General features: G+C 64.5%; 59 protein-coding genes and 1 tRNA gene. 31 read left to right on the top strand and 29 right to left on the bottom strand.

Annotation, left to right across the window (positions count from 1 at the left end; genetic code table 11):
* Positions 1–118: 118 nt before the first annotated feature.
* Genes minE through ACVOLO_RS13910 form a run of 4 tightly spaced genes read right to left on the bottom strand, consistent with a single transcriptional unit; the run spans position 119 to position 2,585 of the window.
* Positions 119–376 (bottom strand): cell division topological specificity factor MinE, encoded by a 258-nt coding sequence (gene minE / locus ACVOLO_RS13925; RefSeq protein WP_481570908.1) that lies wholly within the window; start codon positions 374–376, stop codon positions 119–121.
* A gap of 2 nt (positions 377–378) precedes the next feature.
* Positions 379–1,188, bottom strand: coding sequence for a septum site-determining protein MinD (gene minD / locus ACVOLO_RS13920; RefSeq protein WP_481570907.1), 810 nt, complete (start codon positions 1,186–1,188; stop codon positions 379–381).
* 33 nt (positions 1,189–1,221) lie between these two features.
* The gene (gene minC, locus ACVOLO_RS13915) at positions 1,222–1,992 is read right to left on the bottom strand and encodes a septum site-determining protein MinC (RefSeq protein ID WP_481570906.1); all 771 of its coding nucleotides are present in this window, start codon (positions 1,990–1,992) and stop codon (positions 1,222–1,224) included.
* Positions 1,993–1,994: 2 nt separating this feature from the next.
* Positions 1,995–2,585, bottom strand: coding sequence for a GNAT family N-acetyltransferase (locus ACVOLO_RS13910; RefSeq protein WP_481570905.1), 591 nt, complete (start codon positions 2,583–2,585; stop codon positions 1,995–1,997).
* Between the two features lie 160 nt (positions 2,586–2,745).
* Here ACVOLO_RS13910 and ACVOLO_RS13905 point away from each other — a divergent pair, with 160 nt between their 5' ends.
* The 5 genes from ACVOLO_RS13905 (at position 2,746) to ACVOLO_RS13885 (ending at position 7,259) form a co-directional block, all read left to right on the top strand.
* Positions 2,746–3,945, top strand: a complete 1,200-nt coding sequence (locus tag ACVOLO_RS13905) for a sensor histidine kinase (protein ID WP_481570904.1) — start codon at positions 2,746–2,748, stop codon at positions 3,943–3,945.
* Positions 3,945–4,586: a response regulator gene (locus ACVOLO_RS13900; protein ID WP_481570903.1), complete on the top strand. Its 642-nt coding sequence runs from the start codon at positions 3,945–3,947 to the stop codon at positions 4,584–4,586. The genes ACVOLO_RS13905 and ACVOLO_RS13900 overlap by 1 nt, the downstream gene beginning before the upstream one ends.
* Positions 4,587–4,954: 368 nt before the next feature.
* A complete protein-coding gene (locus ACVOLO_RS13895) occupies positions 4,955–6,103 on the top strand; it encodes a polyketide cyclase (protein ID WP_481570902.1) in 1,149 nt (382 codons plus the stop codon).
* Between the two features lie 105 nt (positions 6,104–6,208).
* Positions 6,209–6,580, top strand: a complete 372-nt coding sequence (locus ACVOLO_RS13890; RefSeq protein ID WP_481570901.1) for a DUF423 domain-containing protein — start codon at positions 6,209–6,211, stop codon at positions 6,578–6,580.
* Between the two features lie 4 nt (positions 6,581–6,584).
* Complete coding sequence (locus ACVOLO_RS13885) at positions 6,585–7,259, top strand: DNA-3-methyladenine glycosylase family protein (RefSeq protein ID WP_481570900.1); 675 nt, start codon at positions 6,585–6,587, stop codon at positions 7,257–7,259.
* 18 nt (positions 7,260–7,277) lie between these two features.
* On the opposite strand, the gene ACVOLO_RS13880 is transcribed toward ACVOLO_RS13885, so the two are convergent.
* The 9 genes from ACVOLO_RS13880 to ACVOLO_RS13840 all read right to left on the bottom strand — a co-directional run bounded on the left by ACVOLO_RS13880 (position 7,278) and on the right by ACVOLO_RS13840 (position 12,558).
* Positions 7,278–7,682: a hypothetical protein gene (locus ACVOLO_RS13880; protein WP_481570899.1), complete on the bottom strand. Its 405-nt coding sequence runs from the start codon at positions 7,680–7,682 to the stop codon at positions 7,278–7,280.
* A 38-nt stretch (positions 7,683–7,720) separates the two neighbouring features.
* The gene (locus ACVOLO_RS13875) at positions 7,721–8,236 is read right to left on the bottom strand and encodes a hypothetical protein (protein WP_481570898.1); all 516 of its coding nucleotides are present in this window, start codon (positions 8,234–8,236) and stop codon (positions 7,721–7,723) included.
* 110 nt (positions 8,237–8,346) lie between these two features.
* Positions 8,347–9,153, bottom strand: coding sequence for a M15 family metallopeptidase (locus ACVOLO_RS13870; protein WP_481570897.1), 807 nt, complete (start codon positions 9,151–9,153; stop codon positions 8,347–8,349).
* Positions 9,154–9,162: 9 nt separating this feature from the next.
* Positions 9,163–9,723 (bottom strand): PH domain-containing protein, encoded by a 561-nt coding sequence (locus ACVOLO_RS13865; RefSeq protein WP_481570896.1) that lies wholly within the window; start codon positions 9,721–9,723, stop codon positions 9,163–9,165.
* On the bottom strand, positions 9,720–11,018 hold the full coding sequence (locus ACVOLO_RS13860) for an alpha/beta hydrolase (protein ID WP_481570895.1): 1,299 nt from the start codon (positions 11,016–11,018) through the stop codon (positions 9,720–9,722). The genes ACVOLO_RS13865 and ACVOLO_RS13860 overlap by 4 nt, the downstream gene beginning before the upstream one ends.
* Entirely contained in the window at positions 11,018–11,200 is a 183-nt protein-coding gene (locus ACVOLO_RS13855) for a DUF4177 domain-containing protein (protein WP_481570894.1), read from the bottom strand. The genes ACVOLO_RS13860 and ACVOLO_RS13855 overlap by 1 nt, the downstream gene beginning before the upstream one ends.
* Positions 11,197–11,382: a type II toxin-antitoxin system antitoxin gene (locus ACVOLO_RS13850; RefSeq protein WP_481570893.1), complete on the bottom strand. Its 186-nt coding sequence runs from the start codon at positions 11,380–11,382 to the stop codon at positions 11,197–11,199. The genes ACVOLO_RS13855 and ACVOLO_RS13850 overlap by 4 nt, the downstream gene beginning before the upstream one ends.
* Complete coding sequence (locus ACVOLO_RS13845) at positions 11,379–11,666, bottom strand: hypothetical protein (RefSeq protein WP_481570892.1); 288 nt, start codon at positions 11,664–11,666, stop codon at positions 11,379–11,381. The genes ACVOLO_RS13850 and ACVOLO_RS13845 overlap by 4 nt, the downstream gene beginning before the upstream one ends.
* A 10-nt stretch (positions 11,667–11,676) precedes the next feature.
* Positions 11,677–12,558: an SPFH domain-containing protein gene (locus ACVOLO_RS13840; RefSeq protein WP_481570891.1), complete on the bottom strand. Its 882-nt coding sequence runs from the start codon at positions 12,556–12,558 to the stop codon at positions 11,677–11,679.
* Between the two features lie 232 nt (positions 12,559–12,790).
* On the opposite strand from ACVOLO_RS13840, the gene purT reads away from it, so the two are divergent.
* Complete coding sequence (gene purT / locus ACVOLO_RS13835) at positions 12,791–13,978, top strand: formate-dependent phosphoribosylglycinamide formyltransferase (RefSeq protein ID WP_481570890.1); 1,188 nt, start codon at positions 12,791–12,793, stop codon at positions 13,976–13,978.
* Positions 13,979–14,141: 163 nt separating this feature from the next.
* Here purT and ACVOLO_RS13830 read toward each other — a convergent pair whose 3' ends face one another.
* The 4 genes from ACVOLO_RS13830 to ACVOLO_RS13815 form a co-directional block, all read right to left on the bottom strand.
* Positions 14,142–14,537: a hypothetical protein gene (locus ACVOLO_RS13830; protein WP_481570889.1), complete on the bottom strand. Its 396-nt coding sequence runs from the start codon at positions 14,535–14,537 to the stop codon at positions 14,142–14,144.
* A 38-nt stretch (positions 14,538–14,575) separates the two neighbouring features.
* Positions 14,576–15,772 carry an endonuclease/exonuclease/phosphatase family protein gene (locus tag ACVOLO_RS13825; protein ID WP_481570888.1) on the bottom strand — a complete coding sequence of 399 codons (1,197 nt, stop codon included), beginning with the start codon at positions 15,770–15,772 and terminating at the stop codon, positions 14,576–14,578.
* 88 nt (positions 15,773–15,860) lie between these two features.
* Positions 15,861–16,232: a hypothetical protein gene (locus ACVOLO_RS13820; RefSeq protein WP_481570887.1), complete on the bottom strand. Its 372-nt coding sequence runs from the start codon at positions 16,230–16,232 to the stop codon at positions 15,861–15,863.
* 83 nt (positions 16,233–16,315) lie between these two features.
* Complete coding sequence (locus ACVOLO_RS13815) at positions 16,316–17,071, bottom strand: arginyltransferase (protein WP_481570886.1); 756 nt, start codon at positions 17,069–17,071, stop codon at positions 16,316–16,318.
* 18 nt (positions 17,072–17,089) lie between these two features.
* On the opposite strand from ACVOLO_RS13815, the gene ACVOLO_RS13810 reads away from it, so the two are divergent.
* Positions 17,090–17,236: a hypothetical protein gene (locus tag ACVOLO_RS13810; RefSeq protein ID WP_481570885.1), complete on the top strand. Its 147-nt coding sequence runs from the start codon at positions 17,090–17,092 to the stop codon at positions 17,234–17,236.
* Positions 17,223–17,804, top strand: coding sequence for an EF-hand domain-containing protein (locus ACVOLO_RS13805; RefSeq protein ID WP_481570884.1), 582 nt, complete (start codon positions 17,223–17,225; stop codon positions 17,802–17,804). Before ACVOLO_RS13810 ends, ACVOLO_RS13805 begins: the two co-directional genes overlap by 14 nt.
* Before the next feature lie 272 nt (positions 17,805–18,076).
* On the opposite strand, the gene ACVOLO_RS13800 is transcribed toward ACVOLO_RS13805, so the two are convergent.
* From ACVOLO_RS13800 to ACVOLO_RS13785, 4 genes are all read right to left on the bottom strand, one after another.
* Positions 18,077–19,273 carry an RNA polymerase sigma factor gene (locus ACVOLO_RS13800; protein ID WP_481570883.1) on the bottom strand — a complete coding sequence of 399 codons (1,197 nt, stop codon included), beginning with the start codon at positions 19,271–19,273 and terminating at the stop codon, positions 18,077–18,079.
* Between the two features lie 59 nt (positions 19,274–19,332).
* Complete coding sequence (locus ACVOLO_RS13795) at positions 19,333–19,842, bottom strand: putative signal transducing protein (RefSeq protein ID WP_481570882.1); 510 nt, start codon at positions 19,840–19,842, stop codon at positions 19,333–19,335.
* Positions 19,843–19,844: 2 nt separating this feature from the next.
* Positions 19,845–20,741 (bottom strand): acyl-CoA thioesterase II, encoded by an 897-nt coding sequence (gene tesB / locus ACVOLO_RS13790; protein WP_481570881.1) that lies wholly within the window; start codon positions 20,739–20,741, stop codon positions 19,845–19,847.
* Positions 20,742–20,855: 114 nt separating this feature from the next.
* The gene (locus tag ACVOLO_RS13785) at positions 20,856–21,638 is read right to left on the bottom strand and encodes an enoyl-CoA hydratase/isomerase family protein (RefSeq protein ID WP_481570880.1); all 783 of its coding nucleotides are present in this window, start codon (positions 21,636–21,638) and stop codon (positions 20,856–20,858) included.
* A gap of 37 nt (positions 21,639–21,675) precedes the next feature.
* On the opposite strand from ACVOLO_RS13785, the gene ACVOLO_RS13780 reads away from it, so the two are divergent.
* Entirely contained in the window at positions 21,676–22,125 is a 450-nt protein-coding gene (locus ACVOLO_RS13780; RefSeq protein WP_481570879.1) for a copper chaperone PCu(A)C, read from the top strand.
* Between the two features lie 12 nt (positions 22,126–22,137).
* Here ACVOLO_RS13780 and ACVOLO_RS13775 read toward each other — a convergent pair whose 3' ends face one another.
* The gene (locus ACVOLO_RS13775; protein ID WP_481570878.1) at positions 22,138–23,043 is read right to left on the bottom strand and encodes a cupin domain-containing protein; all 906 of its coding nucleotides are present in this window, start codon (positions 23,041–23,043) and stop codon (positions 22,138–22,140) included.
* 121 nt (positions 23,044–23,164) lie between these two features.
* Between ACVOLO_RS13775 and ACVOLO_RS13770 the strand changes: the two genes are divergently transcribed.
* Positions 23,165–23,698 (top strand): carboxymuconolactone decarboxylase family protein, encoded by a 534-nt coding sequence (locus ACVOLO_RS13770; protein WP_481570877.1) that lies wholly within the window; start codon positions 23,165–23,167, stop codon positions 23,696–23,698.
* Positions 23,699–23,936: 238 nt separating this feature from the next.
* Here the strand turns inward: ACVOLO_RS13770 and ACVOLO_RS13765 are convergent, their stop codons facing one another.
* Positions 23,937–24,344, bottom strand: coding sequence for an acyl-CoA thioesterase (locus ACVOLO_RS13765; protein WP_481570876.1), 408 nt, complete (start codon positions 24,342–24,344; stop codon positions 23,937–23,939).
* The gene (gene uvrA / locus ACVOLO_RS13760; protein WP_481570875.1) at positions 24,341–27,304 is read right to left on the bottom strand and encodes an excinuclease ABC subunit UvrA; all 2,964 of its coding nucleotides are present in this window, start codon (positions 27,302–27,304) and stop codon (positions 24,341–24,343) included. Before uvrA ends, ACVOLO_RS13765 begins: the two co-directional genes overlap by 4 nt.
* 280 nt (positions 27,305–27,584) lie before the next feature.
* Between uvrA and rplU the strand changes: the two genes are divergently transcribed.
* The 3 genes from rplU to obgE all read left to right on the top strand — a co-directional run bounded on the left by rplU (position 27,585) and on the right by obgE (position 29,397).
* The gene (gene rplU, locus ACVOLO_RS13755) at positions 27,585–27,893 is read left to right on the top strand and encodes a 50S ribosomal protein L21 (protein WP_057634525.1); all 309 of its coding nucleotides are present in this window, start codon (positions 27,585–27,587) and stop codon (positions 27,891–27,893) included.
* A gap of 17 nt (positions 27,894–27,910) precedes the next feature.
* Positions 27,911–28,171, top strand: a complete 261-nt coding sequence (gene rpmA / locus ACVOLO_RS13750) for a 50S ribosomal protein L27 (protein WP_481570874.1) — start codon at positions 27,911–27,913, stop codon at positions 28,169–28,171.
* Positions 28,172–28,338: 167 nt separating this feature from the next.
* A complete protein-coding gene (obgE, locus tag ACVOLO_RS13745) occupies positions 28,339–29,397 on the top strand; it encodes a GTPase ObgE (RefSeq protein WP_481570873.1) in 1,059 nt (352 codons plus the stop codon).
* Positions 29,398–29,813: 416 nt separating this feature from the next.
* Here the strand turns inward: obgE and rpsT are convergent, their stop codons facing one another.
* Positions 29,814–30,083 carry a 30S ribosomal protein S20 gene (gene rpsT, locus ACVOLO_RS13740; protein ID WP_057629708.1) on the bottom strand — a complete coding sequence of 90 codons (270 nt, stop codon included), beginning with the start codon at positions 30,081–30,083 and terminating at the stop codon, positions 29,814–29,816.
* A 100-nt stretch (positions 30,084–30,183) separates the two neighbouring features.
* Between rpsT and murJ the strand changes: the two genes are divergently transcribed.
* From murJ to ispH, 5 genes are all read left to right on the top strand, one after another.
* A complete protein-coding gene (gene murJ / locus ACVOLO_RS13735) occupies positions 30,184–31,812 on the top strand; it encodes a murein biosynthesis integral membrane protein MurJ (protein ID WP_481570872.1) in 1,629 nt (542 codons plus the stop codon).
* An 80-nt stretch (positions 31,813–31,892) separates the two neighbouring features.
* Positions 31,893–32,840 (top strand): bifunctional riboflavin kinase/FAD synthetase, encoded by a 948-nt coding sequence (locus ACVOLO_RS13730; RefSeq protein WP_481570871.1) that lies wholly within the window; start codon positions 31,893–31,895, stop codon positions 32,838–32,840.
* Positions 32,837–35,671 (top strand): isoleucine--tRNA ligase, encoded by a 2,835-nt coding sequence (gene ileS / locus ACVOLO_RS13725; protein WP_481570870.1) that lies wholly within the window; start codon positions 32,837–32,839, stop codon positions 35,669–35,671. Before ACVOLO_RS13730 ends, ileS begins: the two co-directional genes overlap by 4 nt.
* An 84-nt stretch (positions 35,672–35,755) precedes the next feature.
* On the top strand, positions 35,756–36,262 hold the full coding sequence (gene lspA, locus ACVOLO_RS13720; RefSeq protein WP_481570869.1) for a signal peptidase II: 507 nt from the start codon (positions 35,756–35,758) through the stop codon (positions 36,260–36,262).
* A gap of 53 nt (positions 36,263–36,315) precedes the next feature.
* Positions 36,316–37,266 carry a 4-hydroxy-3-methylbut-2-enyl diphosphate reductase gene (gene ispH, locus ACVOLO_RS13715; protein WP_481570868.1) on the top strand — a complete coding sequence of 317 codons (951 nt, stop codon included), beginning with the start codon at positions 36,316–36,318 and terminating at the stop codon, positions 37,264–37,266.
* Between the two features lie 10 nt (positions 37,267–37,276).
* Here the strand turns inward: ispH and ACVOLO_RS13710 are convergent, their stop codons facing one another.
* Positions 37,277–38,212 (bottom strand): LysR family transcriptional regulator, encoded by a 936-nt coding sequence (locus ACVOLO_RS13710; RefSeq protein WP_481570867.1) that lies wholly within the window; start codon positions 38,210–38,212, stop codon positions 37,277–37,279.
* Between the two features lie 81 nt (positions 38,213–38,293).
* Between ACVOLO_RS13710 and ACVOLO_RS13705 the strand changes: the two genes are divergently transcribed.
* The 5 genes from ACVOLO_RS13705 to ACVOLO_RS13685 all read left to right on the top strand — a co-directional run bounded on the left by ACVOLO_RS13705 (position 38,294) and on the right by ACVOLO_RS13685 (position 42,786).
* Positions 38,294–39,907 carry a GMC family oxidoreductase gene (locus ACVOLO_RS13705; protein ID WP_481570866.1) on the top strand — a complete coding sequence of 538 codons (1,614 nt, stop codon included), beginning with the start codon at positions 38,294–38,296 and terminating at the stop codon, positions 39,905–39,907.
* Position 39,908: 1 nt separating this feature from the next.
* Positions 39,909–40,166 carry a hypothetical protein gene (locus ACVOLO_RS13700; protein WP_481570865.1) on the top strand — a complete coding sequence of 86 codons (258 nt, stop codon included), beginning with the start codon at positions 39,909–39,911 and terminating at the stop codon, positions 40,164–40,166.
* Positions 40,167–40,179: 13 nt separating this feature from the next.
* The gene (locus ACVOLO_RS13695; protein WP_481570864.1) at positions 40,180–41,658 is read left to right on the top strand and encodes an aldehyde dehydrogenase family protein; all 1,479 of its coding nucleotides are present in this window, start codon (positions 40,180–40,182) and stop codon (positions 41,656–41,658) included.
* Positions 41,659–41,701: 43 nt separating this feature from the next.
* The gene (locus ACVOLO_RS13690; protein ID WP_481570863.1) at positions 41,702–42,595 is read left to right on the top strand and encodes a catalase; all 894 of its coding nucleotides are present in this window, start codon (positions 41,702–41,704) and stop codon (positions 42,593–42,595) included.
* Positions 42,596–42,710: 115 nt separating this feature from the next.
* A tRNA-Thr gene (locus ACVOLO_RS13685) sits at positions 42,711–42,786 on the top strand.
* 130 nt (positions 42,787–42,916) lie between these two features.
* On the opposite strand, the gene ACVOLO_RS13680 is transcribed toward ACVOLO_RS13685, so the two are convergent.
* Positions 42,917–43,258 (bottom strand): hypothetical protein, encoded by a 342-nt coding sequence (locus ACVOLO_RS13680; RefSeq protein ID WP_481570862.1) that lies wholly within the window; start codon positions 43,256–43,258, stop codon positions 42,917–42,919.
* A 652-nt stretch (positions 43,259–43,910) separates the two neighbouring features.
* On the opposite strand from ACVOLO_RS13680, the gene cyoA reads away from it, so the two are divergent.
* The 7 genes from cyoA (at position 43,911) to ACVOLO_RS13645 (ending at position 51,248) form a co-directional block, all read left to right on the top strand.
* Positions 43,911–44,963 (top strand): ubiquinol oxidase subunit II, encoded by a 1,053-nt coding sequence (gene cyoA / locus ACVOLO_RS13675; protein ID WP_481570861.1) that lies wholly within the window; start codon positions 43,911–43,913, stop codon positions 44,961–44,963.
* A 2-nt stretch (positions 44,964–44,965) separates the two neighbouring features.
* Positions 44,966–46,963 (top strand): cytochrome o ubiquinol oxidase subunit I, encoded by a 1,998-nt coding sequence (cyoB, locus tag ACVOLO_RS13670; protein ID WP_481570860.1) that lies wholly within the window; start codon positions 44,966–44,968, stop codon positions 46,961–46,963.
* Positions 46,960–47,598: a cytochrome o ubiquinol oxidase subunit III gene (cyoC, locus tag ACVOLO_RS13665; protein WP_481570859.1), complete on the top strand. Its 639-nt coding sequence runs from the start codon at positions 46,960–46,962 to the stop codon at positions 47,596–47,598. The genes cyoB and cyoC overlap by 4 nt, the downstream gene beginning before the upstream one ends.
* Positions 47,598–47,936: a cytochrome o ubiquinol oxidase subunit IV gene (gene cyoD, locus ACVOLO_RS13660; RefSeq protein ID WP_481570858.1), complete on the top strand. Its 339-nt coding sequence runs from the start codon at positions 47,598–47,600 to the stop codon at positions 47,934–47,936. The genes cyoC and cyoD overlap by 1 nt, the downstream gene beginning before the upstream one ends.
* A 348-nt stretch (positions 47,937–48,284) precedes the next feature.
* Complete coding sequence (locus ACVOLO_RS13655) at positions 48,285–49,169, top strand: acyltransferase (RefSeq protein WP_481570857.1); 885 nt, start codon at positions 48,285–48,287, stop codon at positions 49,167–49,169.
* Between the two features lie 179 nt (positions 49,170–49,348).
* Entirely contained in the window at positions 49,349–50,272 is a 924-nt protein-coding gene (locus tag ACVOLO_RS13650) for a M14 family metallopeptidase (protein WP_481570856.1), read from the top strand.
* A gap of 223 nt (positions 50,273–50,495) precedes the next feature.
* Positions 50,496–51,248 carry a transporter gene (locus tag ACVOLO_RS13645; RefSeq protein ID WP_481570855.1) on the top strand — a complete coding sequence of 251 codons (753 nt, stop codon included), beginning with the start codon at positions 50,496–50,498 and terminating at the stop codon, positions 51,246–51,248.
* 94 nt (positions 51,249–51,342) lie between these two features.
* Here ACVOLO_RS13645 and ACVOLO_RS13640 read toward each other — a convergent pair whose 3' ends face one another.
* Both ACVOLO_RS13640 and ACVOLO_RS13635 read right to left on the bottom strand, forming a co-directional pair.
* The gene (locus ACVOLO_RS13640; protein WP_481570909.1) at positions 51,343–52,116 is read right to left on the bottom strand and encodes an esterase/lipase family protein; all 774 of its coding nucleotides are present in this window, start codon (positions 52,114–52,116) and stop codon (positions 51,343–51,345) included.
* Positions 52,117–52,503: 387 nt separating this feature from the next.
* Positions 52,504–53,409, bottom strand: coding sequence for a LysR family transcriptional regulator ArgP (locus ACVOLO_RS13635; RefSeq protein WP_481570854.1), 906 nt, complete (start codon positions 53,407–53,409; stop codon positions 52,504–52,506).
* 134 nt (positions 53,410–53,543) lie between these two features.
* Here ACVOLO_RS13635 and ACVOLO_RS13630 point away from each other — a divergent pair, with 134 nt between their 5' ends.
* Positions 53,544–54,179: a LysE/ArgO family amino acid transporter gene (locus ACVOLO_RS13630; RefSeq protein ID WP_481570853.1), complete on the top strand. Its 636-nt coding sequence runs from the start codon at positions 53,544–53,546 to the stop codon at positions 54,177–54,179.
* Positions 54,180–54,292 lie beyond the last annotated feature (113 nt).

Raw genomic sequence — 54,292 nt, 5'->3', positions numbered from 1 at the left:
CAACTCCCCGCCCCACTGTCGTTGTGTCTGGTGGTGGGGGTTGTTCTCGGGGGGCTCTGGCACATCTACCCCGGGGGGCTCCTGTGCTCCCGGCCCCCCCGGCAGGGTAGTGCGGGTGTCAGGCCTGTGGCCCTTCCGGCAGGGCGACGGAGATATCGAGCACGTCGTGCTCGCCATCCTTCACCAGGTCCACCTTGACCGCATCGGCGTCGATGTTGACGTACTTCTTGATCACTTCCAGCAGCTCGCGCTGCATCAGCGGCAGGTAGTCCGGGCCGCCGCGGTGGCTGCGTTCCTGCGCGATGATGATCTGCAGGCGGTTCTTGGCGGTTTCGGCCGTGGTCTTCTTGGTCTTGAGGAAATCAAAAAGTCCCATCGTCACCCTCCGAACAGCTTGCTGAAGAAGCCCTTTTTCTCAACGGTGGTGAAGCGCATCGGGCGCTCTTCACCGAGGATGCGCGCAACGGCGTCGTCGTAGGCCTGGCCGGCCGGGGATTCGCTGTCCAGGATCACCGGCTCACCCTTGTTCGAGGCATTGAGCACGTCACCGGATTCGGGGATCACGCCGATGGCCTTCAGCCCCAGCACTTCTTCCACGTCGGTGATGCTGAGCATCTCGCCGGTTTCCACCCGTGGCGGGCTGTAGCGGGTAAGCAGCAGGAAGGCCGGCACGCTCTTGCCAGCTTCAGCGTTGGCGGTCTTGGAGTCGAGTAGACCGATGATGCGGTCCGAGTCGCGCACCGAGGACACTTCCGGGTTCACCACCACAACGGCGCGGTCGGCGAAGTACATCGCCAGGAAGGCGCCCTTCTCGATGCCGGCCGGGGAGTCACAGATGATGAAGTCGAAGCCGTCGGCGGCCAGGTCCTTGAGGACCTTCTCCACGCCTTCCTTGTTCAGTGCGTCCTTGTCGCGGGTCTGCGACGCCGCCAGCACGTACAGGTTGTCAAAGCGCTTGTCCTTGATCATGGCCTGCTTCAGCGTGGCCTCGCCGTGGACGACGTTGACGAAGTCGTACACCACCCGGCGCTCGCAGCCCATGATCAGGTCCAGGTTGCGCAGGCCGACGTCGAAGTCGATGACGGCAACCTTCTTGCCACGGCGTGCAAGGCCGCACGCGATGCTGGCGCTGGAAGTGGTCTTGCCCACGCCACCTTTGCCGGAAGTGACTACGATGATTTCAGCCAAAGGATCTCTCCTGAATGTTTCTGGTGAGCCGCGTCAATCAAGCGCAGCGATCATGATCTGGTCCTGTTCCAGCCAGACCTGCACGGCCTTGCCGCGCAGGTTGTCGGGAATATCGTCCAGTACCTTGTAACGTCCTGCAATGGCGACCAGTTCAGCGTGGAAGTCGCGGCAGAAAATCCGCGCGCCCTCGTTGCCTTGTGCGCCGGCCAGTGCACGGCCCCGCAGCGTACCGTAGATGTGGATGCTGCCGTCGGCGATCACCTCGGCACCGGCGCCCACTGTTGCAAGTACGGTCAGGTCGCAGTTCTCGGCATACAGCTGTTGACCGGAGCGGACCGTCGCGCGCTGCATGCGGCCGGGTTGCGGTGCAGCGGAGGGCGCTGCGGCCGGCGCGGCCTTGGCCTTGGGTTCGGCGGCACGCGGTGGCGGGGCCGCCGGTGCAGGTTCCGCTTCGCCCGCGGCCCGCTCGTACTGCGCGCGGAACTTGGCCAGCAGGGGCAGGCCAAGTTGTTCGGCGAGGCGTTCGGTTTCCTGCGTGCCGTAGGCCAGTGCCACCGGCAGGACGCCGGCCTGGCGCAGGCCATTGAGCAGCTCCTGGGCGGTGGCCAGATCCGGGAGCTGGCTCAGCCCACCGAAGTCCAGGATCACCGCCGCGCGGCCAAACAACTTGGGTGCGCGTGACACCCGTTCGTGCATTTCCTGGACCAGTCGCGCCACATCCAGGGTGCGGATACGCAGGTTGGCGATGCCGACCTGCCCGATTTTGAGTTCACCTGCTTGTTCGTAATCCAAATTCACTGCCATGTTCAGGTTCCCGTCGGCCGCTGTTGCAGTGGCCGACGTGTGTTGCCCACCCAGGGAACGTCGGGCAGGTTGTCTCCGTAGGTCTCCTTCACCCACTCGTAGCTGCACAGTTCCTTGAGCAGCATGCTGGCACGCACGTCCAGCGACGGCATGGTGTTCTGGCCTACTTCGCGGAAGCCGAAGCTGCCGTGGAACAGCAGCGCGGCATCGGCGCCGTGGTCCAGGAACACCTCGCAGGCCATCTGCGGATAACGCAGTTCGGCGTAGCTTTGGGCATCGGCATAGAACGCGCGCCCGACACCACCACCCCGGCGGCGGCTGGCCACCACGATGCGGTCGATATAGAAAAAGCTGGGATAGCGCTGCTGGAACCAGGCGAAGTTGCAGCTGTCGTGGCTGCTGTCGCTGCCGTAACCCACCAGGAAGCCGGCCATGTTGCCGTCGCGCTCGGCGATGCGGAAGTACTCTGCGGTCTCGTAGAAACGCCGGACTTTGGCGGCGTCGAGCGGCAGGATGGCAAGGCCCGCGTTGTTGTTCAGTGCCAGGACGGAATCGAGCTCATGCTCGCGCACGTCGCGGATGACAATCGACATTGTGACTCCGTGGGGTGAAGCGGTGGACCCTGAGGCTTTGCCGGCGATTATCGCATGGGGGGCCGGGGTGGGCGAGCGCCGATGACCGCCCCGGCATGGCGGCCGGAGCCATGACTTCCGTGGGAGGGCGCAAAGCGCCTGCGCTCCTTACCATGCACGCATGTTGGGACATCTCAGCCACACTCGCGTCCTCCGTCTGGCCGGCTTGTTCACCTGGGCCCTGGTCAGCTTGCCGTTGGTCTACACCCAGTACGCCCCCGAGGAGGGCATGCTCCAGCCCGGGGCCGGCGAGGCCACCTGGCTGTTCGCCGCGTACCTGGCCTTCGGGGGCTGCTATTTCTGGCTGACCCGGGGGCTCAATGCGGCCGGGCACACCGGCTGGTATGACCGCCTGGCGCTGCTGGTGTTGACCATTTCAGCGCTGGCCGTGAGCTACATCTCCGGCACCGGCCTGGGCAGCATCCTGATGATGGTCGCGGCCGGGGTGATCCCATGGCTGTTGAGCAAGCGGGTGGGGGTGATCTGGCTGGTGGTCAGCCAGCTGGCGGTGCTGCCGGTCTACAGCCTGATCATGGGGCTGCCGCTGTTCGAGGCACTGCTGCAGTCGTTGTTGTATGGCGGGTTCTCGATGTTCGTGTTCGTGACCAGCCTGGTGGCGCGCCAGCAGACCCAGGCCCGCGAGGAGCAGCGCCGGCTCAATGCCGAACTGCGGGCCACGCGCCTGCTGTTGGCCGAAAGCGCCCGGGTCAACGAACGCACCCGCATTTCCCGCGAGCTGCATGACCTGCTGGGCCACCACCTGACGGCGCTGAGCCTGAACCTGGAAGTGGCCGGGCATATCACCGAAGGCCAGGCGCAGGAGCATGTGCGCCAGGCGCATACGCTGGCCAAGTTGCTGCTGACCGATGTGCGCGAGGCGGTCAGCCAACTGCGTGAAAGCGGCGCCATCGATCTGGCCGCCGCCCTTCGGCCATTGACTGAACGGGTGCCCTCGCTGGACATCCACCTGCAGGTGGACGAGCCGCTCAACGTCGATGACCCCGAGCGGGCCCATGTCCTGCTGCGCTGTACGCAGGAGATCATCACCAATGCCGTGCGCCATGCCGGCGCCCGTAACCTGTGGATCCGCGTGGAAAAAGAGGGCAGCAACATCGTCATCGATGCGCGTGATGACGGCATTGGTGGCGATGTGGATGAAATCCTGCCGGGGAACGGTTTGCGTGGCATGCGCGAGCGCCTGGCCGAATACGGCGGCGGCTTCGACGTCTCGGCGCGACTGGGCCAGGGCTTCCGCCTTCGCGCCAGCCTGCCGGTGGCAACCAATATGATGTTGGCCTCAGGGCCCCAAGGAGTGAGTTGATGATCCGTGTCTGCCTGGTCGACGACCAAACCCTGGTACGGCAGGGCATCCGCTCCCTGCTGGCGCTGGATGACAGTATTGAAGTGGTGGCCGAGGCCACTGATGGGCGGCATGCGGTGGAGCTGATTCCGGTCGTCAAGCCGGACGTGGTGCTGATGGACATGCGCATGCCGGTGATGTCGGGCCTGGAGGCGCTGCAGACCTTGAGCCGCTCCGGGCAGCTGCCGCCTTCGATCATCCTGACCACCTTTGATGACGACCAACTGGTGCTGGCCGGGCTCAAGGCCGGGGCCAAGGGCTACCTGCTCAAGGACGTGACCCTGGAGCAACTGGTTGGGGCGATCCGTACGGTCGCCGGTGGAGGCTCGCTGGTCCAGCCGGCGGTGACCCAGCGCCTGCTGTCGGGGCTGGAGCACATGCGCAACGAGTTTGTCAGCCTGGACCGGCCTGACCCGCTCACTGACCGGGAAACCGAGATCCTGCGGCTGATGGCCAGTGGCTTCTCCAACAAGGAGATCGCCAATTCGCTGGGCGTGGCCGAAGGGACCATCAAGAACCACGTCTCCAACATCCTTTCCAAGCTCGGCGTGCGGGACCGTACCCGTGCCGTGCTCAAGGCCTTCGAGCTGCAGCTGGTCTAGCCGCCAGCCCCGCCGCTGCGCCGAAATGTGCGTGCTGGCAGGGCCTGATCGGCCCGGGCGCGGTCGATGTTGGCTTCCACTGGCATCCGGTGGCGGCCAGGCTGTAAAAAAACATGCATAAATGCTGGTGCTCGGCTGTGGACTGAGGCGAAAATGGGCGCCGATGGGCCATTTCCATGGCCCGCGCTATCGCGAGAAGGCGCGAATCGTTGGTAGTGGATACGCTACCTTGCGCCGCTGCGATGCAACACCGTATTCGGCAGGGAAACCGGTACGCCATTTGTAATCAACAACGTGCGAAAAGCCTGCTAGGATGGGGGCTTCGCTTCAATCAACCCGGCCGTGGGATCGGCCACGGAGACTCCTGAATGACCCGTATTATCGAGTTCCTGATTGCCTTGGGGATCGTGGCTGGCCTGTTCGTCATCATTGGCGTGTGCCTGCCGGGCGAGCGCCATATTTCTGAAAGCATTGAAACCAACCGCAAGATGACGATCGTGTATGACACGGTCAACAGCCTCCGTCGCTTCAAGGACTGGAACCCGCTGGTGCTGCGCGACAAGGGCGTTGAGCTGAAGCTCAGTGGCCCGGAAGCAGGCAAGGGCGCCCGCCTGGACTACAGCTCCAAGGAGAGCTCGCTGGGCCAGGGCAGCTGGGAAATCACCGAAAGCGAGAAGAACAAGCGTGTCGTGATCGCCATCAATGACCAGACCCGTGGTCAGGACAAGGTCACCACCTTTACCCTCGAGCCGACCGGCAAGAACGACCGCAACGTCAAGATCACCCAGGAATACAGCGTCAAGTACGGTTTTGACCTGTTCGGCCGTTACGCCGGCCTGTACGTGAGCCGCCATGTCGGCGACGACGTCAAGCTGGGCCTGTCGCGCATGGCCAACATGCTGGCCTCGGTGCCGAACGTTGACTACCGCGCTGCCGAAGCGCCGCTGACCGACCTGAAGCTGGTGGAACTGCCGGCCCAGGATCTGCTGGTGGTCAACGCCGGCAACATCGACCGCAACAACGACACCATCCGCAAGTCCATCGAGGACAACCAGGAGTGGATCAAGCGTGCGATGGACGCCAATGGTCTTGAAGCCGCCGGCCCGGTGCGCATCGTGACCACCGACTTCGGCGCTGAAAAGTACGCGTTCGACGTGGTCCAGCCGGTCCGCAAGCGTAGTGGTGCTGCTCCGGCCGCTGCTGAAGGCGACAAGAAGGACGGCGACGCCGACAAGGCTGCTGCTGCCGCTCCGGTGGCTGCTGCCGATGGCGAGCTGAGCGTGAAGATCCCGTCGGGCAACCCGGTGACCTACGTCCACGCGGGCCCGCATCGTTCGGCCTTCGCGTCGTACAGCGGCCACATGGCTGGCCTGGACATCGCCCGCAACGCGCTGCGCGCCTGGGCGACGACCAATGGCTATGAAGTGATCGATCGTCCGTATGAGTCGTGGAAGGGTGGCGTGGCCAAGGGCTTCACCACTGAAGGTGCCTACGACGTGTACTGGGCAGTCAAGTAACTGCTGCACGGTTGTCACTGATGCAGTGATCGACGAAAAACGCGCCGCTTCCCGCGGCGCGTTTTTTTTGCGCTACCGGAAATGGCCGGGTGATGGGGGAAAGACATGTTTCTGCAGGAGCGACGTGGACGTAAACCTTCCTTTCTTGCGTTCTGTGGCGGGCTGCTGGCAGCGGCGTCGATCGGGCTCTCGGCCTATGCCTCGCATGGCGTGGCCGAGCCGCTGGCGCAGTCCCATCTGAACACTGCGGCGCTTTACGCCTTTGGTCACGGCGCCGTGCTGGTGGCACTGGGGGCGTCTTCGGTCAGTGGCCTGGGGCGCGGGGCGCTTTACGTGCTGCTGCTGGGCACGCTGCTGTTTTCCGGCAGCCTGGTGGGCAATGTCGTGATGCAGTGGCCGACCCGGCTGGCTCCTGCCGGCGGGGTTACGCTGATGGCCGGCTGGGTACTGCTGGCACTCAGTGCTGCAAGGCGGTGAAGTCGTGCCACGGCACCGGCGGGGTTTTGATACCGATCTGGCGCAGGCGCACCTGGCACGCGTGGACCGGCGCCTTGCGTCGTGGATGCGGAAGCTGGGGCCGCTGCCGCCACCAGATGGCTGGCGTAGAACGTTCGACCCGGTCGATGCGCTGGCGCGCGCCATTCTTTTCCAACAGCTGAGCGGCAAGGCTGCATCAACAATCGTCGGCCGGGTGGAGGCCGCGATTGGCAGCAGGCGGCTGCATGCCGGCACATTGGCCGTTATCGACGATGCAGGGCTGCGCGCCTGTGGTGTTTCCGGCAACAAGACGCAGGCCTTGCGCGACCTGGCCCGGCGCGAGGCGGCCGGGGAGTTGCCAACGTTGCGGCAGATGTCGGTGATGCACCATGAGGACATCATCAACGCGCTGGTGCCGGTGCGTGGCATCGGCCGTTGGACGGTGGAGATGATGTTGATGTTCCGCCTGGGCCGCCCGGACATCCTGCCGATTGATGACCTTGGCATCCGCAAGGGTGCGCAACGTGTGGATGCTGCCGAAGTGATGCTGACGCCCAGGGCCTTGGCCGAGCGCGGCGAACGCTGGGGGCCCTACCGCACCTACGCCAGTCTGTACCTGTGGCGCATCGCTGATTTCAGTGCCGAGCCCGGGCTTCGGACCAACCGCTCGCAGGATTGAGCGCCTGGCTGGCCACCTTCAACGGCGATGGCTGCGAAACACCGCCTGCGTGCCCAGTACCATGATCAGCAACAGCAGCAACGGGGCCAGCAGGGCGTAGGCCGGCAAGGGGGAGAACAGCCATACGACGAGCAGCGCGTGCAGCTCGGCATAGATCAACAGCAGGCACGCGCTGATGCGGCTACGCCGGTAGGTGCCATAGGCCAGGCCGATGTACACGGCGACATTGCTCAGCATCAGCACCAGTGTCACGTGACGGGAGATGGCCCCGCTGTTCCAGGCCCACCCTGTCATCACCAACTGGAAGATGCCAAGCAGGACGCCTGAAGCGACCATCAGCTTGATGGCCGGTGCCAGTGCGGTGGGTTGCGTGGGTGCGGCCGCGACGCAGGTTGCGCTGGCGCGATAGGGGCTGTCATTCATGCTGTTCTCCGGTGTGACCGCGGGCGGGATGCGTTGGCTCAGGAGGCACTTGCATCGTGCTCGTTGCGGGCGAATGCCGGGCTGTCAGCCAGTGATTTGCGCGGCGCCGGAGGGTTGCGCTGCCAGTTGCCGAGGAAACGGTGATAGCGGTAGGTGGCGGTCATCGCGCGGAAATAGAACGTCGCAAAGACTAGGCCCATGACCAGGCCGGTGGGTTTGCCTGTCTCCAGCATGATCAGGATCTTGGCCAGGACGAAGTACACGAACATGATCGTCGCCGCGGTACGGCTGCGCTTGTAGATGCCGAAAGCCAGCACGGCGATCAATGCCACGTCGATGAAGTTCCAGACGCCGAAGATGGGGGCATCGGTGGCGCTGGGCGCTGAGGTGATCGACAGCAGGGTCACGATCAGCGTCATCGCGCACGACGCGCAGGCGGCGATCCAGCCGTGGCGGATGGGCGCGGTGATGGTGTCCGGGAGATCGCGCTCGAGGGGTTTGTGCGTCTGCACCAGCGGCGCGGTGGTGCTTTCGTAGGGGTTGTGCCCGTCCATGGAACATTTCTCCTTGATGTGTGAGTGCAGGTGGTTTTGAGTCCGGTTGCTGCGGTGATGATGCTGTATTCGTGCGGATCAGTATGCGACCCAGTGGGCAGCTTGCTGGATCAGCAGGCGCCCACCCAGCGCCAATGCCAGGGCTCGTAAACAATGCCGTGCGGGTTGTCGCGTGGATAGCTCATGTGGAAGCCGTACTGGCCGGCATGCTGCTGCAGCCAGTGGAACGCGCCGGTGTGCTCGAAAGACTCTTCTGCCGGGGGCTCGCCCGGCGCGCCGATATCCAGCGCATTGCCGCCATGGTGTTCGCTGAAACCGGGCGCGGCGTTGACCGTGAGTATCTCGGGCACGCTCAGGCCGCGTGCGAGCTTCCGCTCGAAAATGCCCAGTTGGTAATCGTGGCTGCGGTAGCCGGAAATCGCGTCCATCGCGATGCCTGCGATAGCCGCGGCATCACGCATGCGCTGCCAGCCGCGCGCTGCGGGGCGGGTCAGCCACAGCGGCCGGCGATAACGGTCAAAACCTGCCAGCACCAGGTGCGCGGGTTCGGCGATCAGGGCCAGGCCGGTTTCGGCGGCGTAGTCATCGCTGTCCAGGCCGAGCTGGTCCAGTCGGTGCTGCAGCTGATGTAGCGGCAACTCGCCCTGGGCCGGCGGGATGCGCGCAGGCTGCGACAACTGCCGGTCGAGCGCGGCCAGGGCGTGCGCGATGCTCGGCTCATCCGGCAAGCGGGTAACCAGTGGCATCAGGCCACCGCGCAATTGCGCGGCGAGGTAGCGGCCATCGGATTTCCGGCGCAGTACATGGCTGGCCTGGGCAAGCAGGCGTGCGTCGTGATTGCTGCGCGCGCGCAGCAGGCCGCCGGGCCAGATTTCGATGTCGGGGGTGTTGAGCAGAAGGTGGGGAGCGTTGCGCATGTGCGCAGCTTAGGCGGGGTGGCGGCTGTCGGCCAGTTGCTTGAGTGCATCGAGCAGGGCGCGGGGCTGCTCGGGGCTGACCAGCACGCTGTTGCCGTCACGTAGCGGGATCACCAGCACGCGGCTGTCATCGGTGATCAGGCAGAAGCCCTTGCCGCCGTCCTTCATGTGGAAGTGGCCAGCGCGGAAGCCGGGGAACTGGAAGCCGTTGGATTTCATGCCCGGTTTGAAGTCGGGGTTTTCGGCGAAATCAACGATTCGTGCGCGGTCCAGCCGCATCGAGCCCAGCGGCACCCGTCGGGTATACAGCGTGGCGGCAATGACCAGTTGCTGCTGCTCCAGGCGCAGCTCGCGGCGGCGGTAGGCCAGGCTCAGCGCGCCTACGATCAAGGGCAGCACCAGCCAGGCACCCCACGAATCGAAGGAAGCATCAAAAGGTGCTTTGCCGGCGAACAACCGGATCAATGGATCGATGCTGAGTATCAGCAGCAGCGGGGCCCACAACCAGAACAGCAGTGAGCTGGTCGGTGCGGCGATCCTGAAAGCGGCAGGGGCTGCGGAGGCATTCATGGCTGTGAGGTGATCCAGCGGGCGATGTCGTTGATCAAGCCGGCGTCAACATGACCGGCGTGTTCGTACTCGGCCATGCCGCCCTTGCCGTTGCTGGTGATGCCAAGGTGGTTGAGGGCAGGGTAGTGATGGAAGCGGTAGCGATCACCCTGCAGGCCCTTCTGCCAGAGCTGCCAGTCGGCATCGACCACCTGGAAGTCGCGCCCACCCTGCAGCAGCAATGCCGGCAAGCCGCTGTCGCGCACGTCGGCGACGGGATCGACCTGTTCCAGTTGTTGCCAGAAGCTGCCCGGCAGGTTCATCAACGTTGCTGCTGGATCACGCCGGACATGGGCGATGGCGGTGTCCAGCGCGTCCAGATGGGCTTGTTCCTCGGCGCTGATGTTGCCGTCCAGGTTGACCAGGTAGCGGTTCTGTTCGGCCAGGATGTTGAGGATGGGGCGAGCCGGTGCGGCCAGCAGCACCAAACCGGCCAGCTTGCCCTTGCTGGCCCTGGCGATGCGGCCGGCCAGCATGCCGCCCTGGCTGTGGCCAAGCACGTAGATCTGTTCCGGGTTGATACCTGCCGTCGTGCCCAGTGCGTTGACCGCCGATACCGCGTCATCGGTGGTTTCATCGTCAATGCTGAAAGTGCCGCTGAAATCCTGCGGCCGTGCATGCGTGCGCTTCTCGTAGCGCAACACCGCAATGCCGTGTTCTGCAAGGCCGCGTGCGATGTCCAGGAACGGCCGGTTCGGGCCGACGGTTTCATCGCGATCCTGGGGGCCGGAGCCGTGCACCAGCACTACCGCGGGGAAAGGCCCCTTGCCCTTGGGCAGGGCGAGCGTGCCGGGCAGGCCGTCCTTCGCCGCCGGGCCGTCGGGCACGATGAACGGCTGTTCGAGGAAGCGGGCATCGGCGGACGGTGCGGCTGCCGGCGGCGGTGCCGCCGGTTGCACCAGGAAACCGGCGACCTTGTCGTCCTTGTCGAACACGATGCGCGCCTGCAATTGGCCGTTGGCGTAGTCCAGGGGAACAACGACGATGCGGTAGCCCTCGGCCTCGCTGTGCTGCGCCTGGCCGCGCTTGCCGGCAGCGCCCATCTGCGCCGGCAGTGATTCCCATACGGCCTTGAGCTTGTCTGCCGGCACGGCGGCTTTCATTTGCGCGGAGAACATCGCCTCGGCAGCGTCGTACTGCGCAGCATCCAGGTGGTCGAGCAGGCGCGTGGCCATTGCCTCGGGGGCTTCAGCGGCAAGGCTGGTGGTTGATGCCATGAGCAGCAGGGCCGCGATCCATGCGTTGAAGCGCTTCATCACTGCTCCTTCTTGAAGATCAGCAGGGCGGGCGAGAGCTGCCCGTAATGCACCATGTTGACCAGCTCCCAGCCCAGGTTGCCCTGTTTGGTGAGCTCGGCCTGCACTTTTTCCTGGGGCGGGCCGCCTTTCATCAGGGAGGCCGGCATTTCGATGGTGAGGTACTGCCAACGCTTGCTCATCGTTCTTCCTTGCGGTCGTCGTCGGGCTTGGGTTTTGGCAGACGCCCGGCCTTGCGCAGGGCATCGCGGATCACGTACTCGATCTGCGCGTTGAGGCTGCGCAGCTCGTCGTCGGCCCAGCGCTGGGTTGCCGCAAGGATCTCGGCGTTGATGCGCAGCGGGTAGGCCTTCTTTTCACTCACTTCCTTGACGCTCCGTTGCTGCCGTCACGGCGCAGGTGCAGCACCAGCGACACGCCCAGCGCATTGACGGCAATCACCAGTGCGATCACCACGCCATAGGCGATGTTGCGGTTGTCACCGGCCAGGTACAGGCCGATGGCACCAACGAAAAGACACAGCGCAATCAGTGCCCAGCGCAGGCCCAGCCCGCGCGCGTGCGCGGTGCCGGGGCGGCCGCTCCACGCGGCAAAGCACAGGGCGGGGATGCCGGTGGCGGCGATGATCAATGGAGCAACTGCATTCACGCGAATATCCTCAGTACAGCGAGCCGGCGTTGACGATGGGCTGGGTGCCGCGGTCCGAGCACAGCACGGTGAGCAGGTTGCTGACCATATGTGCCTTGCGTTCTTCGTCCAGGTGGACGACTGCGTTCTTCTGCAGTTCCAGCAGGGCCATTTCGACCATGCCCACGGCGCCGGCGACGATTTGCGTGCGCGCGGCGATCACCGCGCTGGCCTGCTGGCGCTGCAGCATGGCCTGGGCAATTTCCGGTGCATAGGCCAGGTGGCTGATGCGCGCGTCCAGTACCTGCACGCCGGCGTCGGCCAGGCGCTCGGCCAGCTCGTCCTTCAGGTGCTGGGAGATTTCCGCTGCGTGGCTGCGCAGCGCCAGCTGGCCTTCGGTGTGCTGGTCGTAGGGATAGCTGGTGGCCATTGCACGCAGTGCCGACTCGGACTGGATGTGCACGAAGCTTTCGTAGTCGTCCACGTTGTAGACCGCCTCGGAGGCATCGATCACCTGCCAGACGATGACCGCGGCGATCTCGATGGGCGAGCCGTCCAGCTCGTTGACCTTGAGCTTGCCGCTTTCAAAGTTGCGCACGCGCTGGCTGACCTTGCGCTTGGTGAAGAACGGGTTGTTCCAGCGCAGGCCGTTGTCCTTGACCGTGCCGACGTACTTGCCGAACAGGCTCAGTACCGCGGCCTGGTTGGGCTGGACCATGTACAGGCCGGCGCTGAGGAAAATACCGATGGTCACCAGCACGATACCCGCCAGCACCAGCATCCCGCCGCCGCCGACTCCGCTTTTGGTGACCACTACCGCGCCGATGATGGCGGCGGTGCCGGCGAGCATCAGCACGATCGTGCCGAGCAGGGTGGAGATGCCGGGCAGGGAACCGATGGACTTCTCTTTCATGGCCGATCTTCCGTGGTAGTTGGAACGAAAGATATCAAATTGATATCAATCTGCAAGTGCCGGTCGGGCACCGCAGCCGGAGCGGCCTGTTGCCTGGAGAACCCGCGCGCTGGCGCCTGTCCGGGCTGGACGGGGCTGCCGTGGTGGGCGGGCAAATGGCTTCCAGCCGCCCGGCTGCGCTGGGCTCGGCCTAGAATGTGCGTCCTCTTTGGCGCCTGCACGGAACTGTCTGATGATCACCCTCGGTACCCCGCTGTCCCCGTCCGCTACCCGCGTCCTGTTGCTCGGCTCGGGTGAACTGGGCAAGGAAGTGGCCATCGAGCTGCAGCGTTTTGGCGTGGAGGTGATTGCCGCGGACCGTTATGCCAACGCGCCGGCCATGCAGGTCGCCCATCGCAGCCATGTGCTGGACATGCTCGACCCGGCGGCGCTGAAGGCCTTGATCGAACAGGAAAGGCCGCACCTGGTCGTCCCGGAGATCGAAGCCATCCACACCGAGACCCTGGTGCAGCTGGAAGCCGAGCAGGGCCTGCGGGTGATCCCGACCGCCCGCGCAGCGCGCCTGACCATGGACCGCGAGGGCATCCGCCGCCTGGCCGCTGAGACCCTGGGCCTGCCGACCTCGCCCTATCGCTTTGTCGATACCGAGGCCGAGTACCGCGAAGCAGTCGCTGCCATCGGCCTGCCGTGCGTGGTCAAGCCGGTGATGTCGTCCTCGGGCAAGGGCCAGAGCACGCTGCGCAGCGAGGCGGATATCGGCCCGGCCTGGGAATATGCACAGACCGGCGGCCGTGCCGGTGCCGGGCGCTGCATCGTCGAAGGCTTCATCGACTTTGATTACGAAATCACCCTGTTGACCGTGCGCCACGCCGGCGGCACCGCGTTCTGTGATCCGGTCGGGCACCTGCAGAAGGACGGTGATTACCGCGAAAGCTGGCAGCCGCAGGCGATGTCGGCCAAGGCACTGGAGCACGCGCAGCAGGTTGCCCGCGCCATCACCGACGACCTCGGCGGCTGGGGCCTGTTTGGCGTGGAGCTGTTCGTGAAGGGTGACGAGGTGTGGTTCAGCGAAGTGTCACCGCGGCCGCATGACACCGGCCTGGTGACGCTGGTGTCGCAGGAGTTGAGCGAATTCGCGCTGCATGCCCGCGCGATTCTTGGCCTGCCGATTCCGAGCATCCGCCACAATGGCGCCTCGGCCTCCTGCGCGATGTTGGCGCAGGGCAATGGCGTGCCGTTCTTCAGCAATGTTGCCGACGCATTGGTGCATCCGGATTCGGCGCTGCGCCTGTTCGGCAAGCCGATGGTGCAGGGCCAGCGCCGCGTCGGCGTCACCCTGGCACGCGCGTCGGATGTGGACCAGGCGCGCGCGATTGCACGTGATGCGGCAGCGGCCATTGGTATCGAACTGCGGGAATGAAGCATGTGCATGAGCGGGGAGGGAACTCCCGCTTGATGCAGCCTGGCATGCAGGTTTCCCGCAACAAAAACGCCGGCAATGCCGGCGTTTTCGTTTCCATCGGGGTGCAGCCAATCGCAAAAGGCCTTCTTTCATTGGGTGCGATGAAAAGGCAGAAAGGCACTCAACTCTGCGAATGACCCACCGTGCTTACCTTGCCGTCGATGTACTCGATGTCGAGGTTGTCGTAATCCGCGCGCAGCCCGCTGCACATGCCCAGATCGTAGTGGGCCGTGTCGCCGCGGACATGATCGGCGGGGCCGAGTTGGCGTTCCACGTCCGCGCGTGATGTTCCCGGCGCGGCAATGCGCGTGATGATGTCCTTTGCCATCGCACCGCGGATGCAGTCGCGGTCGTCGCTGCTGCGATTGCCGGCCATCCATTGGTCGCGGTCAAATGCGGCCGTGGAAAACGGCCTTTCATGCAGCCACCAGCGCAGGCCCACAAAGGCCAGCAGCAGCGTCGCGACAAGCGCGGCAAGGATGCCGGCCAGAACCTTTGCCACCGTTGCGAACGTCATGCCCGGCCTCCGTGCCTGTGGTTTCAGTGGTTGCGGGGTTAGTGCACGTCCACCCACACCAGGTGGTGGTCGCTGCCATCGGCGATTTTTGCTTCCGGACTGTCGTTGGCCGGCCAGAACACGCCGCTGCCAACAAGGCTGAAGCCGCTCGATGGCAGCACGTAGTCCAGGCGCAGCGTGCCCGAGCGCGGGCCAAAATCGCCAGTGGCGTGCTGCGGGGCGCCGCGCCGGGTGGTGCCCTTTTCGGCGTAGGCCAGGCCGGTTTCCTCGGCGCCCTTGCTGCTCGGGGTGGGATAGCGCAGCACGCGCGCGTGTTCGAGCAGTTCGAGAATGGCTTCGTGGCGGCCATCGCCATCTGCCGGGTCGTTGTTGAGGTCGCCGACAATCACGAAGCGTGCATCCGATGCCAATCCGCCGCAGCGGCCCTGGTCATCACACAGCCAGGGCTTGTCGCCGCCGTCCAGGTATTCCTTCCACAGGCGCAGTTCGTCGTGGTTGCGTGCGGCGTTGCGCTTTTCCTTGCCATCGAACACCGGCGGGGTGGGGTGCGAGGCCAGCACATGCACGGTGCCCTGCGGGGTCTGCACAGGCACGTCCCAATGTGACTTGGAAGAGAGCCGCAGCTGCGACCAGACCGCATCAGGCCAGAACGATTTGCCGGTGCCCGGATCCACCGGGCGCAGTGCGCCGGGCAGCGCGCTCCACTTCAGCAACTGGAACGTGCGCACGGCTTTTTCATCGATCGGGTATTTGGACAGCACCAGCATGCCGTACTGGCCCGGGTGCAGGCCGTAGCCCCAGGCATCGTTGCCGCGCTCGCGGCCCTTGCCGCCGACCGTGCCGTTGTTGTCCAGGTCCAGGCCGCTGGGCACGCCGGTGTTGACCGGGGCGAGGTAGCGATAGGCGTAGTGCAGCGGCTCGCCGCCGCCGGTCTGCGCGACTTCCAGGTAGCGTGTCTGGAACAGATCCGCGGCGCGCCCGGCGTCGTCGAAATCGAACTCGTTGAGCAGCACCAGGTCCGGGCGGGCCTGCTGCAGCACGGCGGCAATCTTGCGTGCGTGTTCGCTGTCGCCCTGCAGTTCGCGGATCAGGCCACCCTCGTCGTCCGAATACAGCGACGTGTTGTACGTGGCCAGGCGCAGTTGAGCGGTGGAAGGGGTGTTGTCGGCGGCGGTCGTGGTAGAGCAGGCGGCCAGCAACAGGGTCATTGGGAGCAGGAGGGTTGAGATGCGCATGGGCGCATTTTCTCATGTCCGCATGACGGGGACGAGAAACAACGACGCCCCGGCAAGCGGGGCGTCGAGGGACGGCATGGGGCAGGTATCAGAACGTGCAGCCCATTGCGCCGAAGCTGGTCTTGGCCTGCTCCATGGCGGTCTTGCACTGGGCGGCCAGCGCGGACTTGTCGGCAATGCCGTTCCAGGCCGACTTCGACTGCTCGATGCCCTGCTTCATCATGTCGCGCTGGGCCTCGGGCACCTTGTCGCTGATGCAGGCATACACCTTTTCCAGGTACTGGTCGCACTCGGCAACGCCGGTGCCGGCCTGCAGGGTATCGGTGGCCGGGGCCGGGGTGGCTTCAGCAGCCGGGGTCGCCGGAGGCGTCGTAGCGTCGGCGGCGGGGGCTTCGGTCTTCTTGCAAGCAGCCAGCGACAGAAGGGTGATTGCAGCAATCGTCAGAATTTTAATTTTCACGTGGGATTCCAAATTGTTTCGAGGGTACTTCCGTGTGCCAACGCGGCCTGCGCGATGACGGCGCGAGTCTGGGCGGCCAGCTCTCAAAGGGCAAGTGCTTCATCCGTAGGATCGGTCTGAAACCAATGCCGGCCGTTGTAGTGTTCCAACGGTTTGAAGCGACGCTTGTAATCCATCTTGCGGTGGCCGCGGATCCAATAACCCAGGTAAAGGTGCGGCAAACCGACGCGCTGCGCCCAGGCAATCTGCTGCAGGATGGCGAACGTCCCGAGCCCGCGCTTCACTTCAGCCGGGTCGAAGAAGGTATATACCGCTGACAATCCCTGCTCGGTGACGTCGGTGACGGCCACTGCCAGCAGGCGGCCACCGTCTGTTGTCGGCAGGCGGATTTCCATGAAGCGCCCGTGCGACCAGCTGCCGATCAGGAACTGGTCGAATTCGTGCGGGCCGTGTTCGTCCATGCCGCCCTTGGCGTGGCGGTGCTGCAGATAACGCTGGTAGAGCGCGAACTGCTCCTCGCTGCGTTCGGCCGGCAATATCCGGCATTCCAGGTCGGCGTTGCGCGCAAGGCAGCGGCGCTGGCTGCGGTCCGGCGCAAACCGTGCCACCGGAATGCGCACCGGCACGCAGGCGCGGCAGCCTTGGCAGTGCGGGCGGTAGATGAGGTCGCCCGAGCGACGGAAGCCCCAGCTCAGCGCCATGGGATACAGGCTGGCCAGGCGCTCGTCCTGGGGATCGAGTACAAGGTCGCGCGCCTGGCGGTCGGGCCAATAGCCGCAGGGGTGTTCGCCGGTCTGGAACAGGCGCAGTTCCTGGTTGGGGTCGTGATGCAGAGCCATGACCAGAGCATAGCCGCGGTGGGTCTCAAAACATGCGCCTGTCTGCGTGATGAATACGGCAGTTTCCGTGGTCAACCGCTGCGCAACTGGGGCGTTGACCGTAGTGAGGACGCACTGCTGCGTCTGTTCTTCCACTCACGGAGCGCCACCAATGACCCCACGTAAACCTCTTCTCCTGCTGGCTGTGCTGCTGGCGACTTCGGCGACAGGTCTGGCCATGGCCGCCAATCCCAGCGATGCGCGGACGGCGCCGATGCGCATGGATACCAATGGCGACGGTGTGATCGACCGCCAGGAAGCTGCCGCACATCCGCGCCTGGCCCAGCGTTTCGACGAACTGGACAAGAACAAGGACGGCAAGCTCGTGGGCGATGAACTGCCGGCGATGCGTCATGGCATGCGTGATGGTCGCCATCATGGCGGTATGCACCGGGGCCGTGACGGCGGTTTCATGATGCGCGGCATGGATGCGGACAACGACGGCCGCATCAGCGCCGCCGAGTACCGCGCCCACTTCGACCGCCTGGATGTGAACAAGGATGGCTACATCGACCAGGCTGACCGCCAGGCCCGTGCCGAGCAACGCCGTGCCGAGTGGTTTGCCAACGCCGATACCGACAAGGACGGCAAGCTGAGCCAGACCGAGCTGGAAGCGGCGCGCGGCAAGGCTGGCCCGCGTGGGCGACATGGCGCGCACCGTGCGATGCCGGCGCAGGCTCCGGCTGCGAAGTAAGCCCCGGAAGAGTGCCGATCGACAACAGCCCCGCTGGCAGCAGCGGGGCTGTTGTTTTCTACACTGGGCGATGCGGCGAACGTTGCTGCCAGGACAGGTCGAACGCATCGACATCGAACTTGGGCATTGCATCCTTTCACCCAGCACGGATGACAGGTAGGGCAGGGCTGTTTCCCCGATGCTCCGTTATGCGCCGCGGTCGCTTGGCCTGCCGGGCTGGGGTTTGCAGCGTGCCGGCACAAGCGAACCTGCCTGGGCGGGTTCTTTCCGGATCAGCGGATCAGCAACGAATACAGCACTGTGGCAACGGTGAAGAGGGTGGCACTGACCATGGCGGTTCGCCCGAACATGCTGCGATAAATCCAGGTGGGCCCCTTGCGGCCGTGACGCGCGGCATCGCGGGCCAGCATGGGTGCCATCACCCGCGGCAAGGTCACCAGGTACAGGTAGTTCAGCACGATCATGCCGGTGGCCAGCACGGTCAGCCCGACCGCAAGGCCCAGCTGCAGCACCACCAATGCCAGTGTGCTGCCACAGAACAGCACCGTGGTCAGGTTGTGCACACGCAGGAAACGGCGCACCTGCACCCGCTCGGCAGGGGTTTCGGCGTAGCGCAACAGATACAGGCTGGCGAACCAGGCGGCGAGCATGCCGATGCCGATGCCCAGCGCGATCAACCACAGATCCAGCGGGTTGGGCATCAGGCTGTTGGCAATGGCGCCAATCGAACCACCGGCTGCGCCGCCGCCGACGGTGTTGGCACCCACGCCTCCCACGCCCAGCTTGCCGGCGCCGGTGATGCCGATGGCAATGGCACTGGCGGTGCTGGGTGCGGCCAGCATCACGGCAGAGCTGACCACGGCGGCGAAGGCCGAGCCCGGTGCGGTGCTGCGCGCAAACTCGCCGAAGCGCTTGAGCATTTCCTCGCGCACGCTGGCGCGGGCACGTGACAGCCGCTTGCGCACGGCGGCATCGCTCAGGCCCAGCAGCGTGGCTACCTGCTGTGAGCTCTGGCCTTCGCGATAGAACAACAGCAGGGTTTCGCGGCTGTCTTCGGGCAGGGTGGAAATGATTTCCTCGGCAGCCAGTTCTTCCTCGACCCGCACCATCGCCTCGGCACCGGCAGGTGCCGGGTCAGCGGCCATGCCGATGGCGATATCCGCCGCTTCGCCGCTGAGCGGCCGGTTGCGATTGGCACGCAGCCAGTCGCGGGCAAGGTTGCGGGTGATCTGCCGCAGCCATGGCAAGAAACTGGCGCTGTTGTTGAGTTGGTTGAGTTGTTGCCAGGCCTTGATGAAGGCTTCCTGGGCAATGTCCTCGCTGGCCTGTACGTCGCGGGTGATGGCCAGTGCGATGGAAGTCACCGTGTTCTGGCAGGCCAGCACGATGCGCCCGTAGGAGCGGGTGCAGCCCTTGCGGGCGGCAGGCAGTTCGTCCTGCAGCATGGTTTCCAGCGTTGCGCTCGTCATGGCCAGCTCCCTTGGGGTTTGCAGGACATGACGGGCGCGCTCGGCAAATGTGACCGGGCTTACTTCGCCGGTGCCGGCGAAGGGGAGCTGGGCTCGATGCGCACGCGGATCTCCTCCGGCTGCTCCTGCGCCGGTGCCGGCTGGGCCTGCTGTGGCGGCGTTGCCACCGGGGCGGTGGGGGCGTTGCGGTGGCGCAGCATGATGACCAGCGCCACGCCGGCAATCACCACCAGCAAGGCGATGCGGATGCGCCATGCCCAGCTGCGGCCACTGCGCTGCGTGGGCGCATCGTTGAAGGCGTAGTCGGCGGTGGGGTGGTCGCGGCGGGTGGTGTCGAGCAGGCGTGCATCGCGCAGGATTTCACGCGCGCGCGGCTGGTCGTCGGCATGGACTATCCACACGGCCGGCTGGTTGGTGCCGTTGTTCTTGTCCAGATAACTGAACTGGCCACGGCGCTTGCTGTGGTACGAACGACCATTGGTGACACGCACTTCGATACCGGCATCGCGCAGCATCTGCGCCACGCCTTCGGCATTTTCCACACGCTGGCTGCTGAAGATCTTGCGCATGCTCAGCCCTCGCTCGTGCCGGTGTCATCCGGCGTTACCCGGATCAGGCCTTCCTGCGCGGTGCTGGCCACCAGCACGCCGTCGCGGGTGAAGAACTGGCCACGCGCCAGGCCGCGCGCATCCTGCGCGCTGGGGCTGTCCAATGAATACAGCAGCCACTCGTCAACGCGGAACGGGCGGTGGAACCAGATGGCGTGGTCCAGCGAGGCCATCTGCACGTGGGGCTGGTAGTAGCTGATGCCGTGCGGGAACGTCGCCGTGCCCAGCAGATGGAAGTCGGAGGCATAGGCCAGCAGGGCCTGGTGCAGCTCCGGCGCATCGCCGACGCGTTCGTTCAAACGCAGCCACACCTGGTGGTAGGGCGGCCGCTTCGGCGGATTGAGTTCGTCGCGCGGGTACACGTGGCGGAACTCGAACGGGCCGCCGCGCGAAAGCCAGCGCTGCACTTTCACCGGCAGCCGTTCGAGCACGTCGGCCGGCAGCGGACGGTTGGGTTCGATGTCTTCCGGCTGCGGCACTTCCGGCATCTTGTGCTGGTGCTCGGCACCGCGTTCGGTCTGCTGGAACGAGGCCGCACAGAAGAAGATCACCTTGCCGTGCTGGATCGCCGTCACCCGCCGTACCGAGAAGCTGCCGCCGTCACGGGTGCGGTCCACGTCGTAGATGATGGGGTGGTCGATGTTGCCGGCGCGCAGGAAGTAAGCGTGCAGTGAATGCACGTGGCGGCCGTTGTCGATGGTGGCCTGGGCGGCGGCCAGCGCCTGCCCAAGCACCTGCCCACCAAACACGTACTTGGTGCCGATGTCGCGGCTCTGGCCGCGGAACAGGTTGTCCTCCAGCCGCTCCAGCGACAGTAGGTCAATCAGTTCGGGGACGACGGGTTCAGCATTGGCGGACAAGACGGCGGCCTTCGGTTCGACAGGCCGCGATTATAGGGGAGCGGGGAACAGGCGACGCGGGCCTGCCGCCTGGTAGCCCGGCGTTGTGAGTTCCAACTCCCCATTTCCGCTGACTCAGCTCTTGCCCAGTCGCGCGACCAGTGCCTGCAGCGCGTTCTGAGCATCGCTGGAGTACCAGGCATCGACAAAGCGGTCGAGCTGGATGTGCTCGGGCTGCATCGCCTCGTGCAGGTCGGCGCGGGCAATGGCGCGGGTCTGCAGCATCGGCTGCTGTGGCAGCCTGAGCTGGGTCTGCAGCCAGGTGACGGATGCCTGCACCACCTGTGCGGCACCGTCTGCCAGTTCATCGACCAGGCCGATATCCAGGGCACGCTCGGCGGTGATCAGTTGCCCGCCTGCCAGCAACACGGCTGCGCGATGCGTGCCGACCACGCGGCGCATCAGGCGCTGGATGCCTTCCGGTGCGACCAGCCCGACCTGCACTTCATTCAGACCAATCACATAGGGCTTGGCCGGATCGACGCTGCGCGCCATCACCCGGTAATCGCAGCACAGCGCCAGCACGCAACCGCCGGCCGGGGAGTGCCCGGTGAGCGCGGCAACCACCGGGATGCGGCTTTCAGCGAGCGCGCGCGCGGCACCAAAGAAGGCCTGCCAGCTGTCCATCAATTTGTGCTTGTCCTCGCCGTGGCGCAGCAGGTACGGCACGTCCATGCCGCCGGTGAAAATGCGCTCGCTGCCGGACAGGACAATGCCCTGCACCTCTTCGCTCATGGCCTGGTTCAATGCGGCGATCAGTGCGCGGCACAGCTCGGTATCCAGTGCGTTGACCGGCGGACGCGCCAGGCGCAGTTCGCGGATGGGGCCATGGTTGATGACTTCAATGAGCGTGGTCATGCTGCGGTTTCTCGTACGGCAGGGAGTTGTGGCTTCGATGATAACCAAACCATTCGTGTGCGTACTGTTGGCCTTGTGTGCTTTCAGCGCGTCGGCGCAGACCGCGACGCCGGCGTGCGTGACGGTCCAGGACGGTTGGGTCCGGCTTCCGCCGGGCGCGATGCCGATGGCGGCCGGCTATGCGCGTATCCGTAATGATTGCCGCGATGACGTGGTGATGGTGGGCGTTGGCAGCAGGGCTTTCGCCGAGGCGTCGTTGCATGAAACAACCTTGGTGCAGGGCGTCAGCCGGATGCGTGAAATCCAGCGCCTGCCCATTGCGGCCGGCACAACGGTGGAGTTGAAGCCCGGTGGACTGCACCTGATGTTGATGCAGCCGGAAGTGGCGCTGAAGGAAGGCATGCAACTGCCGGTGCGCCTGAGCCTGGAAGATGGCCGAAAGGTGGATGGCACGTTGCAGGTGCGGCGAGACGCACCACGGCCGTAAGTGCAGGGCATGTCAGGCGACGTTGGCAGCCGATTGTGCTACCACCGAGGCATCGCCAGCGCTGGCTTGTTTCATCCAGTCGCGCGGTGAAGCCCCGGTCCGCGCAGTGAACGCCCGCGACAGTGCGGAGGCATTTGCATAGCCCAGTTCATCGGCAAGTAGCTTGATCGGCCGACCGCGGCGCAGGCCGCGCTGGGCCAGGGCAATGCGCCAATCGGCCAGGTAATCGGCCGGTGTCTGTCCCACCCGTTCACGGAAGGCATTGGCGAAGGCGGTACGCGACATGCCGGCACGCTCGGCCATGCGCGTGAGCGTCCATGGGTCGCCCGGCGCGTCGTGCATCGCCACCAGGGCGCGGGCGAGGCGGGGGTCTGACAGCCCGGTGATGAAGCCGGGGCGGATGCCGGCCTGCTCGGGGTTATCCAGCAGCCAGCGCAGCAGTTGGATCACCACCACCTCGAACAGGCGGTCAGCCAGCAGCCGCTGCCCGCAGCGGACCTGGTCGGTTTCCGAGAACAGCAGTTCGAGCGCCATTTCCAGCCCGGGCACCCGGGTCAGCGGCAGTGCGATCAGTGCCGGCAGCCCGCGTGCCAGCGGGTGCGCCACGCCGCCATCGAAATCCAGCCGGGCGCAGGTGAAATCGGCACCTTCGCGTGGCGGGTTATGGAAGCGATGGGTGAGCGGGCGGGGGTAGAACAGCAGGGTCGGCACGTCGAAGTGCATCGAGGCGGGCACCTCGCGGCTGCCGGGGTGGCTGACTTCCAGTTGGCCGCGGCGCAGCACATGCAGGTATGCGTGACCCTGGCCGGCATCGAAGGTGTTCAATCCACACAGTGGCCCGGAGTGGTGCAGCTGCGCCTGGAATCGAAAGTTTTCCAGGATGCCGGCCAGCCGATCAATCGGGGGTGTGGCGTTCATTTGTATCAATTGGTTTGTTTGGTGGACGAATCGTATCAAATGATTCGTCGAGGAAGGCGAGACTGGCTCCACGGGCAACACGCCCCGGTTCGCCTCAACCCACCACGATCAGGAGATCGCCATGTCCCGTGTCAGCCTTCAATCTCAATCCGCCCCCGCCGCCAGCCAGCCGCTGCTGGCCCAGATCCACCAGGCCTTCGGCGCCACGCCGAACATGTTCAAGGCCGTGTCCAACTCGCCAGTGGCGTTGCAGAGCATGTGGGCTGCATTTGGCGCCCTGGGCAACGGCACGCTGGGTGCCCGTCTGGGCGAACAGATCGCCGTGGCCATCGCCAACCGCAACCGTTGCGAGTACTGCCTGGCGGCACACACCGTGCTGGGCCAGAACGCAGGCGCGAGTGCCGAGGACATGGCCGCTGCACAGGTCGGCAAATCCGCTGACGCGCGTACTGCTGCGGCATTGACCTTCGCACTGAAGGTAGTGGAGCAACGCGCGCAGGTCAGCGATGCCGATGTTGCGCAACTGCGCGCAGCCGGCTTCGACGATGGGCAGATCGTGGAGATCCTGGCCCACGTCGCCCTCAACCTGTTCACCAACTACATCAACGTCGCGTTGGATGTGCCGGTGGATTTCCCGAAGGTTGCGTTGAAGTAAGGCGTTCGCGCTGGTCACTTCGGGATGCGCCCCCTCTCCCCAACCCCTCTCCTGCGAGGGGAGAGGGGCTTAGAGCGTCGTGAGTCGACGCAATATCAGCGCTGCAGCTTCAAAGCCCCTCTCCCCTCGCGGGAGAGGGGTTGGGGAGAGGGGGAAGCATCTTCGCTTCACCACGACAGCCCCAAAAAGAAAACCGCCCAACAGGCGGCTTTCCTGCTTGCTTCAGGCAGCTCTGCACTCAGCTCGAAGCATTCCGCACCGCTTCCGGCAGCGGCGCGCTCTTGCCGGTCTGCGTATCCATCCACACCACCACCACGTTGCCGTCCGAATACAGCGTGTTCGCATCCTTCTGGTCAACGATGCGATGGCCAATGGTCACGCTGCTGTTGCCCAGGCGCTCGACGAACAGCTCCACCACGATGTCGTTGGGCCACACGATCGGCAGGCGGTAGTTGATGTTGGTATTGGCCACCACCGGCGCGATGCGGTCATTCATCGACACGCCTTCCACACCCAGCATCCAGCGCACGCGTGCTTCTTCCAGGTACGAAACATATTTGGCGTTGTTGACGTGGCCCATCGAGTCCATGTCGCGCCAGCGCACGCTGATCGGTACGCGGGCCAGTTGCTTGTGCTCGGTGCTCATTTCGAAGCCTTCTTCTTTGCGGGGGCGGCGGCCTTCTTGGTGGCCGTTTTCTTGGCGGGCTTTTCCTTGCGCGGCGGGCGGGCGTCCGGCTTGTTGGCCACCGCCGCCGGGCGCTCCGGGCGCGCTGCGGTGGAGGGCAGCATCTTGGCCAGGAACTGGCCGGTATAGGACGCCGGGTGCGCCGCCACATCCTCCGGCGTGCCGGTGACCAGGATCGTACCGCCGCGGTGGCCGCCTTCCGGGCCCAGATCAACCACCCAGTCGGCGGTCTTGATCACGTCCAGGTTGTGTTCGATCACCACCACCGTGTTGCCCTCGTCGCGCAGCTTGTGCAGCACGCCGAGCAGCGCTTCGATGTCATGGAAATGCAGGCCGGTGGTCGGTTCGTCGAGGATGTACAGGGTGCGGCCGGTATCGCGGCGCGACAGCTCCTTGGACAGCTTCACGCGCTGCGCCTCGCCGCCGGACAGCGTGGTCGCGCTCTGGCCCAGCTTGATGTAGCTCAGGCCCACATCAACCAGCGTTTCGAGCTTGCGGGCGATGGACGGCACCGGCTCGAACAGGTGCAAGGCATCTTCGACGGTCATCTCCAGCACGTCGTTGATGTTGTAGCCCTTGTAGAGGATCTCCAGTGTTTCGCGGTTGTAGCGCTTGCCGTGGCAGACGTCGCAGGGCACATACACGTCCGGCAGGAAGTGCATTTCCACCTTGATCAAGCCATCGCCCTGGCAGGCCTCGCAGCGGCCGCCGCGCACGTTGAAGCTGAAACGCCCCGGCGAGTAGCCGCGTGCGCGCGCTTCGGGCACCTGTGCGTACAGCTCGCGCAGTGGCGTGAACAGGCCGGTGTAGGTGGCCGGGTTCGAGCGCGGGGTGCGGCCGATCGGCGACTGGTCGATGTCCACCACCTTGTCGAACAGGTCCAGCCCCTCGACCGTTTTATACGGCGCGATCGGGTGTGAGGCACCGTTGATTTCGTTGGCGGCCAGCGAGAACAGCGTGTCGTTGATCAGCGTGGATTTTCCCGAACCGGACACGCCGGTGACACAGGTCAGCAGGCCGGCGGGGATATCCAGGTCAACGCCCTTGAGGTTGTTGCCGCTGGCGCCACGCAGGTGCAGCGTCATCTTCGGGTTGGCCTTGTGGCGCCGCGCCGGGATCTCGATCGCCCGCTTGCCGGACAGGTACTGGCCGGTCAGCGAACGCGGTGCCTCCAGGATGTCCTGCAGCGTGCCCTGGCCGACGATTTCGCCGCCGTGCACGCCGGCACCCGGGCCGATGTCCAGCACGTAATCGGCCAGGCGGATCGCGTCTTCGTCATGCTCGACCACGATCACCGTATTGCCGAGGTCGCGCAGGCGGGTGAGGGTGCCGAGCAGGCGCTCGTTGTCGCGTTGGTGCAGGCCGATGGAGGGCTCGTCGAGCACGTACATCACGCCGACCAGGCCGGCGCCGATCTGCGAAGCCAGACGGATGCGCTGCGCCTCGCCGCCGGACAAGGTGTCGGCCTTGCGCTCCATCGTCAGGTAGTCCAGGCCGACATCCACCAGGAAGCCCAGGCGTTCGCCGATTTCCTTGACGATCTTGGTGGCGATCTCGCCCCGCCAGCCCGGCAATGACAGCTCGTTGAAAAAGCGCTTGGCCTCGTCGATCGGCATGACCGCGATGTCCGGCAACGGCCGGTCGGCGACAAACACGTTGCGTGCGGCCTTGTTCAGGCGCGCGCCTTCGCACTCGGGGCAGGGGCGCGAACTGATGTACTTGGCCAACTCTTCGCGCACCGCCGGCGATTCGGTCTCGCGGTAGCGGCGTTCAAGGTTGGGGATGATGCCCTCGAAGCGGTGCTTGCGCTGGTTGCGGCCACCGGCTTCGGTGAAATAGGTGAAGGTCACCTGGTCTTCGCCGCTGCCGTACAGCACGGCCTTTTTCACGTGCTCGGGCAGCGACTGCCACGGCGCATCCACGTCGAACTTGTAGTGCTTGGCCAGTGAGGCAATCAGCTGGAAATAGTACGCATTGCGGCGGTCCCAGCCGCGCACGGCACCGGCGGCCAGTGACAGCTCCGGGTGCACCACCACGCGCGAAGGATCGAAGAACTCGGCCACACCCAGGCCATCGCAACCGGGGCAGGCGCCGACCGGCGAGTTGAACGAAAACAGGCGCGGTTCCAGCTCCGGCAGTGCGTAATCGCACACCGGGCAGGAGTACTTGGACGAGAACAACTGGGGCTGCGCCTTGGCGTCATCCAGTGGCATCACCGAAGCCATGCCATCGCCCAGCTTGAGTGCGGTTTCAAAACTCTCGGCCAGGCGCTGCTTGATGTCATCGCGCGGCCGGAAGCGGTCGATCACCGCCTCGATGGTGTGCTTCTGGCGCAGGGTCAGCGCCGGCACGGCATCAATTTCGTACAGCTCGCCATCCACGCGCACGCGCACGAAACCCTGCGCACGCAGTTGGTCGAACACCTGCACATGCTCGCCCTTGCGCTCGCGGATCACCGGGGCCAGCAGCATGTAGCGTTGCTCCGGGTCCAGCGTCAGCACCTGGTCCACCATCTGGCTGACGGTCTGCGCTTCCAGTGGATAGCCGTGGTCCGGGCAGCGCGGGCTGCCGACGCGGGCGTACAGCAAACGCAGGTAGTCGTAGATTTCGGTGATGGTGCCCACGGTCGAGCGCGGGTTGTGCGAAGTGGATTTCTGCTCGATCGAGATCGCCGGTGACAGGCCCTCGATGTGGTCCAGGTCCGGCTTCTCCATCACGCTCAGGAACTGCCGCGCATAGGCCGACAGCGACTCGACATAGCGGCGCTGGCCTTCGGCATAGATCGTGTCGAACGCCAGCGACGACTTGCCCGAGCCGGACAGGCCGGTGATCACGATCAGTTTGTCGCGGGGCAGGTCGAGGTCGATGTTCTTGAGGTTGTGCGTCCGCGCACCGCGGATGCGGATGAAATCCATCGCCATGGGAAATCCGGTTTTGACCACTGCCGGACGGGCCGGCGGCAGATGTGGGGGGTGTAACTGACGGCAATCAAGCAGCCTAGCGGCCTTGTGATTTTGGGGCAATTACCGCATTTGCCAGTCTGAAAGGCTGAGACTGGGCCGTAGGAAGGCCCTTGTTCAGGCTGGGATTTCCCGGGCAGGGGGTGGGTTGACCCGGGCTTGGTCTGGCCGGTAAAATCCCGCTTCTGTCCGCCCTCGATGGCGGCGCAGCGACCACAATAACTACAGAGGAAGTCTGGTCATGTACGCAGTACTGGTAACCGGCGGTAAGCAATACCGCGTCGCACAGGGTGAAACCCTGCGCGTTGAAAAGCTCGAAGTCGAAGCCGGCAGCGAGATCAAGTTTGACAACATCCTGATGCTCGGCGATGCCGACGGCATCAAGCTGGGTGACGCGCTGAAGGGCGCTTCGGTGACCGCTACGGTTGTGGCCCATGGCCGCGCTGACAAGGTCCGGATCATCAAGTTCCGTCGCCGCAAGCACCACATGAAGCGTCAGGGTCACCGTCAGTACTACACCGAAATCCAAATCACCGGCATCGCCGGCTAAGCAAAGGAGAATCCGTCATGGCACATAAAAAGGGCGTAGGCTCCTCGCGCAACGGTCGCGATTCCAACCCGAAGTACCTGGGCGTCAAGATCTTCGGTGGCCAGGCCATCGAAGCTGGCAACATCATCGTGCGTCAGCGCGGCACCCAGTTCCACCCGGGCGCAGGCGTCGGCCTGGGCCGCGACCACACGCTGTTCGCGCTGGTCGATGGCAAGGTCGAGTTCTCGGTCAAGGGCGCCAACAAGCGTCGTACCGTCAGCGTCGTCGCGGAAGCTTAATTCCGTACGCGCAAGGCGCCCATACTCCGGTGTGGGCAGCTGACGAAAGCCCCGCTTCGGCGGGGTTTTTCGTTGGAATCCCGCCAAGGCGGGTGCAGGGCTGATAATGGGCGGTACCTGCTTCTGCGATTCTCTTCACCCCATTCTCTAATCCCGGCGTTAATTTCATGAAACTTGTAGACGAGGCGGAGATCCAGGTCATCGCTGGCAACGGCGGTAACGGCTGCATCGGCTTTCGCCGGGAAAAGTTCATTCCCCTGGGTGGGCCGGACGGTGGTGACGGCGGCAACGGCGGCAGCGTGTGGATCCGCGCCGACGAAAACCTGAACACCCTGGTCGACTTCCGCCATGACCGCATCTTCAAGGCGCAGCGCGGCGAGAACGGCATGGGCCGGCAGGCCTATGGCAAGGGTGGCGAGGATCTGGTCATCACCGTGCCGGTGGGGACCGTGGTCATCAACGTCGCCACCGATGAAGTCATCGGTGACATGACGGTTCACGGTGATCGCCTGCTGGTGGCCAAGGGCGGCAAGGGCGGCCTGGGCAACATGCATTTCAAGAGCTCCACCAACCGCGCGCCGCGTCAGGCGCTGCCGGGTGAGGAGGGCGAGGAGCGTCTGCTCAAGCTGGAGTTGAAGCTGCTGGCCGACGTTGGCCTGCTGGGCTTCCCGAACGCGGGCAAGAGCACGCTGATCCGTGCGGTTTCGGCGGCAACGCCGAAGGTGGCCGATTACCCGTTCACCACGCTGTACCCGAACCTGGGCGTGGTGAAGGTCGAGAATTACCGCAGCTTTGTGATTGCCGACATTCCGGGCCTGATCGAAGGCGCGGCCGATGGTGCCGGCCTGGGGGCGCAGTTCCTGCGCCATCTGCAGCGCACCCGGCTGTTGTTGCACCTTGTCGACATCTCGCCGATGGAAGGGGGTGTGGAGGGCATTTCGCCGATTGAGCAGGTGCGTGCCATCGAGCGCGAGCTGGGCAAGCACGATCCGGAGCTGCTGGAAAAGCCGCGCTGGCTGGTGCTCAACAAGGCTGACCTGATGTTCGAGGGCGAGGCCAAGGCTGCAGCTGAGCAGGTGATCCAGGAGCTGGGTTGGAAGCAGCCGTGGTACCTGGTGTCGGCGCTGGGGCGCGAAGGTACCTGGCCGATCATGAAGGACATCATGGCCTTCTTTGACCAGCAGAAGATTCTTGAGGCTGAGGAGCGTCACGCGCTGGGCGAGTGAGGTTTGGGCTGGCAGTGAATAGACAGAAAAACCCGGCCTTGGCCGGGTTTTCTGTTTCTGGCTCTGGCTGTGCTCCAGGCACTGCTTCGCACTTGAAGCCCCTCTCCCGCTTGCGGGAGAGGGGTTGGGGTGAGGGCAAGCTTTTGCTTGAAGCCAAAGCAAAGGCAAGGGCCCCCTCATCCGCCCTTCGGGCACCTTCCCCCAAGAACGGGGCTGCAGTCCCGTAAACCGGAGAAGGGCGTTGTTCGGGCTTTTCTGGGTCGGCCAAAGCCAAGGCCAAAGCCAAAGCCAAAGCCAAAGCCAAGGTGGGGTAGGAGGGTATCTGTCTCGCTTCCCCCGAAAACCGTCCAACAAAAAACCCGGCGCAGGGCCGGGTTCTTCATGCCGGGGCCTTGCGGCTCCGAATGTCGCGCGTATCAGGCGGCCTTGATGGCCTTGATGCGGGCGGTCAGGCGGCTCTTATGGCGCGCAGCCTTGTTCTTGTGAATCAGGCCGCGGGCGCTGAAACGGTCGAGGATCGGCTGGGCGACGGCAAAGGCAGCCTCGGCGCCAGCGGCGTCGTTGGCGTCCAGAGCCTTGATCACCTTCTTGACGGCGGTGCGCAGCATCGAACGCTGAGCCGTGTTACGCGCGTTGCGCACAACGGTCTGCTTGGCGCGCTTCTTGGCGGACTTGATATTGGCCACAGTGGTGGTTTCCTGAAAATCGGTGTGGTGGGAACAGCAAGCACGCAAGTATGATGGGTGGTCAGGTGAACGTCAAGTACCGTTGTCAAGAGGGAGTTTCATGAGCGGTCGTCTGCTCAAATCCACCGCAGTTTTCAGCTCCATGACGTTCCTGTCCCGCATCAGCGGGCTGGTGCGCGACCAAGTTTACGCGCATGTGTTCGGCGCCAGTGCAGCCATGGATGCATTCGTGGTTGCGTTCAGGATCCCGAACTTCATGCGGCGGCTGTCCGCGGAAGGTTCGTTCTCGATGGCTTTCGTGCCGGTGCTGGCCGAATACAAGGCCAAGGGCGACCACGCCGCCGTAAAGGCGCTGGTGGACCGGGTGACCGGGGCGCTGACGGCCTCGCTGCTGGTGATGACGGCCCTGGCCATTTTGTTGGCGCCCTGGTTGATGCGGGTGTTCGCGCCGGGCTTCACACCGGGCAGCGAGCAGGCCGAGCTGGCCACGCTGATGTTGCAGATCACCTTTCCCTACGCCTTGTTCATTTCGCTGGCATCGCTCGTGGCCGGGGTGCTGAACAGCTACCAGAGGTTCGCGATTCCGGCGCTCTCGCCGATTCTGCTGAACATCTCGATGATTGCCGCGGCACTGTGGCTGGTGCCGCACATGAAGGCGTGGGGTTTCGAGCCGGTGCTGGCATTGGCCTGGGGCGTACTCGCCGCGGGCGTCCTGCAGCTGGCATTTCAGTTGCCATCGCTGGCCCGCATTGGGCTGCTGCCCCGGCCCCGCCTGGATCTGGCCCATGCCGGCGTCCGCAAGATCATGAAGCTGATGGTGCCGACCTTGTTCGGCTCCTCGGTGGCCCAGGTCAACCTGCTGTTCAATACCCTGGCCGCATCCATGCTGATGGGCGGCAGTGTGACCTGGCTCTACTACAGCGACAGGTTGCTGGAATTCCCGCTGGGGATGTTCGGCGTGGCGATCGGAACCGTGATCCTGCCGCACCTGTCCAGCCGCCATGCCAGTGCCGACCCGGAGGGGTATTCCAAGGGGCTGGATTGGGGCTTCCGGCTGTGCCTGTTGATCGGCGTGCCGGCCTGTATTGGTCTGGTGCTCTGCGCCCAGCCGTTGTTGGCGACCTTGTTCCAGTACGGGCATTTCAAGGAGCGCGACATGCAGATGAGCAGCCTGAGCCTGATGGCCCAGTCCTTGGCGGTGCCTGCGTTCCTGTTGGTGAAGGTGCTGGCCCCGGCGTTCTATTCGCGGCAGGACACGCGGACCCCGGTGAAGGCGGCACTGGCCTCAATCACCATCAACATTGTCTGCACGGTGCTGCTGTTCGTGGCGATGTTCGCCTTCAGCCCGATGGGGCAGGCGGCGTTGGCCGCGGCCGACGGCAACTGGGTGCTTGCGCTCAAGAAGGTGGAGGGGGCGCATGCCCTGCTGGCGCTGGCCATCGCGGTGGCGGGCTGGGCCAACGCCCTGCAGCTGTGGTGGTACCTGCGCCGGGCGCAGGTCTATCAGCTGCAGCCCGGCTGGGGGCGGTTTCTGCTCCAGTTGGCGGTGGCCAGCGTGATGATGCTGGTTGTCGTGTTGGGCCTGCGCTTCCATTGGGCGGACTGGACGCCATGGGCGTGGTGGGAGCGCGCCTGGCGCCTGGCGGTCCTGGTCGGAAGTGGCGGGCTGGTCTATGCGGCAGGCTTGCTGCTGATGGGTTATCGGCCGCGTGAACTGCGCGGGCAGTAAGCCGATAGCAGGCCGGGCGCCGCTATACTGCCCGGCTACATATGACAGAACCGGCCCGGAACGGGCCGCAACCGGATTGAATGAGCAGGCTTTTTAGAGACGTTGAAGGCGGGGTGTTGTTCCCGCAGGGAAGCGTGGTCTGCATTGGTGCTTTCGACGGCCTGCACCTGGGCCACCGGGCGCTGGTGCGCCACGCGGTTGAGCGCGCCCGCGCGCTGGGGGTGCCTGCCGTGGCACTGGCGTTCGAGCCGCTGCCGCGCGAGTTCTTTGCCCGTGACAACCCGCCGCCGCGCCTGATGCTGGCCCGCGACAAGGTCGCCGCCCTGCGCGGGCTGGGGGTGGATAGCGTCGGTCTGCTGCGCTTTGACGCCAAGATGGCGGCCATCACTGCCGAGGATTTCGTGCGCGACATGCTGGTCCGCCGGCTGGGTGCGCGCGAAGTGTGGATCGGCCCCAAGTTCCATTTCGGCAACCGCCGGGGCGGCGACATCGCCCTGCTGCAGGCCATGGGCGCGGAGCTGGGTTTCGTGGCCGGGGAGATCGAGCCGGTGCACCTGAACGGCGAGCGTATTTCCAGCACCCGGATCCGCGAACTGTTGCGCGAAGGCAATTTCGCCCATGCCGGCGACCTGCTGGGGCGCCCGTACGCCATTGGCGGCCGGGTGGTGCGTGGGCAGCAGCTGGGGCGCACGCTGGGCTTCCCGACCGCCAACTTGCGTTTCCCGAAAACCCCCGCACTTTCTGGTATCTACGCCACGTGGGTGCACGGTGTTTTCGAGCAGCCGTGGCCGTCGGTGTCCAGCTTTGGCACGCGCCCGACCGTGCAGGGCGTGGAGCCGCTGCTGGAAGCCCACTTGTTCGATTTCCAGGGTGACCTGTACGGTCGCCACATCGAAGTGGAATTCGTTGCCAAGTTGCGCGACGAAGAAAAGTTCAACGATCTGCCGGCGCTGACCGAGCAGATGCACCGCGACGCCGAACAGGCGCGTCGCATCCTTTCCGAACACAGATTGCGAGCCACCGCGTGAGCCAGGACTACAAAGCCACTCTCCACCTGCCGGCAACGGAATTCCCGATGCGCGGCGACCTGCCCAAGCGCGAGCCGGGCATCCTGGCGCGCTGGGAAGAGCAGGGCATTTACGCGCAGCTTCGCGAGAACGCGAAGGGACGCCCGTTGTTCGTGCTGCACGACGGCCCGCCGTATGCCAATGGCCAGATCCACCTGGGCCATGCGGTCAACAAGATCCTCAAGGACATCATCGTCAAGTCGCGTTACCTGGCGGGCTTTGATGCGCCGTATGTGCCGGGCTGGGACTGCCATGGCCTGCCGATCGAGATCGCGGTCGAAAAGAAGTGGGGCAAGGTCGGCACCAAGCTGGATGCCGAGCAGTTCCGCCAGAAGTGCCGTGAATATGCCGAAGAGCAGATCGACATCCAGCGCCGCGATTTCAAGCGCCTGGGCGTGATTGGCGATTGGGACAACCCGTACAAGACGCTGAGCTTCGACTTCGAGGCCAACGAGATCCGCGCGCTGGCCAAGGTGGTCGCCAATGGCCACCTGGTGCGCGGCGCCAAGCCGGTGTACTGGTGCTTCGACTGCGGCTCGGCGCTGGCCGAAGCCGAGATCGAATACCAGGACAAGACCTCGCCGGCCATCGACGTGGCTTACGCCGCACGTGACTCCAAACAGCTGGCTGCCAGCTTTGGTGTGACGCTGCCGGCCGGCGTGGAAGTCGCGGTGCCGATCTGGACCACCACACCGTGGACGCTGCCGGCCTCGCTGGCGGTGTCGCTGGGTGCGGAGATCGAATACGTGCTGGTCGAAGGCCCGGCGCACAACGGCCAGCCGCGCTGGCTGGTGTTGGCTGCCGCGCTGGCCGAGCGGTCACTGGCGCGCTACGGCATTGCCGAGGTGGTCGTGCATGGGCGTGCGCCGGGTTCGGCGCTGGACCGGCAGTTGCTGGCCCATCCGTTCTATGCCGAACGCGATATCCCGCTGCTCAACGGCGAGCATGTGTCCGATGCCGACGGCACGGGTGCGGTGCATACCGCGCCCGGTCATGGCCAGGAGGACTACGCGGTCAGTGCCGCCTACGGTCTGCTGGAGCAGTACAACGCTGGGCAGATCAATCCCATCGACGGTGCCGGCGTGTATCTGCCGTCGACGCCGGCGGCGGGCGCACTGACGCTGGCCGGGCTGCATATCTGGAAGGCGCAGCCGCTGATCATCGACGCGCTGCGTGACAGCGGCGCGTTGCTGGCCTTTGTCGAAATCCAGCACAGCTACCCGCATTGCTGGCGACACAAGAAGACCCCGCTGGTGTTCCGTGCCACGCCGCAGTGGTTCATCTCGATGGACAAGGCCGGCCTGCGCAGCGATGCGATGAAGGCCATCGACACCGTGGGCTGGTTCCCGAGCTGGGGCAAGGCGCGCATCGCCAGCATGGTCGAGGGCCGTCCGGACTGGACGATCTCGCGCCAGCGTACCTGGGGCGTGCCGATTGCATTGTTCATGCATCGCGAAACCGGCGAGCTGCACCCGCGCACCGTTGAGCTGATGCAGCAGGTGGCCGACCGTGTGGAGCAGGGCGGCATCGACGTCTGGTATTCGCTGGATGCGGCCGAACTGCTGGGCGATGAGGCCGCGCAGTACGAGAAGGTCACCGACATCCTCGATGTCTGGTTCGACTCGGGCGTCACCCATGAAGGCGTGCTGTTGGCACGCGGGTTCGGCAAGCCGGCCGATTTGTACCTGGAAGGTTCGGACCAGCACCGTGGCTGGTTCCAGTCCTCGCTGCTGACCGGCGTGGCGATCGACAAGGCCGCCCCGTACAAGCAGTGCCTGACCCACGGTTTCACCGTGGACGAGCACGGCCGCAAGATGTCCAAGTCGCTGGGCAACGGCATCGAGCCGCAGGACATCATGAACAAGCTGGGCGCGGACATTCTGCGCCTGTGGATCGCCTCGGCCGACTACAGCAACGAGATGTCGCTGTCGCAGGAAATCCTCAAGCGCAATGCCGATGCCTACCGCCGCCTGCGCAACACCGCGCGCTTCCTGCTGGGCAACCTGGATGGTTTCGATCCGGGCCAGCACCTGCTGCCGCTGAAGGACATGGTCGCGCTGGATGCGTGGATCGTGCACCGCGCGTTTGAGCTGCAGGAGAAGATCAAGGCGGCCTACGCCAACTACAACATGGCCGAGATCGTGCAGCTGCTGCTGAACTTCTGCAGCGTTGACCTTGGCTCGTTGTATCTGGATGTGACCAAGGACCGCCTGTATACGATGCCGGAGAACTCGCGCGGGCGTCGCTCGGCGCAGAGTGCGATGTTCCACATCGCCGAGGCATTCGTGCGCTGGGTGGCGCCGATCCTGACCTTCACCGCCGAAGAGCTGTGGGGTTACCTGCCGGGCAAGCGTGCCGACAACGTGTTGTTCACCACCTGGTACGACGGTCTGGCACCGCTGCCGGCCGACGCGCAACTCAATGCGGCGGATTTCGACCAGTTGCTGGCGCTGCGCGAGCAGGTGTCCAAGGTGCTGGAGCCGATGCGTGCCAATGGCGCCATCGGTGCGGCGTTGGAGGCGGAGATCACCGTCGCTGCGAATGAGGAGCAGGCCGCGCGCTGGCAGCCGCTGGCCGAGGAAATGCGCTTCCTGTTCATCAGTGGCGATGTGAACGTGCGCCCGGCGACTACCGATGAGGTGTTCGTCAGCGCCCAGCCGACCGAAAAGGCCAAGTGCGTGCGCTGCTGGCACTACCGCGCCGACGTTGGCTCAGTGGCTGCGCATCCGGAGTTGTGTGGCCGCTGCGTCAACAACATCGATGGTGCGGGCGAGGACCGTCGCTGGTTCTAAGGCCGGCGAGGGTAGGCAAAGGTGAGGTGCGGGCACGGGTTTCATGCCTGCACCTCTTCAGGTGAATTTTTACGGGTGTATTCCATGCAGGCCAAAGCCGTTAAACCCAATGCGTTGATCTGGTTGCTGCTTTCGGCAGTGGTGATCGGCCTGGACCAGTGGAGCAAGGCGTGGGTGCTGAGCAGCCTGCCCGAGTTCACGGCGGTGCCGGTGATCGATGGTTTCTGGAACTGGTACCGCACCTACAACACAGGTGCCGCATTCAGCTTCCTCAGTGATGCCGGCGGCTGGCAGTTGTGGTTCTTCACTTTTCTGGCCGTGGCAATCAGCGGCCTGATGGCGTGGTGGCTGTCGCAGACGGCGCGCGGCAACTGGCGGGCGGCACTGCCGTATGCGCTGGTGATCGGCGGTGCCATCGGCAACGTCATCGACCGCCAGATCCACGGCCATGTGGTGGACTTCATCCAGTGGTATGTCGGTGACAACTACTGGCCGTCGTTCAACCTGGCGGACTCGGCGATTGTTGCCGGCGCCATTGGTATCGCAGTGTTCGGTTTGTTTGACGGAAAATCCGGCAAAAAGGCCGGATAATCCACCCACTTGTTTCTGCATGACCGGCGTGTGCCGGCTGGACTGTCTGACTGATGGATGTACTGCTCGCCAATCCCCGTGGCTTCTGCGCCGGTGTTGACCGTGCCATCGAGATCGTCAAGCGTGCGATCGAGACGCTTGGCGCACCGATCTACGTGCGTCATGAAGTGGTGCACAACCGTTTCGTGGTGGATGACCTGAAAGCGCGCGGCGCCATCTTCGTCGAGGAACTGGACGAAGTGCCGGACGGCAACACCGTCATCTTCAGCGCGCATGGTGTTTCCCAGGCGGTGCGTGCAGAAGCCGACCGTCGTGGCCTGAAGGTCTTCGACGCGACCTGCCCGCTGGTGACCAAGGTGCATCTGGAAGTGGCGCGCCATTGCCGTGCCGGCCGCGACGTGGTGCTGATCGGCCACGAAGGCCACCCGGAAGTGGAAGGCACCATGGGCCAGTGGAGCCGCGAAAAGGGCCAGGGCCACATCTATCTGGTGGAGAGCGTGGAGGACGTGCAGGCGTTGCAGGTCAGCCAGCCGGAGAACTTCGCCTACACCACGCAGACCACGCTGTCGGTGGATGACACGCGCGCGGTGATCGAAGCATTGCGCAAGCACTTCCCGGCCATCCAGGGCCCGAAGAACGACGACATCTGCTATGCCACGCAGAACCGCCAGGACGCGGTGCGCGACCTGGCGCAGCGTTGCGATCTGGTGCTGGTGGTCGGTTCGCCGAACAGCTCCAATTCCAACCGGCTGGCTGAGTTGGCCCGTCGCGAAGGCGTGGAGTCGTACCTGATCGACGGCGCCCACGAAATCAAGCCCGAATGGGTGGCCGGCAAGCAGCATATCGGCCTGACCGCAGGCGCGTCCGCGCCGCAGGTGCTGGTGGATGGCGTCATCGCACGGCTGCGCGAGCTGGGGGCCGATGGGCTTTCCGAACTGGATGGCGAGCCCGAATCGATGGTGTTCGCACTGCCCAAGGAACTGCGCCTGCGCCTGGTCGATTGACCCGCGCTGTCTATTCCTTCGGATTGGACGGCGGATAAAGCTGCGCGCAGAGGCGTGCGGCGATGAAGTCGATGAAGGCACGGATGCGGGGAACCTGGCCGAACATCTGCGGCCAGACCAGGGCAACGCTGCCACGTTCCATTGCATGGTTCTGCAATACTTGCTGCAGGCGGCCTGCGGCGATCTCTTCCTGCACCAGGTAAGCCGGCGCCTGGGCGATGCCCAACTCCGCAAGCGCAGCGGCGGCGATGGCTTCTTCGTCGTTGAGGATGGTCGCCGCCATCGGTGACCTGAAAGGCGCGTTGCCTTTGAACAGCCAAGCCTCCACGCGCCCGCTGCACGGCTGGCGATAGTGGATGCAACAGTGCCTGAGGAGGTCGGCCGGCGTAGCGGGGATGCCTCGTTTGCGCAGGTAGTTGGGGGCGGCGAACGTGATGAGCCCAAGCGGGCCCAATCGTCGTGCCTGCAGACCGCAGTCTTTCAGTTCGCCCAGCCACAACGCCACGTCGTAGCCTTCCTCGACCAGGTCCGGCCGCCGATCCTCAAGGGTGAGGCTGACCATCACCTCTGGAAAGCGTTGCTGGAAATCAACCATGGCCGGCAACACGATCCGCCGGCCTATCACGGTGGGCAGGCTGACCTTCAGCGGGCCGCGCGGCGTGCGTTCCAGCAGATGCAGCTCGCGCTCGGCTTCGTGCAGGTTCCTGATGATGTTCACCGCGTGCCGATAGAGCACTTCACCTTCGCCGGTCAGCGACAGCGCGTGCGTTGTGCGGTTGAGCAGGCGTGCGCCAAGGCGCAGTTCCAGCCGGTCTATCGCTTTGCCAACGGCCGATGCCGACAGGCCAAGCTGACGGCTTGCGGCTGAAAAGCCGCGCGCCTCCACCGCGGTGGCGAATGCGACAAGGCCACTGAGCGATTCAAACGATGTCAGAGGGTTCGACATTCTGTCGGCAATGTTCGGACTGCAAAACCTCTTCCGTCAAACGCGCAGGTAATCAACCATGGATTACGGCAGGCACGGGCGGTGTACCTGTTTCGGCAGGCGAACAGTGCCCCGTTGCAACGGCGCATCAGCGAGGGCGAGCGGATGGGTACTGGGCAGACATCGCAACCGGGGCAGGAGCTGCACGGGCTTGAAGTTGACTGCATCGTGGTGGGTGCGGGCTCGGCAGGTGCGGTGATGGCGGCGCGCTTGAGTGAAGATCCGCATCGACGCGTGTTGTTGCTGGAAGCAGGCCCTTCCTATGCGCCGGACGCGTATCCGGACCCGGTACGCCTGCAGCACATCATCGGCGGCGACGCCGCGCATGACTGGGGTTATGCCGCCGAGCCAGGTCGGAACGACGTGTGCCTGCCGCTGCCACGAGGCAAGGTGCTGGGCGGTTCGTCGGCCATCAACGCCGGTGTGGCGATGCGCGCGCCAGCCGGCGACTTCGCACGCTGGGCCAAGGCCGGGCTTGAACATTGGGAAGCCTCGGACGTACTGCCGTTTTTCCAGAGAAGTGAACGCACCGTGCATGGCGACGACGCGGTGCATGGGCGCAGCGGGCCGTGGCCGATCCACTACCTGCAGGACGATGAAATCTCGGACATGCAACGCGCATTCATCGCCTCGGCCGTGCAGGCCGGCTTTACGCACGTGCGTGATTTCAACGGCGCACAGCCCTTCGGTGTGGGCGCGTATCCCATGAACAACCGCATGGGCGTGCGGCTCAATACCGGCATGACCTATCTTTCATCGGAAGTCCGCGCGCGGCCAAATCTGACCATTCGTGCACAGCAACTGGTGGATCGCGTTGAGATCGATCACCGCCGGGCCGTGGCAGTACGGCTCGCCGATGGTCAACGCGTTGCGGCAAGGGAAATCGTGCTGTGCGCGGGCGCCTACGGCACGCCGGCCATCCTGCTGCGCTCGGGCATCGGGCCGGCGGCGGACCTGCGGGCGCTTGATATCGAAGTGGTGGCCGACCTGCCGGTGGGGCAGCGCCTGCAGGAGCATCCGTTCTTTTACACAACCTGGGCCGCGCACCCGCAGAAACTGGGCCTGCCGTTGCCGCCAGTGGGCGCGATACTGTGGGCGCAATCTTCGCAGGCGGCGCTGGGCGTTGGCGACCTGCATGTCTCGGCCGTGCATTACGGCGACCCGGCCAGCTCGCCAACGGGCGCCATCTTCATCCTGGCGCTGGCGCTGACCCGGCCGCGCTCGTTGGGAACAGTGACGCTGCGTTCGCGCGCCCCGGCCGTTGCACCGCGCATCGACTTGAATCTGCTTGCCGACGTGCGCGACCGGCGCGTGATGGTGGAAGGAATCGAATTGATCCGACGCATCGCACGGCAGGGACCGTTGGCAGGGATCATTGCCGAAGAGATGGTTCCGGGAGTGGCGGCGAATGGCTACGACGCTCTCGAATCCGCACTTCCAGCGGCCCTGGATATCTACCATCACCCCACCTCCACCGCACCGATGGGCGGTGCACACGACCGGCATGCGGTGACGGATTATCAAGGGCGGGTGCGTGGCATCGATGGTCTGCGGATTGCCGATGCCTCTTCCTTCCCCGACGTGCCCTGCGTGGCAACCAACCCGACAGTCATCATGTTGGCCGAGCGCATCAGCCAGTGGATGCGGGACGGTTGAGGTGACGCTGCGCGCGGCCATCATCGAGCGGCTCAAACACACGGCGCTGATCTGGCTGGCGGTCTATCCCAGTGTGGTGCTGGTGTTGAGCCTGGCCGGCGATCGTCTCGCGCATTGGCCGTTGCCGCTGCGGGTGCTGGCTTCGACGCTGGTCATCGTGCCGGTGGTGGTCAACATCAGTTCGCCGCTGGTGCAGGCGCTGGTGACCGCGTTGGGCGTGGCATTGCGCAGGCATTGCCAACAGCGTCGTAGACAATGACAGGAGCGCTTCCATGGCTGTGATTTCAACATCACCTATCCATCTGCCGTGCGCCGCCAACTGGATCAACGGCGTCGCACGCTTTGACGGCGTGCTCAAGGAATCGATCAATCCGGCGACCTATGAGGTCATCGGTCGTTATCCCGACAACGGTCTTGCTGTGGCGACGGAGGCCGTTGCGGCAGCGTTGACCGCGTTCCAGCAGACGGCCTGGGCGCATGACCATGAACTGCGTGCGCGTGTGCTGGAAAAGCTGGCCATGGCTTTTGAACGCAATCGCAGCCGGCTGCAGCAGATGCTCTCGCTGGAGAACGGCAAGGTCATGCGCGAAGCGGCGTTTGAGCTGGACATGGTGCCCAGCAAGCTGCGCTACGCCGGTGCGTGCGCAATGACGGAGGCTGGGCGCGCACTGCGTCCCAAGCCTGGTCGCATCTCGATGCTGCTGCGCCAGCCGATGGGAGTGGCTGCGGTCATCGCGCCGTGGAATTCGCCGGTGGTGTTGACCATCCGCTCACTGGCGCCGGCGCTGGCGGCCGGTTGCACGGTGGTGATCAAACTGCCTGCGCAGGTGGCACAGACCGCCAGCCTCATGGCCAACATTATGGCCGAGGTGGACGAGCTTCCGCCCGGGGTGATCAACCTGTTCTTCGAGTCTGGCCCCGAAGGTTCCGCCTATCTGATCGACGCGCCACAGGTGCCGGTGGTCAGCTTCACCGGCTCCACGCGCACCGGCCGCGCGATTTCCGCCGTGGGCGCGCGACATCTCAAGCGGTTTGGCATGGAGCTGGGCGGCAAGACGCCGATGATCGTGTTTGACGATGCCGATCTGGAAGCCGCCTTGCCGGTACTGGAGAAGGCGCTGACGGTGTTCGCGGGCCAGTTCTGCATGACAGGTGCGCGGTTGCTGGTGCAGCAGGGCATCTACGACACCCTGCGCGAGCGCATGGCAGCGCGGCTGCGTGCGGTCAATGTCGGGCCGGCCTGTGATCCGAACAGTGACATGGGCCCCTTGATCGATCGCGACAACGTCGAGCGCGTGGAGCAGGTGGTGGAGGCCGCCATTGCGGCCGGGGCACGGGTGGTGGAGCGGGGCGGAGCGGTTGGTCATGGCGTACTGGCGCGGGGCGCGTTCTTCCGGCCGGCGCTGCTGGAGGTGTTCGACAACGGCCTGGACATCATCCAGCAGGAGACGTTTGGCCCGGTGCTGACCTTGCAGCGCTTCACCGATGAAGCCCAGGCCATCGGCCTGGCAAACGACAACCCCTATGGCTTGGCGGCCAGCATCTGGACGCGCGACATGGATCGCGCATTGCGCGTGGCGCAGGCCATCGATGCCGGCTCGGTGTGGATCAACGACTGGGCGCAGGTGTTTGATGGCACCGAAGAAGGCGGCTTCAAGCAATCCGGGCTGGGGCGCTTGAACGGCCTTGCCGCCCTTGAAGACTTCGTGGAGTACAAGCACATCGCCTTGCATCCTAGGCTCGCACGGTAGGGCGTTTGCCGCGATTGCCTGGCGATATCGCAGGAGCGCAACAATGGAACTGGAGATGGCCCGGGCGCTGCTTGAGGCGTTGCACGCGGGCGCGCAGGGAAATGGTCGCGAACGGGTCAACCATGCCCGTGGCATTGTCGTGGAAGGGCGCTTCCGCGCGACGCCTGCTGCGTCGCAGTGGTGCCTGGCGGAAATTTTTTCCGGGAAGGAACAGCGGGTGCTGGCGCGCTTTTCAAGCTCCGGCGCGGACAGCCTTATCGATCAGCGCAGCCCATTGGCCGAGCCGCGCGGCTTGGCCCTGCGCATCGGCGGCGGCAAGGCGATGACGCTGGTCGGGCATTCCATTGAAGGGTTTCCGGCGGCCAGCCCTGAGCAGTTTCTGGCAGTGTTGCAGGCGCTGAGTGCAGGCCAGCGCGGCGCGGCGGGCGATCCCGCACCATTGACGGAATGCCCTCTGTTGAACCGTTTTGAGGCATTGCGTCGGCAAGCCCCGGCGCGCAGCTTCACCGCGTTGGATTACCACATGCTGCACCCGTATCGGTTGACTGCCGCAGACGGGCAGGCGCAGGTCGGGCGGTTGAGCATTCATGCCGCCGGTTCCCATGCGGTGCTTGATCCGTTGGATGGCCCGGATTGCCTGGACAAGCGCCTGCGCCATGAACTGTCCGAGACCGCGGCGGTATTGGCGATGCGCTTTACCCCGGTTCCCGAAGGCGTGGACCCGGGCGACCTGAGTGCAGCCTGGAATCCGTCGTTGCCCGGCGTGACACTGGGCCATCTGTGGCTGGAGCGGGTGGCTCCGCGCCAGGCCGCGCAGCGGCGGCTGGTGTTCGATCCGGCTGCGCTGCCGCCAGGCATTGCCTTTGCCGGTGATCCGATGGTGCACACACGGCTGCAGGTCTATCGGCTGGCAGCGATGCAGCGGCTGCGGCGCTGAATCGGCAGGCCGGGGCATCGCCGGGCCTATGCTTGCCGGCCAGAAAAGGCCTGTTGCGGCCGGCCAAGGCCATGGCTTGACCACGGCGTTCACAATTGCCTACAATCTGCGGCTCGCCGGAATAGCTCAGTTGGTAGAGCGGCGCATTCGTAATGCGTAGGTCGTAGGTTCGATTCCTATTTCCGGCACCAGATCAGGCCCGCCTTGTGCGGGCCTTTTCTGTGGGCGGAACCTGCAGTGGATATGCATGCAATGCAATTCCCTGCAATGCTGTCCGGTGTAGCGGTGCGGGTAGCTTCGCGCTGCCTGCCGTCGGGCATGTCAGCCTCCTATGTCCCTGGGCGTGCGCGCAACCTGTACAGCGCTGACGCTGCTGCCGTCCCTGGAGTCGAGCGTGACGAACCAGTTGACCGGCGTGGGCGATGCGGTGGTGCGTTGCGCTGGTGCGGGCTCGGCCGGTGTCGCGGTGAGGCACAAGGTGGAGGATTGCAGGTCCTGCGATGAGGGTTCGGTCGGGTTGCAGGTGAAGCCCTGCGCCGAAAGGGCGCCGGTTGCTTCTGCCAGCGGTGCCCCGATCGGTGCCCACTGCGCCAGTTGCGTTCTTGCATCTGCAGCCGACTGCTGGAAGCGGAACGTGGAGGAGGGGGGATCGACGTCACTCATGGCGGAACATCCTGTCGCCGCCTGCAGGGAAATCATCAGCATCCCAATTGGGCGAGCCGCGTGCAGTAAACGAAACGATGCCGGCGCGGGGGCGGGAATCGATGGGAGCTTGCCGGGTCTCATTGGCTCTCCTGGTACCGGAGCAAGATTTGAGGCTTTTTGAGTCTCTTACATCGGATGTTATTTGCTGACTCACATCCATTAACCGATGTCGTGGAGTTCGCCCGGTGATCGTATTTCACCGATGCGGGCAACTGATTTACCATGGCGCCCCCTGGTTGCGAAGGTGCCGGCTGTTGCATGGATTCGGCGACCTTGGGGGCCGGAAGTGTCGTCCGCGATGGTCGAGGGCAAGGCGGCTTGACTTTGCCGATCCTGCTACGTCGCCTGCGCGGCTGCTGGTGACTTGCAACAGTCGGGGCTGCGACAGTGGGCCGCAGGTGCGACAACATGTCGCATGTCCGGGGGGCGGTTTCCTGCGCGAAATCATTGTCAATGCCTATCTTAAGTGTTGCGTGAAGGCCTAAAATTGCGGCGCTGAATCCGACACTCCCATGCTCGCGTTCCCCTGGAGGCAATCTCCGGGCGCACATCCGCGCAAGCGCGCACGGGACTGCCGGGGGCAGTTACTCCCTCGCAATTGGATCGACCGATGATTCCGTTGAAAACCCTTGGGCGCCTGCTGCGCCCGGGCCTTATTGTTGCCATGGCCGTCATGATGACGGGCTGCGACTGGGCCTTGTTTGACCCCAAAGGCCAGATCGCCCGGGACGAACTCACGCTGCTGATCACCTGCACGGTGCTGATGCTGCTGGTCGTCATCCCGGTGATCGTGATGACACTGGTGTTCGCGTGGAAGTACCGCGCATCCAATACCAAGGCCCGTTATGAGCCCGAGTGGTCGCACTCCACCGCCATTGAAGTGGTGGTCTGGTCGATCCCGTGCATGATCATTCTGGTGCTGGCCGTGCTGACCTGGCGCTCCTCGCACGCGCTTGATCCGTACAAGCCACTGGAGTCGGACGCCAAGCCGGTGCAGATCGAGGCGATCTCGCTGGACTGGAAGTGGCTGTTCGTCTACCCGGAAGAGAACATCGCCGTGGTCAACGAGCTGACCTTCCCGGTCAACACGCCACTGAACTTCAAGCTCACCGCCGATTCGGTGATGAACGCGTTCTTCATTCCGCATCTGGGCAGCATGATCTACTCGATGGCCGGCATGGAAACCAAGCTGCACCTGATCGCCGATGAGGCAGGCAGCTATGAAGGCCGTTCCTCGCATTACAGCGGTGCCGGCTTCAGCAAGATGCACTTCCTCGCCCACGCCGTGAGCAATGAGGAATACCAGGCATGGCTGGCCAAGGTGCGTGGCGATGCCAAGGCAATGGACCAGAAGTCCTTTGACGAGCTGGCCGCTGAAAAGAACCATGACTACTACCCGGTGACCTACTACGGCAGCACCGAGGCAGGCCTGTTCGACGCGATCATGGCCAAGCACATGGGCGAGAGCCACCACTTCGGCATGAAGCATGACAAGGCGATGTCGCACGACGCCACGGGCCACGGCGCGATGAACCATGAAGCCATGGATCACGACGCCATGGGCCACGACGGTCATGGTGCCGCTGCTGCTGGTCACGCCGGTCACAATGCAAACGAGCCAGCCGAAGCCGCGCATGCCGGCCACGGTCCCTCGGGAGAATGACGATGCTTGGAAAACTCTCTCTTGATTCACTGCCGCACGATCCCATCGTGCTCACCACGCTGATCGGCGCGATCCTGGGTGGCCTGGCCGTTGTTGCCGCCATTACCAAGTTCAAGCTGTGGGGCTACCTGTGGAAGGAGTGGTTCACCTCGGTGGACCACAAGAAGATCGGTGTCATGTACCTGATCGTGGCGTTCGTGATGCTGCTGCGCGGCTTCTCCGATGCCATCATGATGCGTGCCCAGCAGGCCGTGGCCGCCGGCGGTGCGGAGGGCTACCTGCCGCCGCACCACTACGACCAGATCTTCACCGCGCACGGCGTGATCATGATCTTCTTCGTGGCCATGCCGCTGATCACGGGTTTGATGAACCTGGTGGTGCCGCTGCAGATCGGCGCGCGCGACGTTGCCTTCCCGTTCCTGAACTCGCTGAGCTTCTGGCTGTTCGTCGCAGGCTGCGGCCTAATGATGATCTCGCTGTGGATCGGTGAGTTCGCGGCGACCGGCTGGCTGGCGTTCCCGCCGTTGTCCGGGCTGGAATACAGTCCAAGCGTCGGCATGGATTACTACATCTGGGCACTGCAGGTGTCTGGCCTGGGTACCACGCTGAGCGGCATCAACTTCTTCATCACCATCCTCAAGATGCGTACCCCGGGTATGCCGCTGATGAAGATGCCGGTGTTCAGCTGGACTGCACTGGTGACCAACGTGCTGATCATCGCCGCTTTCCCGGTGCTGACCATCACCCTGGTGCTGCTGACCCTGGACCGTTACCTGGGCATGCACTTCTTCACCAATGACAGCGGCGGCAACGCCATGCTGTACATCAACCTGATCTGGATCTGGGGCCACCCGGAGGTCTACATCCTGGTGCTGCCGGCATTTGGTGTGTTCTCCGAAGTGATCGCCACGTTCTCGCGCAAGACCCTGTTCGGTTACAAGGGCATGGTCTACGCCACCTGTGCCATTGGTGTGCTGTCGTTCCTGGTGTGGCTGCACCACTTCTTCACCATGGGCTCCGGTGCCAACGTCAATGCCTTCTTCGGCATCACGACGATGATCATCTCGATCCCTACGGGCGTGAAGATCTTCAACTGGCTGTTCACGATGTACCGCGGCCGCGTGCACTTCACCTCGCCGGTGTTGTGGACGATCGGCTTCATGATCACCTTCGTCATCGGCGGCATGACCGGCGTGATGCTGGCGATCCCGGCCATCGACTTCGTGCTGCACAACTCGCTGTTCCTGATTGCCCACTTCCACAACGTCATCATTGGCGGCGTGGTGTTCGGCATGTTCGCCGGCATCACCTACTGGTGGCCGAAGATGTTCGGCTTCAAGCTTGACGAAACCTGGGGCAAGCGCGCGTTCTGGGGCTGGTTCATCGGCTTCTACGTGGCCTTCATGCCGCTGTACGCACTGGGCTTCATGGGTGCTACGCGTCGTATGCAGAGCTACCCGAACATGGACTACCAGCCGTACTTCGTGGTGGCCGCCGTCGGTGCCGCGATCATTGCCCTGGGCATCCTGTGCCAGGTGATCCAGATCGCCGTGTCCATCCGCGACCGCAAGAAGAACGTCGACCTGACCGGCGATCCGTGGGATGCCCGTACCCTGGAATGGGAAACCGCTTCCCCGGTGCAGTTCTACAACTTCGCCGTCCTGCCCAAGGGCGAGGAGCTGGACGATTTCTGGCAGCGCAAGCAGCGTGGCGAGGCATGGCCCCGTCCGGCCAAGTACAGCGACATCCACATGCCGAGGAACACCGGCACGGGTGTTGTCATCGGCGCCTTCAGCCTGGTGCTGGGCTTTGCGATGGTCTGGCACATCTGGTGGCTGGCCATCGTCGGCCTGGTCGGCATGATCGGTACCTTCATCTACCGCACCTTCGACAAGGACGTGGATTACTGGGTGCCGGCCGCTGAAGTCGAACGTATCGAGAATGAACACCACAAGCACCTGGTTGCCCAGGGCCTGGTGAAGAACGAGGTGAAGGCATGAGCACCAACGCCCACACGATGACCCACGGCGCCGCAGCTCACGCTGCGGGCCATGGCGATGACCATCACGAGCATCACGACACCGGCGAGAACACCATCTTCGGTTTCTGGGTGTACCTGATGAGCGATCTGCTCATCTTCGCCACCCTGTTCGTCACCTATGTGGTGCTGTCCGGCGGCACCAACGGTGGCCCGGCCGCGAAGGAACTGTTCGACCTGTCCTTCGTTGCCTGGGAAACCGCGCTGCTGCTGGTGTCCTCGCTGACCTTTGGCCTGGGCATGATCGCCATGCACCAGGCCAAGCAGGGCCAGATGTTCTTCTGGCTGGCCATCACCTGGCTGCTGGGCCTGGGCTTCATGAGCATGGAAATCTGGGAGTTCAATCACCTGATCCACCAGGGTAATGGCCCCGGCGAGAGTGCCTTCCTGTCGGCGTTCTTTGCCCTGGTTGGTACCCACGGCCTGCACGTGAGTGCTGGCATGCTGTGGCTGCTGGTGATGTTCATCCAGCTCAAGCGTGACGGCCTGACCCCGCGCAACAAGACCCGCATGGCGTGCCTGAGCCTGTTCTGGCACTTCCTGGATCTGGTCTGGATCGGCGTGTTCTCTGTCGTCTACCTGTCGGGAGCTATGTAATGTCCGCACATGACAATCATGCACACGGTGCCGGCGGCGAGAGCCACGGCAGCGTCAAGTCCTACCTGATCGGCTTCGTGCTGGCTGCGGTGCTCACCATCATCCCGTTCTGGGTGGTGATGAGCGGTGGCCTGTCCAGCTTTGCCACCGGCGCGGTGATCGTGGTTGCAGGCATCCTGCAGCTGCTGGTGCACTTGGTGTTCTTCCTGCACCTGGACCGTTCCTCGGCACAGCGCTGGAACGTCAATGCCGGCATGTTCACCCTGGTGGTGATCGGCATCATCGTGCTGGGCACGCTGTGGGTCATGTGGAACATGAACTACCACATGATGGGCTGAGCGGGCTGACCGCCAGTGCCAGGACAAAGGCCGCCGCAAGGCGGCCTTTGTCGTTTCCGGACAGGTGTCGAAGGGGCGTGGGCAGGAAGAGACTGTGCGGAGAGGCGGTGCGGTGAGGGCAGGGGCAGGGCAACGGGCGGTTGTGTCCGCTCTTCCCCTGTTCCTGCAGTGCCCGGGCAGACCGCTCCCGGCGGTCAGCGGGTCGGAGGTTTTGCCGTCCCTGTCCTGTGCTCAAGGAGGCCGAATCCGGTGCCGGCCAATTTCCGCCTGCCACGGGGATTCATCGGTTACCGCGTCCCCGGCGTTTGCTACCCTGTCCTCCTTTCGGACTGATGCCCGGTGTTTTTTATGGTGTGGTTGCGTGTTGCCCTGGTTCTGCCGTTGATTGCCATCAACACGTTGGTGCATTGCCTGCCGTTGTTCGTGGTTGCTCTGGTGAAGGCCGTGCTGCCGTTTCAGGTGGTGCGTCGGGCCTGCAACCCGTTGCTGACGGGTTTGGCCGAGAGCTGGATCAGCGTCAACAGCACCATGATCCACCTGTTCACCCGCACCCGCTTCGAGGTCAACGGGCTTGCCGACCTTGATCGCAATGGGCATTACCTGGTGTTGGCCAACCATCAGAGCTGGGTGGACATCCTGGTGCTGCAGAAGGTGTTCAACCGCCGCATTCCGCTGCTGCGTTTTTTCCTGAAGCGCTCGTTGTTCTGGGTGCCGGTGCTGGGCCTGGCCTGGTGGGCGCTGGACTTCCCCTTCATGGGCCGCTACACGCGCAAGCAGATTGCAAAGAACCCCGAACTGGGCCGCCGAGACATGGAAGTTACCCGCAAGGCCTGCGAGAAGTTCAGCAGCATTCCGGTGGCGGTGATGAATTTTGTCGAAGGCACGCGCTTCACGCCGGAAAAGCATGACGGGCAAAACTCACCCTTCATGCACCTGCTCAAGCCAAAGTCCGGTGGCGTGGCCTTCGTGCTGGACGCGATGGGCAAGGGGCTGCATGCCTTGCTGGATGTGACCATCGTCTACCCCAAGGGCATTCCGTCGATGATCGACTTGATGGCGAACCGTCTGCCTGAGGTGAAAGTGCTGGTGCGCAAGCTGCCGATTCCCGCCGAGCTGATGGGCGGCAATTACCAGGACGACCGCACCTATCGCGCGCAGTTCCAGCAGTGGATGAACAGCCTGTGGGTGCAGAAGGACGCGGAGATCGCGGCGATGCTTCAAGGCAAGGCCTGAGCCTGCCTTGGCCGTGGAATTGCAAAGGCCCCGAAAGGGGCCTTTGTCGTTGCGGCGTGATGCATTTTCGTCACTGAAGCGGGGGCGGTACATTTCCGGAGCGCGAGTTCGGCCCAACGGTAGGCGCGTCAGCTTGGGTGTAGAGTGCGCGCCTGACCGTCAACTCAGTGAGGAACTGTATGAACACTGCTGCTGCTTTCTATCCCGTAGGCACACCGGGCCAGCCCTGGGGGGCGCCGGAGCGCACGCAGTGGCTGCAGCGCCAGGTGGTGCAGCGCAGCCATGCAGATGAAGTGGTGTCGAAGATCGACGCACTGCGTGAACGCTTTGATGTTTCTCAATACGGCGAACTGGACTATCCCTCCGGCCGCTACCCGTTGCTTGCCGTGCGCAGTCGCAACTGGGACGATGCCTTGCCGGTGATGTTGGTGACAGGTGGCGTGCACGGCTACGAAACCAGCGGCGTGCAGGGTGCTCTGCAGTTCCTTGATCAACGGGCCGCCGAGTACGCAGGCCGTTGCAATCTGTTGGTGGTGCCCTGCGTGAGCCCGTGGGGTTACGAGCGCATCCAGCGTTGGAACGCCTTGGCGCTGGACCCGAACCGTTCGTTCGTGACCGACAGCCCCGCGCCGGAATCGGCGGCGTTGATGGCATTGGTGGTGCCGCTGAAAGGCCGCATCGTGATGCATATCGACCTGCACGAGACCACCGATACCGACGAAACCGAGTTCCGCCCGGCACTTGCCGCCCGCGACGGCAAGCCTTTCGAGCCGGGCGAAATTCCCGATGGTTTCTATCTGGTGGATGACAGCGAGAACCGCCAGCCTGCGTTCCAGCAGGCGGTCAATGCGGAGGTGGCCAAGGTCACCCACATTGCGCCGGCCGACGCACGCGGGGAAATCATTGGTTCGCCGGTGGTTGCGCCCGGGGTGATCGAATATCCGCTCAAGGCCCTGGGGCTGTGTGCCAGCGTGAGTGGCGCGCGTTACACCACCACGACCGAGGTGTATCCGGACAGCCCGAAAGCCACACCGCAGCAGTGCAACGATGCGCAGGTGGCGGCGGTGGTCGGTGCGCTGGATTACGCGTTGAGCAACGGCTGAAGATGTTTGTGCTTGGCTGAGGGGCGGTGGGTTGGAGGGTAGGGCAAGAGCGGAAGGCGGCCCTCATCCGCCCTTCGGGCACCTTCTCCCGCTCATTGCGGGAGAAGGGAAGCCAGCAGCAAGAGCAAAGGCCAAAGCCAACTTACCGCGCGTGGCAAGCCGCAGAGCAAAGCAGGCGGCCACTTCACACGGCTGCTGCACACGCCCATGGGAGGATTCCTTCATGAATCCTCAGCCCGTGACATTTCTGTTCCTCGGCTTGATCAGCCTGCCTGCATGGGCCGCTGAAGCGCCTGAGTACGACCGTCCCGGTATCGGTTTTTCCACCCGTACGGTGGGCAAAGGGGTCTTTGCCTGGGAGCAGGGTTTGCCCGACGGCAGTCGCGATCGCAGTGATGGCATCACCACCACCGCATGGACCGCCGCCACGCTGTTGCGCCTGGGCGTGTCTGAAACCGTCGAGATCCAGCTCGGTGCCGACACCTGGAGCAGCCTGCGCGTGCGTGGTGCGGGCATCAACACGCGTGACAGCGGAGGCGGCGATGGCAACATTGCGGTGAAGTGGGCGCCGGCGCTGCACGGTGATCGGTTCTCGCTGGCGTTCAAAGGTGGCGCAACGCTGCCGTGGGGAAGCGCGCCGCTGGGGGATGGCGGCGATGACTACGATCTTGGCGTTACCGCGGCGTGGGCCCTGTCCGGCGACACCAGCCTGGCCTTGTATGTCGACCGGCAATGGGGTGACAGCGGCAAGGGCTGGTTGTTCTCGCCCAGCTATGGGTTTGCCCTGGGCGAGAATGTGTCCGCCTATGTCGAAGGCGGCTATGGCACCGGCGTGCAGTACATGCGTGCGGCCGGCGCCGGCGTGACCTGGATGGCTACGCCGCGCCTGCAACTGGATGCCTCTTTCCTGCGCGGGCTGGATGAGGAAACCATCGATTGGCAAGGCGGCGTCGGCTTGGCCCTGTATTTCGATTGAACCATTGCTCAGCGGTTGACCACCGGGCCATGTACGCCGCTGTAGCCGGCGCCACAGTTGCTGGTGCAGTCGCTGGTGAGCATGTTGCGCACGATCAAGCCGGCGTTGTTCTTGGAACGGAAGTGGCCCACGCCGCTGCTGGTGTCGCCACCGCCCAGGTTGTACGGAGCGCCATCGCTCCAGTCCCAGTCGAAGCTGTAGGCACTGCTGCCTGCACCGATATCCACCTGTGCACGAACATTGGCGGCGCTGTTGAACAGCGCGCCATCGCTGCAGCCGCTGCTGTAGCTGGTGGTGAAGCAGTGCACCTGGTCGCGCAGGCCGGCGGTGATCGTATAGAAGCCGATGCCGGTGTAGGTGGCCGGGAACGTGCGCAGGCTGCCGCTGCCACTGCCGGTCCAGCGGTTGTAGCCGTAGTAGGCAACGCCAGTGCTCGGGTACAGGCCGAAGGTGTAGTAGTCATACGGGAAGACATAGGCCTCGGCGTTGCAGGTCGTTGCCAGTGTCGATTGGTAGCCGGTGCTGCGGCAGGTCTGCAGCCCGCGCAGCCCCCGGCGATATTGACGAAGCGCCGCACGCTGCCCTGGTAGCCGTGGTACTTGATCGTGGCCAGCGCCATCGTGGAACCCAGTGAATGCGTCACCAGGTCCACCTGGCTTTTGCCGGTGTATGCCTTCACTTTGTCGATGAATGTCTTGATGACCTGATAGCGCGACGGCGCGTGGTAGTTGTACTGGGGTGCGGCGCGCTCGCTGGCGCTGAGGTAGGTGATGCCAAACAGTTCGCAATCGTTGTAGCCGGCGGCCTTGAGTTCGGCATAGATCGAGCGCGGTGGTGTGGTATAGCCGCTGACCGCGCCTGCCGGCATGTCGAAGCTGATGGCGCTGTCGCCGTTGCCGGGGATGAACACCACCGGCGTTCGGGTTGCAGTGCAACTGCCGCCGCCAAAACCACCCTGGCCAACGCCGGGGTTGAAGCCGCCGGCATATTGGGTGGCGGTGCCGGTGCAGGTATAGCCATTGTTGCCGCCGCAATCGAGCGCGCCTGCCGTGCCGGGCGTCAGCAACGCGGCGGCCAGGGCCAGTGGGGCGGCAACGGTGCCGAGAAACCCTGCAGCCAGGGCGGGGATGGATCGGGTGATCGACATGCGGCAGCTCCGGTCGGGTGATCGCGTTGGATCAGCCGAGCATCGGCTTGCTGGTGCTGCTCCGGCAGTGTCCTTTGGGGAAACTTGCAGCGCAGCATCGTCATGTACTTACTTGCGGCTGCGCACCAGCATGGTCGAGGCCTGCAGGATGGCGCGGGTCAGCAACGCCATGGTTTTGACCTCGCCCTTCCAGTGCTGCCAGTACAGCGGCACGTCCTCCCAGGCGCGGGCTTTCACATAGACCAAGCGGCCGCTTTCCAGGTGGCGGCGTACCAATGGCAGCGGGTTCATGGTCCAGCCCAGGCCGCCCAGGTTGGCGTGGACAAAGGCGCGGGTGGAGGGAATCCACCAGGTCGGGGCATTCAATGGCTGGGTGATGTCGGCCAAACGCCGCGCGTAGCGGGCCTGCAGGTCGTCCTTGCGGTTGAAGACCAGCACGGGCGCCTGCGCCAGTGATTGCGCGTTCACCCCTTTGGAAAAGTAGCGCGCGTGGAATTCGGGGGTGCAGGTGGCCGCGTAGCGGATGCTGCCCAGGGCGTGGATCTGACAGCCCTGCACCGGCTCGGACAGCGTGGTCACCGCGCCCAGCACCGCGCCCTGGCGCAGCAGGGCCACGGTGTGGTCCTGGTCTTCGGTGTGCAGGTCCAGCGTGGTGCTGGTGGTCTGAGAAAAGGTCTGCACGGCTTCAGGGAACCAGGTTTCCATGCTGTCGTGGTTGACGGCCACGGCGATGCTGGCCCGGCTCAGCTCGGCGTCGCTCAGGCCGATGCGCTCGAAGGCGTCCCGCTCCAGCAGGGCGGTCTGTTCGGCCAGTTGCACCAGCACCTGGCCCTCGGGCGTGGCCTCGGTGGGAATGCTGCGCTTGACCAGCAGCTTGCCCACGCGGTCTTCCAGCGCCTTGATCCGCTGCGAGATGGCCGAGGCGGTGACATTCAATGACAGCGCGGCGCGCTCGAAGCTGCCTTCGCGGATGACCGCCGCCAGGGCACGCAGCTGTGAATGGTCAATACGCATGTCTTAAGTTTTGCTAAGGATGGTTAACGAAGTTTAGCTCTACTTTTCAATGTTGCGCTGCGACAATTGCCGCATCCCGCCGCTGCGGCGGACATTCCTGCAGCGGCCCTCCCCCAAGTAAAGGCAGTTCCCCCATGTTTTCCGTTGTTTCCGCACAGGCCGCCGGTAGCGCCTGGCTCAGTGGTGCCGGCATCGGCATCGGTTTGTTTGCCATCGTGGGAGCGCAGAGTGCGTTCATCCTGCGCCAGGGCATCATGCGCCAGCACGTCATCCCGATCATCGCCACCTGTTTTGCCATCGACGCGGTCTTCATCCTGGCCAGCGTGGCCGGGCTGCGCACGTTGACCGAGCAGATGCCGTGGCTGACCACGGTGCTGCTGTGGGGCGGCGTGGCGTTTCTGGGCTGGTATGCACTGCAGTCGGCGCGGCGGGCGATGTCCGGCGGTGGCGGCATGCAGTTGGACGACAATGCCGAGCAATCGCTGCGCACCGCGCTGCTGGCAGCAGCAGGCTTCTCGATCATCAACCCGCACTTCTGGCTGGACATGATGGTGATCGGCTCGATCGCCGACAACTTTGGTGAGTCGCGCATGGCCTTTGCTGCCGGCGTGGTCACGGCCAGCGGTATCTGGCTGACCGCACAGGGCCTGGGGGCCCGCCTGCTGGCGCCGTTGTTCACCAAGCAGTCCACCTGGCGTGTGCTCGACGGCACCATCGCCGTGATCCTGAGCGTGCTGGCGCTGACCCTGGCAGTGCGCGGCGCCGGCTGAAAACAGCAGGCTCTGCCACTGGTGGTTCACAACGAGGGCGCCCCGGCCGGCTGCAGGGGGGCCCCTCGGTGATTGGGCCGCCGGGGGGCCGCGCGCACCGCTGGGCCCACGCG

Source organism: Stenotrophomonas sp. STEN056, assembly GCF_056759635.1.
This window is presented reverse-complemented; position numbering and strand designations above follow the sequence as displayed.

What these genes read in the sequence shown, in the direction of transcription:
- minE (WP_481570908.1), bottom strand. Translation starts at nt 376, where the DNA reads ATGGGACTTTTTGATTTCCTCAAGACCAAGAAGACCACGGCCGAAACC.
- minC (WP_481570906.1), bottom strand. Translation starts at nt 1,992, where the DNA reads ATGGCAGTGAATTTGGATTACGAACAAGCAGGTGAACTCAAAATCGGG.
- ACVOLO_RS13910 (WP_481570905.1), bottom strand. Translation starts at nt 2,585, where the DNA reads ATGTCGATTGTCATCCGCGACGTGCGCGAGCATGAGCTCGATTCCGTC.
- ACVOLO_RS13905 (WP_481570904.1), top strand. Translation starts at nt 2,746, where the DNA reads ATGTTGGGACATCTCAGCCACACTCGCGTCCTCCGTCTGGCCGGCTTG.
- ACVOLO_RS13900 (WP_481570903.1), top strand. Translation starts at nt 3,945, where the DNA reads ATGATCCGTGTCTGCCTGGTCGACGACCAAACCCTGGTACGGCAGGGC.
- ACVOLO_RS13895 (WP_481570902.1), top strand. Translation starts at nt 4,955, where the DNA reads ATGACCCGTATTATCGAGTTCCTGATTGCCTTGGGGATCGTGGCTGGC.
- ACVOLO_RS13890 (WP_481570901.1), top strand. Translation starts at nt 6,209, where the DNA reads ATGTTTCTGCAGGAGCGACGTGGACGTAAACCTTCCTTTCTTGCGTTC.
- ACVOLO_RS13880 (WP_481570899.1), bottom strand. Translation starts at nt 7,682, where the DNA reads ATGAATGACAGCCCCTATCGCGCCAGCGCAACCTGCGTCGCGGCCGCA.
- ACVOLO_RS13875 (WP_481570898.1), bottom strand. Translation starts at nt 8,236, where the DNA reads ATGGACGGGCACAACCCCTACGAAAGCACCACCGCGCCGCTGGTGCAG.
- ACVOLO_RS13870 (WP_481570897.1), bottom strand. Translation starts at nt 9,153, where the DNA reads ATGCGCAACGCTCCCCACCTTCTGCTCAACACCCCCGACATCGAAATC.
- ACVOLO_RS13865 (WP_481570896.1), bottom strand. Translation starts at nt 9,723, where the DNA reads ATGAATGCCTCCGCAGCCCCTGCCGCTTTCAGGATCGCCGCACCGACC.
- ACVOLO_RS13860 (WP_481570895.1), bottom strand. Translation starts at nt 11,018, where the DNA reads ATGAAGCGCTTCAACGCATGGATCGCGGCCCTGCTGCTCATGGCATCA.
- ACVOLO_RS13855 (WP_481570894.1), bottom strand. Translation starts at nt 11,200, where the DNA reads ATGAGCAAGCGTTGGCAGTACCTCACCATCGAAATGCCGGCCTCCCTG.
- ACVOLO_RS13840 (WP_481570891.1), bottom strand. Translation starts at nt 12,558, where the DNA reads ATGAAAGAGAAGTCCATCGGTTCCCTGCCCGGCATCTCCACCCTGCTC.
- purT (WP_481570890.1), top strand. Translation starts at nt 12,791, where the DNA reads ATGATCACCCTCGGTACCCCGCTGTCCCCGTCCGCTACCCGCGTCCTG.
- ACVOLO_RS13830 (WP_481570889.1), bottom strand. Translation starts at nt 14,537, where the DNA reads ATGACGTTCGCAACGGTGGCAAAGGTTCTGGCCGGCATCCTTGCCGCG.
- ACVOLO_RS13825 (WP_481570888.1), bottom strand. Translation starts at nt 15,772, where the DNA reads ATGCGCATCTCAACCCTCCTGCTCCCAATGACCCTGTTGCTGGCCGCC.
- ACVOLO_RS13815 (WP_481570886.1), bottom strand. Translation starts at nt 17,071, where the DNA reads ATGGCTCTGCATCACGACCCCAACCAGGAACTGCGCCTGTTCCAGACC.
- ACVOLO_RS13805 (WP_481570884.1), top strand. Translation starts at nt 17,223, where the DNA reads ATGACCCCACGTAAACCTCTTCTCCTGCTGGCTGTGCTGCTGGCGACT.
- ACVOLO_RS13800 (WP_481570883.1), bottom strand. Translation starts at nt 19,273, where the DNA reads ATGACGAGCGCAACGCTGGAAACCATGCTGCAGGACGAACTGCCTGCC.
- ACVOLO_RS13795 (WP_481570882.1), bottom strand. Translation starts at nt 19,842, where the DNA reads ATGCGCAAGATCTTCAGCAGCCAGCGTGTGGAAAATGCCGAAGGCGTG.
- ACVOLO_RS13785 (WP_481570880.1), bottom strand. Translation starts at nt 21,638, where the DNA reads ATGACCACGCTCATTGAAGTCATCAACCATGGCCCCATCCGCGAACTG.
- ACVOLO_RS13780 (WP_481570879.1), top strand. Translation starts at nt 21,676, where the DNA reads ATGATAACCAAACCATTCGTGTGCGTACTGTTGGCCTTGTGTGCTTTC.
- ACVOLO_RS13775 (WP_481570878.1), bottom strand. Translation starts at nt 23,043, where the DNA reads ATGAACGCCACACCCCCGATTGATCGGCTGGCCGGCATCCTGGAAAAC.
- ACVOLO_RS13770 (WP_481570877.1), top strand. Translation starts at nt 23,165, where the DNA reads ATGTCCCGTGTCAGCCTTCAATCTCAATCCGCCCCCGCCGCCAGCCAG.
- ACVOLO_RS13765 (WP_481570876.1), bottom strand. Translation starts at nt 24,344, where the DNA reads ATGAGCACCGAGCACAAGCAACTGGCCCGCGTACCGATCAGCGTGCGC.
- uvrA (WP_481570875.1), bottom strand. Translation starts at nt 27,304, where the DNA reads ATGGCGATGGATTTCATCCGCATCCGCGGTGCGCGGACGCACAACCTC.
- rplU (WP_057634525.1), top strand. Translation starts at nt 27,585, where the DNA reads ATGTACGCAGTACTGGTAACCGGCGGTAAGCAATACCGCGTCGCACAG.
- rpmA (WP_481570874.1), top strand. Translation starts at nt 27,911, where the DNA reads ATGGCACATAAAAAGGGCGTAGGCTCCTCGCGCAACGGTCGCGATTCC.
- obgE (WP_481570873.1), top strand. Translation starts at nt 28,339, where the DNA reads ATGAAACTTGTAGACGAGGCGGAGATCCAGGTCATCGCTGGCAACGGC.
- murJ (WP_481570872.1), top strand. Translation starts at nt 30,184, where the DNA reads ATGAGCGGTCGTCTGCTCAAATCCACCGCAGTTTTCAGCTCCATGACG.
- ACVOLO_RS13730 (WP_481570871.1), top strand. Translation starts at nt 31,893, where the DNA reads ATGAGCAGGCTTTTTAGAGACGTTGAAGGCGGGGTGTTGTTCCCGCAG.
- lspA (WP_481570869.1), top strand. Translation starts at nt 35,756, where the DNA reads ATGCAGGCCAAAGCCGTTAAACCCAATGCGTTGATCTGGTTGCTGCTT.
- ispH (WP_481570868.1), top strand. Translation starts at nt 36,316, where the DNA reads ATGGATGTACTGCTCGCCAATCCCCGTGGCTTCTGCGCCGGTGTTGAC.
- ACVOLO_RS13710 (WP_481570867.1), bottom strand. Translation starts at nt 38,212, where the DNA reads ATGTCGAACCCTCTGACATCGTTTGAATCGCTCAGTGGCCTTGTCGCA.
- ACVOLO_RS13695 (WP_481570864.1), top strand. Translation starts at nt 40,180, where the DNA reads ATGGCTGTGATTTCAACATCACCTATCCATCTGCCGTGCGCCGCCAAC.
- ACVOLO_RS13690 (WP_481570863.1), top strand. Translation starts at nt 41,702, where the DNA reads ATGGAACTGGAGATGGCCCGGGCGCTGCTTGAGGCGTTGCACGCGGGC.
- ACVOLO_RS13680 (WP_481570862.1), bottom strand. Translation starts at nt 43,258, where the DNA reads ATGAGTGACGTCGATCCCCCCTCCTCCACGTTCCGCTTCCAGCAGTCG.
- cyoA (WP_481570861.1), top strand. Translation starts at nt 43,911, where the DNA reads ATGATTCCGTTGAAAACCCTTGGGCGCCTGCTGCGCCCGGGCCTTATT.
- cyoB (WP_481570860.1), top strand. Translation starts at nt 44,966, where the DNA reads ATGCTTGGAAAACTCTCTCTTGATTCACTGCCGCACGATCCCATCGTG.
- cyoC (WP_481570859.1), top strand. Translation starts at nt 46,960, where the DNA reads ATGAGCACCAACGCCCACACGATGACCCACGGCGCCGCAGCTCACGCT.
- cyoD (WP_481570858.1), top strand. Translation starts at nt 47,598, where the DNA reads ATGTCCGCACATGACAATCATGCACACGGTGCCGGCGGCGAGAGCCAC.
- ACVOLO_RS13655 (WP_481570857.1), top strand. Translation starts at nt 48,285, where the DNA reads ATGGTGTGGTTGCGTGTTGCCCTGGTTCTGCCGTTGATTGCCATCAAC.
- ACVOLO_RS13650 (WP_481570856.1), top strand. Translation starts at nt 49,349, where the DNA reads ATGAACACTGCTGCTGCTTTCTATCCCGTAGGCACACCGGGCCAGCCC.
- ACVOLO_RS13645 (WP_481570855.1), top strand. Translation starts at nt 50,496, where the DNA reads ATGAATCCTCAGCCCGTGACATTTCTGTTCCTCGGCTTGATCAGCCTG.
- ACVOLO_RS13640 (WP_481570909.1), bottom strand. Translation starts at nt 52,116, where the DNA reads ATGCCGGCAGGCGCGGTCAGCGGCTATACCACACCACCGCGCTCGATC.
- ACVOLO_RS13635 (WP_481570854.1), bottom strand. Translation starts at nt 53,409, where the DNA reads ATGCGTATTGACCATTCACAGCTGCGTGCCCTGGCGGCGGTCATCCGC.
- ACVOLO_RS13630 (WP_481570853.1), top strand. Translation starts at nt 53,544, where the DNA reads ATGTTTTCCGTTGTTTCCGCACAGGCCGCCGGTAGCGCCTGGCTCAGT.